The organism is Nakamurella sp. (genome assembly GCF_044224575.1).
GTDB lineage: Bacteria > Actinomycetota > Actinomycetes > Mycobacteriales > Nakamurellaceae > Nakamurella.
On the sequence record NZ_JBGAKE010000018.1, the window covers coordinates 57,672 to 100,515 of the forward strand.

A 42,844-nucleotide genomic window follows, 5' to 3' on the forward strand; every position below is an offset into this window, starting at 1 on the left:
CGGCACCGTCCACGGCGACCCGACCGGCCCCATGCCGGTCGCGAACGGCTCGAAGGCCCTGGCCGGGCTCGGCGAGGACACCGTGCGGGCCCTGCTGGCCGTCGTCGGCCCGGCCACCGAGGCGCCCCTGTCATCCGTTGAGATCCGCACCCTGGGTGGCGCCGTGGCCCGGCCCGCCGCCGCGCCGAACGCGGTCGGGGGGCGATCCTCGGCCCATCTGCTGAATGTCTATGCCGCCCCGAATCCCGCGCTCGGCGACGCCGACCGGTTGGCCGCGGTGCGGTCGGCGCTCGGTTCCGTTGTGCCGTGGCATGCCCCGACGCAGCTGATCAATTTCGTCGGTCGGGGGAACGATCCAGACGACGTCATCGGCGCGTGGACTCCCGCCGAGAACGACCGGCTCGATGCTGTCCGCAGCAGGAGCGACCCGGCCGGATTGCTCCCCTTCGCCGGTCACGGGAGCTGACGCGACCAGCCCGGCAGCGAATCCGTCGCCCGCGTATCGACCCGTTCGGCGGACCCGGACTCAGGGCACGAATGTCGTCAGATCCCGCCAGGTGATCGCGCGCCCGCGGCGGATCGGTGCCGGTCCACCCGCGGCCGGATGCCCCAGACAGACGATCATGTCCGGCTGCAGTCCATCCGGAAGTCGCAGCAGCGTGCCGACCGCAGCCTTGCTGAACGATGTCACCGGCCCGGCACCGATGCCGAGCGAGTGCGCCGCGAGCAGGATCGTCGCCGCCGCGGTCCCGACGTCGATCCACGGGCCGGGAACATCCGGCCGGAATCCGAAATCGGCCGCCAGCGACCAGTCGGTGCAGATCACGATGGCAGCGGTTGGCCGGGCAATCATGCCGGGCGACACCATCCGCAGGACGTGCAACGTCCCCGGGTCGTCGGTGGCGACGAACCGCTGCAGATGACGGTTCCCGGCGCTTGGGGCCCACCGCGCGGCGTCCAGAATCGCCTCCAACGCCTCGCGGCCGACCGGCTCGTCGTCCATCGAGCGGACGACCCGGCGGCTACGGATCGCTGCCAGGACGGCGTTCACGGCGCGTATCGGTTTCTCAGGACGACCGCCAGTTCACTGCACACCCGGTCGAGGCGGGCGACGTAATCCTCACGATCGACCTTTGGCACCGCCAGCTCGGGCAGGGTGGTCAATGGCCCGGCGAGGAACTCCGCGGTCGATGGCGAACTGTGGGCGGCCATTGCCGCGCCGAGTCGCCGGGCCGCCGTCAACAGCCGCATCGGCCCGTATTCCCCGGCCTCGTCGACCTGGGTCCGAGCACTGGTCACCAGGTATGCCAGTAGCTCCAGGGCCTCGTCCTCGGTCAACACGCCGGTGAGTGTAGGGACGCTCTCCGCTCGGCGTTCACCCGACGTCGACTCGACGACGACAGCGACCAGTGTGGTGAGCCGACGATCGGATTCAGACGACTGCCGGGATACCGACCCCCACGACGGGCCGGTCGAGCAGTCCGACCCGGTCCGGCCAGGCTCCGCATGGTGAGGGCCGGTGCCGCTGGTCAGGATTCGCTCCCGCGAGCGAACAGGGCAGCGAAGGGCAGTCGCGCCGGACGGGTCATGAAAGCCGCTACCACCTAGGAACTTTGCACAGTCGAACGGACGAGGTGCGTCGATACGGTTTGTGCTCACCGTTCACCCATTGCGCGGCCTGCGGATGCGCTGGGAGAGCCACGACGAAGGGCTGGAAATGATCACTGGACTACTCACCGGGGAAGCGGGCACGGACTCGGACCGCGCAGAACGAAGCACTGGTCTCACCACCCTTGCCATTGCTTGCCTACTGACCGTGATCGTCGCCCTGATCATGGTGGACCTCCATCTTCGTGAGGGCAAACGAAGCCGGTTCGACCCCTGTCCAACAAAAACGATCGCATAACGACTTCCAATTGAAGGGATCATCTTGATGCATCAGATCGCGCACCGCCGCAGGGGATGGCCTGGACTTGCCGGGCTGATCACTGCCACTGCTTTGGCCTTCGGTGGCTCGGTATTGACCGCGGGGGCCGCCGACGCGGTGACGGCCGACCCGATGGACCAGGTCACCTTCAGCTTCCGGGCGGCGCCCGGTCAAGGGTTCACGGTTCCCAGCGGGGTGACCAGATTGCGGATTGACGCGGTCGGAGGCCGCGGCGCGGACGCAGTGGGTGCCGGCGGTGCCGGTGGTGCGGTGTCGGCGACGTTCGCGGTGACCCCCGGCCAGGAATTATGGGTGCAGGTCGGTGGTGACGCCGGCTCCGGGGACTGTAACGGCACTCTCACCTGCGGTGGCGCCGGCGCCGGTGCCGGCGGGAGCGGCGGCGCCGCCGGTGGTGGTGGCGCGACCAGGGTCAGCCTCGGCGGCTCTTCTCTGGTCGTCGCCGGTGGTGGTGGCGGCGGCGGTGGAAGCGACTTCTGCGTCGCCGGTGGGGCCGGTGGTTCGGGCGGCGCCGCCGACCAGGTCGGTGCGGCAGGCTCGGACTGCGGTGGGTCGGCCAGCGGCGGCTCCGGCGGAGGGGCCGGCAGCGACGCGGCGCCGGGGGTCGGCGGGGCCGGCGGCTACGCCTGCCAAGGCCTCTATCGGGGTACCGACGGCAACGCCGGCTCCGAGACCAACGGCGGCAACGGTGTTTCCGGCTACACCTCGACGGGCGCAGGCGGCGGCGGCTACTTCGGCGGAGGCAGTGGCGGCGCAGGCGGGATGTGCACGCCGGGCTTCGAAGCCGTGTCCTATGGAGGTGGCGGCGGAGGCGGCGGAGGCAGCAACTTCGCCGCCGCCCAGGCTTCGGACGTGTCGATTGGCACGAGCGACCGCGGCCTTGGCCAGAACGGACTCGTTACCTTCACACCGTTGACCGCGACCGGCATCGCCCCCCAGTTCACCAGCCCGAGCGCAGCGAGCTTCACGGCGGGGCAGTCCGGCTCGTTTACCGTCAGCGCGACCGGCACGCCGCTGCCTGGACTGGCCGCCACCGGCCTCCCGGCCGGATTGACCTTCACCGACAACGGTGACGGCACAGCGACTCTGGCCGGCAGACCCACGTCGGCCGGCACCAGAACGGTGCAGGTCACCGCGGCCAACGGAACCGCCCCCGATGCCCAGCAAAACCTCGCCGTGACCGTCGCGCCGCCCGCCGCACCCATCAAGGCCACGGGCAAGCCAGGCACTCCCGTGCTGTCCGATGACAACGGATGGGACACAGGGCTGCGCGATAGTGATTACACGATCACCATGAACATGTGGTGGGGCAACAACGGTTCCACCTACCGCCTGTTCGAGAACGGTAACCTGATCGCCAGCCGCGACCTGGTCGACAACAGCCCGGCCGCCCAGCAGGTCGCCGTTCCCGTGACCGGCAAGGCCGATGGGACCTACGTGTACACCTGCCAGCTGACGAACAGCTTCGGCACGACCTCATGCGGCTCCCACACCGTCACGGTTGCCGACGCCAAGCCCGGCACTCCCGTCCTGTCCAAGATCCAGACCGGCGCCTGGGGCAGCGGCGACTACACGGTCGCGATGAACATGTGGTGGGGCACCAACGGTGACACGTACCGGCTCTACGAGAACGGGGTGCTGATCGACAACCAGACGCTCACCGTGCACACTCCCGCGGCTCAGCAGGCGACCACGGTCGTCAGCGGAAGGCCGAACGGCACGTACGAGTACCGTGCCGAACTGTCCAACGAGTTCGGCACAACCACCAGCAGCGGTATCTACACCGTCACGGTCGGTCAGTGACGCGAAATCGCGTCCAAGCCAGGTGGTGAGCTGAATCAATGAACGGGTAAGGGGTCGGGTCACGAGGACCCGACCACTTACCCGTTCGATCGGTCGGAATGACGCAGACTCGTCGCCGAGCGCTGCAGTGACTCCAGCCCGTTGTGAGAACTTGATTCCCGGTGTGTGAACGGGAACATTCCGGCCGGATCATACTGGGCATGGGTCGCCTCCAGTCGCTCGTTCTGCGCCGGGGTCCACAAGCCGAGAACGTTGTCCGGAACCGATTTCTTCAGGTCGAAGTAGCTAGCCCAACGTGCCCGACGGGTGCGCCGCGGATCTGCTCGGGTACGCCTGACCGGCCGAAAGCCGTAGCAGCGCAACCGATGCCGTGGTGATTCCGCGCCGGCGCCCAGTTAGCGAGCCTGGGCCATCACCGGACGCGTCTGCGTCTCGTCGAAGTACAGGTCCTCTGTACACCGTCGCGACTGGGAGCACCTCCGGAGTGGGCGGTGAAGCGCCGAGACCCGACCCGATGACGGTCATGGTCTGGTTGTGGTCGCTCCGAATCGCGTCTTTCGATGATTCGGGCAGACAACCACATCTCCGATGCCGGCGCACCTGTGAGTTTCACGCAGCAACTGTGAATTCTGCACAGATGCGCCTAGGTGACTCCCCTTTAGGGTCTTGTTTGTGAGCTGATCGAGCGTCTTCCAATCGCCGAGGGTGATTGCGATCGGTCGGGGATCTCTGCGACGCAGTACCACTGTCCGGAATCGACGCGCGATGGCCGTGCGGCGATACATCGATCTTCAGGAGGCGACTGAAATTGTCTGCCAAACGCGACAACCGTGGAGTGTCCCGGTGGACCGGGAGCGCCGCTCGACCTGCTGCCGGGCTGTTCCGGCGATCGGTGTCCGCCGGTGCGGTGGTGGCGGTGACCGGGGCGTTGGCGGTGGCCGCTGCTTCGCCGGCCGTGGCGACCGAGCCGACGGGAGTGTCGGAGTACCGGGTCGTCGTCGGCTACAGCGGCGGTGAGACGCGGGTGCCGGTGCCCGCGGGGGCAACCGAGGCTTACATCGAGGCCGGCGGCGGCGACGGAGCACCTAGCGACCCCTGCGGGCCGTGGCCAGGCTTGACCGACCCCGAGCAGTGGACAGATCCCTACTTCGGAGTGGGCAACGCTGCTGGTGGTGGTGGGACGTGGATCCACGGCACGATGAGCGTGAACGGGGGTGAATCCCTGCTGGTGGCGCCGGGCGGTGCCGGCAAAGTCGCGGATGTCACACCGGCGCAAGCGCAAGCGGGTCAGTGGACCCAGACCGCACCCGGTGGTTGGGGTCTGAACGGGACCAGCGGTGGGGCGGCCCAGACGGCATTCATGGACGACCGGGATTGGATCGGCACGGTCGGCAGTGGCGGTGGTGCGACCACCGTTCGCAAGACCGGGTTCAGCCCGACGACCGTGCTTGTCGCCGGCGGTGGAGGTGGCGCAGGCGCCTGCTATGCGATGCCCGGCGGGGTCGGTGGGTCGAACGGTAACGGTGGCAAGGGACCGTATGTCAAACAATATAACGGTATGGCCACACCGAACGCTCGTCCCGGCGACGGGGGCGCATTCGGCGCTGAGTCGACGGGCGTAGGCGGGTTCAACGCCAGTGGCGGTGGCGGTGGCGGTGGCGGTGGGTACCGTGGCGGGGACGAGGGTAGGACCGGCGACGAGTCCAGACTCATGATTGATGAGACGTGGGCTATTGCCGGCACAGATTTGGCGCATTGGGGTTCGGGTGGTGGTGGGGCGGGTTCGTCGTACACGATGCCGGGGTTTGCGGTGGGGTCGACGTCGGGTGCGTGGACGACGCTGACTCCGCATGATGGTGAGGTGCGGATCGTGTTCCGTGGGTCGAATCTGGTGGTGCCGCGGGAGAATGTGGCGTTGGCGGGGTCGGTGACGGCGGCGTCGTCGTTGGAGAACGGGCAGTGGTCGCGGGCGGCCTTGAACGATGGTCGGGTTCGTAGTGGTGGTGATGTGAAGGGTTACACCTCGGAGGTGCAGCCCAGTGAGTGGTGGTCGCAGTCGGTGACGGTGGATCTGGGCCGGGTGCAGGCGGTGGATCAGGTGACGTTGTTCCCGCGGACGGCGGTCCCCGGTGAGGATCGGGCGGTGACCGGGGCGGGATTCCCGCGGAACTTCACGGTGCAGGTGTCCGATGATGGGCAGTCCTGGAGGAATGCGGCCGGTCTGGTCGATCAGTCCGCCGATGGTGGCGGTTCGGTGACGTACCCGTTGGGGGCCGCGACCAGTGGCCGGTATGTGCGGTTGGATGTGTCCCGGTTGGGTCGGAACGCGCCGGGGGATGGTTTCCGGTTGCAGTTGGCCGAGGTGCAGGTGTCGGGTCGGGGCGACGGTGATGTGGCGTTGGGTGCGGCGGTGTCGTCGCCGAATGCGTTGAACGGGTTCGGGTTCTCGCCGGCCGGGTTGACCGATGGGCAGGCGAATGCGGTGACCGGTAACAATGGCTATTCCAGTGCGGGTGCGGTGTATCCGTCGGTGACGATCGATCTGGGGGCGGAGCGGTCGGTGGGTCGGTTGGTCTTGCATCCCCGGCTGGCTCGGGCGGATGAGCCGGCCGATGTGACCGGTGCCGGGTTCCCGAAAAGGTTTGATGTGGACGTGTCCAATGATGGTTCGACGTGGCGTACCGCTGGTCATTTCGAGCAGCAGTCGGCCGACGATGGTGTCGCCCGAAGTTATGATCTGACCGCGCCGACGCAGGATCAGTACACCGCCCGGTATGTCCGGTTGAGTGTGCTGGAGGCGGGTCGGGCGGCCGGGCACGGCGACAATGAGCAGCGGTTGCAGTTGGCCGAGATGCAGGCGTTCGCGCCGCCGGCGTGGAATCTGGCCCGGGCCAGGACCGTGGCCGCCAGCACGTCCCTGGATTTCGGTCCGGGTAGTGGGTTCGATCGGGTTCAGCTGACCGACGGGGTTTCCGGTAGCGATCCCCGCCATGGTTACACCAGCGATGGTCACTCGAGCTCGTCGAGCCAGGAGTGGGTGAGTGTGGATATGGCCCGCTCCCGCAGCATCCATACGGTATCCCTCTCGCCGCGGGTGGCGTGGGGTAGTGAGGCGCCGGAGGTGACCGGTGCCGGGTTCCCGTTGAATTTCCAGATCCAGGTGTCCGATGACGCCGTCACCTGGACGACCGCGGGTTCCTACCTCAACCAGCGGGCCGATGACGGGAAGGACAAGATTTATGGTCTGGCCGCCGGGACGAGCGGGCGGTATGTGAAGGTCGTGGCCAGTGAGCTGGGGCGGCGGGCCCCCGGGGACAACGGGCTCTACCGGCTGCAGCTGGCCGAGATGACCGTGCTGGGTACCTGACCCGTCACACCCGAAGGAATCCGGCAGGGCCGGGGTGCGTTCAAGTACTCCGGCCCTGCCGGATTCCACCGGCGCCGCTTCGTGGCTATGTACTGCGATCGGGCGATGTCGGGTCGTGGTTCACGCCGCGGACACCGAGGAAATAGGCGAGGGCACACACACCGAAGACGCTCAGGGCCGAGAGCAGAAGATATCCGCCGGTGTTGCTCGAGTCCCACAGTGAATGAAGCAACACGGCCGACCCGAATGCCCCGAGGAACACGAGAATCGCCGCCAACGACCATCGGCGCTGGAAGGCGTAGCCAAGCGCACAGCCGGCCAGGCCCGTCCAGGCAATGTGCGTGGCGGGGGCAAAAAGCCCTCGCTCCCAAAGTATGTCGTCCACGTCGGAGAGGGTGTTCCCCGCGTGGACGATCGCGGCTCCGGAATAGCCGAGCGTCTCGATGACGGCGAATCCACCCCCGGCGGCCATCCCTATGATCAACCCGTTGGCGGCATCGCGCCGGACCAGCAGCAGGGCGACGAGCGGGATGATCAGTTTGGATGCTTCCTCGATGACGGCGATCGCGATTCTCGGCAATTCGCCATAGGCAACCTGGAGCCCATACTCGCCAAGGCCCGCCAGAACCACCCCGACCACACCGCCGACGGTGGCGATCACAACCAGATACACCGGTCCCACATCAGAATCGGCGGACATTCCGTCGGCCAAGCTGACAACCGTGGCGGGGACGATCAGCGCCCCGACGAAGAGGTAGGCCGGCCACAGGTGTGGATTTCCGGTGATCTGGCACGTCAGCCGGGTGACGACGAACAGTGCTGCGCCGACGATCAGCACGACCAGCCACATGTACCGCCGTGAAATCGGAATGCGGACTGTCATTTGCGCACCCTACCGCCGACACCAGCTTCGTCGGTTGTAGATGGTGCTGCTTGTCGCGGGCATGGTGACCTGCCTCCCCTCGGTCATCCTGTCGCCGGCGCGACTCGCGCGGTCGCCAGGTGTGCGACGATAGGGACCGTCCGGCGATCGTCACCACCAGCACCGTCAGCTTCCACCTCGGCCGGAGATCCGCCAAGTCCGGTCTGCACTCGCGCCACAAGCTCACCGGGCCGCTTCGCGAGCAAGTGATGGCGGCCTGACGACACGGCAGGCGGGTGACTCCGCCCGTCCGCCGGCACCCATTAGCCCCTGCTCGTTCGGAAGAAACGTGATGACAGATCATTTCACCGCAGATGGCCGGCCCATTGCCTGGACCACCGAAGGTGTTGGACCCGCCGTCGTCCTCCTGCACGGTCTGGGGGGCGACCGGCAATTCTGGGCGAACGAGATCGCAGACCTCAGCCGAGACTCGCGCGTCATCGCCGTCGATCTACGGGGATCCGGCGGCACACCGACGACTCCCGGCGGCCACTCAATCTCGGACCTCGCCGACGACGTGTTCGCCGTTCTGGACGAGTCGGGCGTGGGTGCGGCCGCCGTCGTCGGCTTCTCGATGGGTGGCCTGGTCGCGCAGTCGATGGCGGTGCGACAGCCACACCGAGTCAACCGAATCGTCCTCGCATCCACCTACGCGGTCATGAACGTTCAGGCACGGATGTTCCTCGATGCGGTTCGGGACGTGGTCGTTGCCGATCATTCACTTCGTGCGGTGTACCCCCTCATCTGTCCGTGGCTCTTTTCGCTCGACTTCCTCAGCACACCGGCCAACGCGGTCTGGCTGGGAGCGGTTGACGATGCGGAGGAGCCACCGGCAGCATGGCTCGCCCAGTACCAGACGCAACGCGACTTCGACGGACGCGCGGATCTCAACAGAATCACCGTGCCGACTCTGATTTTGTTCGGCGACGAGGACCGTCTGGTTGATGCGTCCGACGTCGCAGTCCTGGCCGATGTGATCCCCGGGGCCACCATCAAGTCCTTCCGCGGATCCGGCCACCTCATCAATCTGGAGCAGCCTGGTCCTTTCTTGTCCGAGACGAGGGCTTTTCTCGAGGCGGGCAGCTGATCTCCAGGGGCCGTTCCCGGTCGGGTCGCACCATGCGGGCGGCGTGCCCGCCGTCCGGTGGCCACCGACGATCCTGTGAACTTCGCACAGTCGCATCGGGGGAAGCGCGAGTCACGATGAACAAGCGTTGACAACAGGATCACGGATTCCGGGTCGCACGATTGCACGACCTTCGCGGTGACCCACGACGAACGGAGAGAAGATCATGAGCACGACCACGCAGCCGACTGAGAGCGCCTCGACTCAGGACGTCGGGACATTCCTGCGTGACTGGTTCGGACGGCTGGCGGAAACCGGTTGGACGGCAGATGTCTTCCTGGCTCACCTGTCGAACGATCTGGTGTGGACGGCAACCGGGTCATCACCGGTGTCCGGGACCTTCCACGGACTGCAGGCATACACCGACGGCGTCTACCGCAAGCTCGACCAGAAGCTGGAACGGTGGCCCACCCCCAAGGTCGAGCGCATCCTGGCCGACGGTCAGTGGGGTGTCGTCGAGTTCACGTCAACCGGCGGCTTGGGCAAGAACGGTACTGACTACAACATGCGCTATTGCTGGCTGATGCACGTGACCGGAGACAAGATCGATCAGGTCATCGGATACTACGACCAGCTGAAGGTGGCCGAGCTCTTCCGGTGACCAGTCCGGGGTGGTCGGGGTGACGCGCACGCCGACCACCGGCAGACCGCCGGCCGGGCCCTACCGTTCTCCGTATCCGGACAGGGGTCGCTGCTGGACCTGGATCAGCCGGGGCCCGTCGCCGGACAACGCTTCTCGAACCAGATCGGTCAGATCCGCGAGGCTGTCCGCTTGGACTGCGGGTATGCCGTACCCGGTGGCGATTCCAAGGATGTCGATGTTCGGCAGGTCGAGCCCGGGGGCGTCGGTGGCGTCCAAGAGTCGGGCGAACGACTTCAGCGCGCCGTACTCGTGGTTGCGAGCGACGACGAACACGACCGGAACCCGGTAGCGCGCCGCGGTCCACAGGGCGCTGACCGTGTAGTGCAGGGCGCCATCGCCGATGATGGCCAGCACTCGTCGGGACGGGTCGCCCAACTGGAGGCCGATCGCCGCCGGTACACCCCAACCGATCGCGCCGGATGCCGGAAAGTACAGACTTCCCGGCCGGGACAGATCCAGCCGGTCCCAGGCAGTGTCGACCGAGGTCCATTCGTGGGCGATGACGGTGTTCGCTGACTTGGCGGCGTCCAAAGCATCGAGGATGCTCTCCGGGCTGAAGGCCGGGCCGGTCTCGTCGAGGCATTGGTCCCGGTCACGCGAAGGCAAAGACGCCCGTCGCATGGCCCGCGTCGCATCCGCCAGGGTGGACAGGGCAGCGGACGGATCGCCGACGAGGATGCGACCGATCGGCGCCCGAGCAGCTTCGTCGGCATCGGACGTGACGGCCCACAGTACGGTGCCCGGCGGCAGGTAATCGCCCTCCGAGGGTGCGTGATAGCGGAAGATCGCCGCACCGAACGCGACGACGACGTCGTGGCCCTGCAACTGCTGACTCACCCCGGTGATGCTGGCCGGCAGGATCCCGCGATAGTTCGGATGACGGGTGGGGAAGGGGCAGCGCGAGGGGCTCGGCGCGACGAAGACCGGCAACGCGAGCTGTTCGGCCAGCCGGACGGCGGCATCCCAACCGACGCGGTTGTCGATCCCCGGCCCGAGCACCATGGCCGGATTGGTGGCCGCGGCCAGGACATCCTCGAGCAGCGCCAGCGATTCGGCGGAAACGGTCGGCTGCCCGTGCACGACGCGAGCCTTGAGGTGCTCGAGTGCATCGGCTTCCGCGTCGTGGTCCCAGTCGTCCAGCGGCAGTGAGATGTAGACCGGCCCTGCGGGAGCGGACGTGGCGTACAGGATGCCCTTCGACAGGGCCAGCGGAACGTCTTCCGGTCGCAGTGGCTCGCAACTCCATTTGACCAGCGGCCGGGCCAGCATCGGGGCGTCCACGTTCGTCAGCATCGCGTTGACCGCGGCATACCGTCGGGTCTGCTGGCCGGAGGTGACGATCACCGGAACGTGCCCCGACTGGGTGTTGGTGAGATTGCCCATGGCATTGCCCGTCCCGGCCGCGGAGTGCACGTTCACCAATGCCGGTCGCCCGGTGGCCTGCGCAAAGCCGTCCGCCATGCCGATTGCCGCTCCCTCGTGGAGGGCAAGGATGTACCGGAAGTCGTCGGGAAAATCGCGGAGCAGGGGAAGCTCGTTGGACCCCGGGTTCCCGAAGATCGTGGTGATCCCATGGCGACGGAGGATCTCGTAGAAGGCATCGCGAACGTTCACGGTCGTCCTTTCCAGGCACGGTACGGGTGTCATGAGATGGTGGCAGCTCTCCGGCACTGGCGGGGGTCAAGCGGCGAGGGTGCCAAGAGTGGGGATCCATCGGACGGTGCCCAGCGCCGCCACGGTCAGCCCGACCACCACCGCCACGGGCCAGATCAGGCCGTGCACGTGTCCGAGCAGCCCGAGCCCGAAAGCGAGTACCAGGGAGGCGGTTCCCACGACCAACTGGTTGAACCCGATCACGATCGCCCGGTCGTGGCGGACGGCCCGTTCCAGCCACATCTGCCGCGCCGTCGACAGCATGCGGGCGGCGAAGGTGGCGAGCGCGAAGATCAGTCCGAAGGCCGGGTTGTCCGGCCCCAGCTGGGCGACGTCGGTGCGGATGGACAGCACCCCGGCACCCACCACGATCAGGGCAGCCGCGACGTGCAAGCCGCGAAGGGTCACCCACTTGCGGATCAGCGGCCACAGCACGGCGTAGGCCACCAGACCGGCGGCGGTATACATGACAACGGTGTGCAGGCTGTCGCTGGCGGACCCGTGCATGGCCGCCCCGTGGGCGGTGAAGAACGTCATTCCCAAGGTCACCGTCAAGAAGCAGATCTGAACCAGCATCAGCACGCGCAGACCCGGGTCCGCGCGGTAGTGGCGGCCGCCGGCGAGCAACGCGTGCTTGAGCGTGATCCGTGCTTCGGCCCGGTGCCGGGGTGGGCAGACGATGCGCAGGCAGAACGGGGCCGCCGCGGCGAAGGACAGGGCACCGAGCCAGATGAGCGCGACATGCGCCGACACGGAGTCCGGTCGCGGCATCAGGACCAGGTTGGCCGCGGTGATGGCGAGTACGAGCACCCCGGCGGCCGCGCCCTGCAGGGCCGAGACCCAGCCCAGGTCGCGAGTTCGCAGTGCGGTGGTCGAAACCTCCAGGGTGAGGACCGATGCCGCCCCGCTGAGCAGACCCAACGCGACCGCAGCGCCGAGGAAGACGAACTCGCCAGCCGCGCCGATGAGGGAACCCAATGCGGCAATCCCGGTGACCGCAGCAGTCGCGGCGGCCGCTGCGGCGAGCAGCACGGGTGTCCGTGAGTGGATGCGGGAGACCGCGGCGGGAGCGGACAGGTTTCCGATCACCACGGCCAACGAATACACGGGGAAGATCAGGAACGCGGCGATCGGCGAACCACCGTTGGCGATACAGACGAACGGGAGGACGGCCGTTGGCGCCGTGAGTTGGCTGCCGACGCTGACCGCCGCCGATTGTCCGAGGATCGCCCGGAAGTTGCGTGTGTGCGGCAGCGGCCCCCCATCGACCCCGGTGCCGGACCGGGCGGCGGCAGGCGGGGTCGCGTCCTGTCGCCCCTGAATGACTGCAGCGGAATGCATGAGCACGCGAACCCCTTCGTCGATCATGAAAAGCGCAACCCGACCGACAGTCCTGGCCGGGTCGCCCCATTCTCAGAGTCACGTCTTCTCGGCCGGCTGTGCTTTCTGCACAGTTCGTGGCACGACCACGGTGAATCGGCGTCATTCAGGTCGCCGGTCGGTGCCGGCTCCGAGTTCGACCAACCGGGGCGGGCTTCGTCCGTGCCGAGAACCTTTGCGGGGGCGGCCCGCCGCGGTCGACCATGACTCGACGAGCCCGGGAGTTATGCACAGTCGGTCGGCAACTCGATCATGCCATCGTCGATGTTGTCGACGGCGGTCGACGGACATCTGGCCCGCCCGGAGGAGAAGACGTGCGCGACCATTCGGTGCTGCTCGACCCGCTGACAAACAAGGGAACCGCGTTCACGATTGAGGAGCGAGCGGAACTGGGTCTGGTCGGAATACTTCCGGAGGCGGTGGAAACCATCGACCAGCAACTGCAACGCGAGTATCAGGCGTTCCGATCGCGACCGACGGCATTGGACAAGCACCTAATGCTGCGGGGACTGCAGGATCGCAACGAGGTGCTGTTCTACCGGCTGGCCGCCGATCATCTGGCCGAAATGCTGCCGATCATCTACACGCCGACCGTGGCCGAGGCCTGCCGGTCGTTCAGCCACACCTATCAGCGTCCGCGGGGCCTGTTCCTGTCGTATCCGGCGCGGCGGAGGATGCGTGAGGCCCTGCGCAACCGCCCACGCGACGAGGTGGACGTGATCGTCGTGACCGACGGGGAACGCATCCTCGGAATCGGCGACCAGGGTGTCGGCGGGATGGGCATTCCGATCGGCAAGCTGTCCCTCTACACCGCGATCGGCGGGATCGACCCGGCCCGGACGCTTCCGATCGTGCTGGACGTCGGCACCAACGATCCGGCTCGCCTCGCGGATCCCGGCTACCTGGGCTGGCGTCACCCCCGTGTCACCGGCGCCGAGTACCACCGCTTCGTCGCCGATTTCGTCGCAGCGGTGCAGGACGAGCTGCCGGGAGTGCTCCTTCAATGGGAGGACTTCGCCATCGACCACGCCGAGCCGATCCTGGCCGAATTCCGCGATCGACTACTGACCTTCAACGACGACATCCAGGGCACCGCGGCCGTCGTGCTGGCCACGGTCCTGCGCGCATGCGGCGTCAGCGGCACCCCGATCCATGAGCAACGAATCGTGCTGCTCGGCGCCGGATCGGCGGCAATCGGCGTCGCCCGCTACCTTCGCGCGGCGATGATCGAGCACTCGCTCAGCCCGGCGGCGGCCGCCCGGCGGATCGCCCTGGTGGACAAGTTCGGCCTCGTCCATCAGGACCGGGCGGACCTCAGCCCGGCGCAACGCGAGTTCGCCCGTCCGCCGGCCGACGCCACGGATTGGGCGTCGGACCAGGGCGGCGCGAACCTCGCCTCGGTGGTTGAGCGGTTCCGGCCCACCACGCTCATCGGCCTGTCGACCGCGGGCGGCGCGTTCACCGAGCCGATCGTCCGGCAGATGGCCCGGAACGCTCCGCGCCCAATCATCCTGCCGCTGTCGAATCCTTCGAGCTGTTCCGAGGCGGACCCCCGAGATGTCCTGACCTGGACCGACGGCCGGGCCTTGGTGGCGACCGGCTCACCCTTCCCCCCGGCGACCACCGTCGACGGCCCGGTCGCGATCTCGCAGTGCAACAACGCCTTCATCTTTCCGGCGGTCGGGTTGGCGGTGATCGCCGCAGGCGCCACCCGTGTGACCGAAACGATGTTCGCCGCAGCCGCGTCCGCGTTGGCCCGGCTGGCGGGAGCGGGCCGCCCGGTGAGCGCGGGCCTGCTGCCGCCGGTCGGCGACCTTGCCGACCTGGCGCCACGGATCGCGTTGGATGTCGCCGTCCGGGCGGTCGCCGACGGAGTGGCGCCGCACCGAAGCCCAGGTGAGCTGGCCGATCGGATCGAGCAGGTCCGCTGGCGGCCGGGCTACCGGCCCGGGCCTGAGGCCCGGGATCATGCCGGCGTCGAGCTCGACGGCGACCGTCCGGTTCGAGTTGTCGCCTGAGTGTCGTGGCCGTCGGCTGCCCGTCGGGCTCGCACGACGCCACCCTGCGCGCGAAAACAGATTCCCGGCAGTTGACGACGAGAGACGACGAGAACGACCGTCAGCTCGCGAATACCGCGGGAACTGGGTGTTCCGCACAGCCGAGTCGAAGGCCTCTCCTCCGAGAATCTAGGTGACAGAAACGACTGCGACAGCCCCGCCGCGGCCCTTCGACCGGGCCGGACGGAGCGGGGGGTCGCCAACCGAGAGCGGGAGCGACCATGGCACCGAGGCCGGGTGGGATTGACCGACCGCACGCACCGCGCAGTCGAATGCGAGGGCCGGCCGGGTATGCGGTTGCGGGCTGCGCGATTCTGGCGGTCGGCCTGACGGGGTGCTCGACGGTGGGTTCGGGGTCCGATCCCCAGCAGGTCGCGGCGCCTGCGCCCAGCGCGATGTCGATCACCGCAAGCGCGGACGCCGGCCCGTCGGCCGTCGGTGACGCGTCCTCCACCGTCGGCACCTTCGCCGCGCTCCAAGACGCGGTGACAGCAGCGGCAACGACCGGCGGGACGGTCACACTCGGCGCGAGTGTCACCGCCGCCTACGGTCAGCGACTCGACGTGCCCATTGGGCAACCGGTCACGTTGGACCTCAACGGCTTCAACCTCACGGTGACCGGCCCCATCCAGACGCAGGCGGCAATCCACGTCCGGATCGGCGCTTCGCTGACCATCACCGACCCGGACGGCCCCGGCACGGTCACCACGGCCACCGTGGGCAACGGTGTCGCCGCTGCCATCGGCGGTGACGTCGGCGAGAACGGCGGGGCCATCATCATCGACAGCGGCAGTGTGAACGCCACCGCCGTTCAGGGCGCCGGGATAGGCGGCGGTTACGGCGGGTTGGCCAAACCAGGGGGCATGGGCGCCACCGTCACCGTCAACGGTGGAGTCGTCAACGCCACCAGCACAGACGGGGGCGCGGGAATCGGGGGAGGGGCCGGCCCGGCCGGTGGAGAAGGCGGCGTCGTCACTGTCACCGGGGGCAAGGTGACTGCGACAGCGAACAACCTCGCACCCCGACCGGTGGTCGGCGCGGGTATCGGCGGCGGTGGCGGCGACGGTGCCGGAGGAGGCGGTGGCGGGACGGTGACCGTCACCGGCGGCACCGTCGTCGCGACGTCGAGCATCGGCTCAGGCATCGGCGGCGGGTCGGGGTCGCCGGGTGGCCCCGGCGGCACCATCAACCTGTTCGGCGGCACGGTCGTCGCGAGCAGCGTGAACCATGACGGAGCCGGCATCGGCGGGGGCGTGGCGGCCAGTGGGTCAGGGCAGCTCACGCTCGACGGAGCGTCCACCGGCATCCCGGTCGCCGACGGCGGTGCCGGCACCGCCGCGCCCGCGCCCGCAGCCGGACCTCGGTCACCCCTCACGCCGGCACTGGAGTACACCGCCACCGCCAGCACCGGGTATTTCGAGATCGAGTTCTCCTGGGATCGTTGATCGCCCTGCGGCACCGCCGTGGATGCAGATGCCGGCCGCCGTTGAGGCAGGCCGGCATCACGCCGAAAGCCCCGACCACGGTGACGTTGCCCGCGAAAGGCTCGCAGGAAGCGATCTCGACCGGTCTTCTGCAGACCGTCATGTCTCCCGGAGGAATGCTCCCGAAGGGGTCGGATCGGCCGGCCTTGATCCGGACGCCCTGGTCGACGTCGGGTACGGCAGTGGGAATGGTGCCAGGTAGCTGAAACTGGCGATCTCCGCCCTGGTTGCCCATCGGGCGTTGCGACCCGGGGAGAATGCCGGCCGAAATATCAGGCGCTGCAGAGTCTTCCCAGCACTTGCATGATCGGGGGGAAGGCTGCGTCAGCCCCCGGCCGGGTCACCTCGGGCCTGAGCCAATCTGCCCGGGATCCTGTTGCCGTCATCTGCGCCAATCGGTTCAGAGTGGCCACTTCACACTGTTGTGGCTCAGCCCCGGAGTGATCGCTGACCGGACGTCGATGCCCTGGTTCGCCATGGACACGAGCAGGGTCGCCGTGCCGGCGACAAGTAATCCCGACACGACGATGATTGTCAGCACCAACAGGAGCTTTCGGCGGGATCGTCCGCGGGTATCGTTCACGAACAAGGGCAGCGGCGGTCGGGGGTTGTCGGTCCGGATCCGCTGACCGGTGGCGTGGTGGTCCAGTAACATCGGGTGTTCCTTTCGTCGGGATGATCCAGTACTCGCGCGCCATGGTCAGGTCGATCCGGGTGTCGGCTGGTCGGAAGGAGTCTGGGGAAGGGCGATCCCTTCGGTCGTTCTGCACCGCTTCACGGTCTGCCCGACCGGCCGGAATTCTCCGTTCCCCGCCTGCGCGTTCCCGGCCGTGGTCCGCAGTTCAGACAGCAGCGCGCTCGACGACGCCGAGGGTGTCTCGCAAGTAGTGTCGCAGGGCCTGCGGATCGGCCGGGTTGGCGATGAGCCCGATGTAGCCGTCGGGCCGGATCAACGCGAGACCGTCAGGCCCCAAACCGTACTCGCGTCCGATGGCGTCGTCGGGATCGACCAGGCAGTCTCGTGGTTCACCGACCGCAGAATCTGTGGTGTTCACGATCTGGACGACGCGGCCCAGATCGCCGAGGATCTGCCGGAGTGCCCGGCCGGTCTCCGCATCTTCGGTGCGGAGCAACACCAGCATGCCCGGTTGTATGAGCAGCTCCTCGATGGACACCGGGGTGCTGTCGAGGCGGAGCAGCCCGACCGGATCCGGCGCGTGGTCGCCGGCGCGGGCGGGAGCGCGGCGGTGGGCACCGTGCTGCACCGACAGAGCGCTGTTGCGGTAACCGACGGTCAGCTCGGCAACATTGGTCGCCACCCGCTTCCCGATCGGTTGCAGGTGACCGGCGAGGAACAAGGCCACGTCGCGCAGGGCGCCCGGAATGTCGGATGACCCGCCAACCGCCGTGAATCTCGCGGTGTTGCGGACGACCGACGCGCCGATGGGGTGCCGTTCGTTCTGGTAGGAGTCGAGCAGCGCGGCGTCGGCCCGGCCCTGGGCCACGAGAGCCAGCTTCCAGGCCAGGTTCGCCGCATCCTGGATGCCGGTATTCATCCCCTGGGCGCCGATCGGGCTGTGCACGTGCGCGGCGTCGCCGGCGAGAAGGACGCGACCGTGGCGGTAGTGCGGTACCTGCGCGTGGTGCACCTCGAAGTAGGTCAGCCAGTACGGATCGTGCACCCGGACCAGCCCGCCCATCCGCTCATCGGCCAGCGCCCGGATCTGTTCCCAGGTTGGTTCTTTCACTCCGGGCGGCGGTGCGTCCACGAAGAACATGATTCGGGCCCGGGTGCCGGCCATCGGGAACAGGAAGCCCATGCCGTCGGGATGCAGGAAGGACCGGATGGCATCCGGCGGTAGCGAGGTGTCGACGTGGACGTCGGCCATCGCGAAATGGTGGCCCTGGAAGACACCCTCCAAGTGCGTTCCGAGCAGGTGCCGGGTGGCACTGTGGGCGCCGTCGGCGCCCACGACCCAGCCGAAACGGCCGACCCGATCCCCGGCCGCCGAGCGCATGGTCACGTCGACGCCCTGGTCGTCCTGAACCAGTGCGGTGAGCTCGACACCGCGCTCGACGACGACACCGAGTTCGGCGGCCCGTTCCTCCAGGACCGCCTCGGTGTCGGGTTGGGCGACGTCGAGCACGTAGGGATGCCGGCTGGGGATCCTGCCGAGGTCGATGTGCGCCCGGGTGCTGCCGGTCCGACCGCTGATGACCTCCAGCGCGCGCATCCGCCGGCCGTGCTGTTCCAGTCGGAGCAGCACGTCGAGTGACGCCAGCATCTCCAGGCTCCGGGCCTGGATTCCGACCGCTCGTGACTGGGTGGTGCGCTGGGTCAGTGCGTCGATCACGTGTGCCCGGGCTCCGAGGCGGGCCAACTGGCAGGCGGTTGCCAGCCCGACGGGTCCCGCTCCGACCACCAGCACTTCTGTTTCGAGCATCTGGGTTCTCCGTCCTCTTGGCGAGTGGCGTCAGGTTTACGGCCGCGGCCGGTCGTCGATGAATAGCGTCCGTGTGCGTGTGTTCATCGTGGTCGGTCGCGACCGAACGGCGACTGTGCCAAACTCGCAGTTCGTCGGGCCGAGCTACCCGGTGCTGTCGGCCCATCCGACGACGGGATGGCGGCGGTGATCCCGAGCGATCGGCCACGGCCGGTGTTAGCCTCGTGCCGTGAATGACGGGGCCGGGTCGGGTGGCGATCGCGGTGTGGTTCCCGAACTCGAGCAGGCACTGACGGCGCTCGCCTGGGACGATCCCGCCGTCGCGGCCGATCCCGCCGCGGCGTTGGCCCGCTTGGGTGTCGACATTCCGGATGGAATGCTGGTCGATATCAGGATCCAACGACCCGACACCCTGTACCTGGTGATACCTCCCGTTGCCGACAGCGCTCCACCCGACGAGGTCGTGAACCAGATGGATCTGTGGCGCAGCGGCGATCAGTTCGTGTGGATCATGTCTCAGGACGCAAAACTGGCGCTACTGCAGATGCGCCGACAGTACCGCGCCCATGGTGCCGAGGAAGCGCCGTGAAAGGCGACCGGTTCACCGAGCATTATCGATTGCTCAGCACGGACTCGGAGATGCGTGCCCAACTCCTGGCCGATCCGAAATCCGCGCTGAGCGCCTATTTTGGTGGCATTGTCGACGGCGACTATCGAATCGAGGTCATCGAGCAACGTTCGGACACGATCACCGCGGTGATACCGACCCCGCCCGGATCCGGAACCGACGTGCCGACCCGCTTGGTCGAGGTGTCCGGTCGCATCTACGACATCCTGCACACCAGTGGTATCGGCGGCTACCTGATTCCCACCGAGGCACTCACCTGGGTCCTGCGGGACATGCGCGCGCAGTGGGCCGCGGCCGACGAAGGTCAGGATGCCGCGGCCGATACCTGACCAGTCGGCGCGCGGTCGGTCCCGAAGCGGACGCGATGAATTGTGTCGGACTTGCTGTTCCGTCCATGCTTGGCCCGTTTCGGGTGCCGATGCGTGAGGGCAAGCGCTTCCGTTCTCCCTCTCTAGCGGCGCCGCAGGCGGCCCTGGTCTGGGCCGCGTCGTGTCGCGGCCTGCACGCCCACGAGGGCTTCCAGCGCCGTAGCGCCGTAGCGCCGCAGCCCGGTGCAGGACCACCAAGCCCGCGGTGCCCTACCTATGTCCGGAGCCGAGTCCTGGGCGGGCAAGTGTCACGCGTCAACGATCGTCAACTGCGCGACTGGATCCGGCCCCGTACCGATCTCGCAGACCGAAATGGCGACGGGAAGACCACGTTCCTGCCCGCCGCAGGATGCGAGATTTCCGTCGGCACCAACTTGAAAGAAGGCCGAAACAGAGAAGTTGGTGCCTGCCACACCCCATTGTGGAATTCCATAGACGGTGTCGTCCTGCGTGGTCAGTCCGAAGCGCAATTGATCGGAATCGCCGTGATTCAAAGGATTCTTCGCCTTATTGACGGGCTCTGTTTCCGGTGAGTCCACCCAGAGCAGGTCGTGGCTGCTGTTATTGGTCACATTCAGGGTCAGCCCGGCCGGACTGACGCTGGTCACGCCGGCCTGGCCTGCGCCGGTGGTGGCGCTCGCTACGGGGCTCGTCGACAGATCCGCCACCGCCTGTGGATCGGACCCCGTCGCCGCGCAACCCGTCTGCCCGATCATCACCAGCGCGCACAGCCCGACCGCGAACAACGCTGACCGGCGCCTCGAACGGCCCGTCGCGGAACGCCTGTGGACCGCTTTCATCCGTGACCGCATTTCGTTGACCTCACTTCTTTCCGAGGGAGACTCTGCAAGCCGCCCTCAATCCATTTCCGGACCCTCCCGTCGATGATTCCTCGTGACGACGCGGACGCCGCTGTGCATAGTTCACAGTTTCTGCCGGGAGCCGCGCGGGCGGCCCGGCAGTTCCGCGGGAAAAGGCAGGCGATCGTCCATGGCTCCGAAAGCACGCCCATGAACTAGTAGTTCTACCCAGTCGCCGGATTTCGCCGGTCGGTCACCATTGTGATGTCCGCCTCAGCCCGAGCCTTCAGAGGTCCGTGATGGTCGAGTCGACCCGGTCCACCACCCGCCGTCGCCAGCCGGCCAGGGCCGCGGTCGGCTCCTGGCGCCGATACGTCGCCCTGGGTGACAGCATGACCGAAGGGTTGATGGACCCACCCCAGCGGGACCGATGCGGGGATGGGCAGATCGCCTGGCCCAGAACGTCGCTGAATCCGAGGCTCTCGAGATCCACTATGCGAACCTCGCTGTTCGGGGGAGTGTCGCGGCTCAGGTCCGTGACGAGCAGCTGCCGGTCGCGCTGGCGCTCGAGCCGGACCTGGCATCGGTCGTCGTGGGTGTCAACGACCTCCTGCGGCCCAGGTTCGACCTGAATGAAACCCTTTGGAACGTCGAGAGCGCCTGGGCCCACTTGCGTGCTGTCGGTGCCACCGTGCTCAGCTTCACCTTTCCCGACATCACCTCGTCCATGGTGCTGCCACCGCACTTCGCCAGGCGGCTGGCCGCGTTGAACGACGCGATCCGGATCGCGGCGGCCCGGCACGGTGTGCTGGTGGTCGACCTCGCCACCGAGCCCGCCGCGCTTCGTCCGGGATCCTGGGCTCCTGACCGCCTGCACGCCAACGAGATCGGGCAGGACCGGATCGCAGCGGCCATGGCCCACCTTCTCGGCTTGCCGGGCGCCGTCGACACCTGGTCGGTCCGCCGCCACCAATTCCGGAGAAGGGTGTGGTCGGCCGAACTCGCGGCCACCTGGCCTGGGCCTGCGGGCAGGTGCTGCCTTGGGTGTTCCGGGTCGCGGCGCGCGGCGACTTCCGTGAGTACCGGTCGGCCAAGCACACCGAACTCGTCCGGATCTCACCAACCACGGCGAGCGCCTTGGCCGCCTGACGCCCGCACACGTCGGTCCGGGCAGTTCCGCACAAGATCACGAGGAGGTGCGGGCCTCAGGTCGGCTGGCCCGTGTCGCTTGTGCGTCGACGGCAATTCAGTCAGCCAGCCAGTCCAGTATCAGCTCCATCACGGTGTCGCTGTTGCGGTCGCACATCGGCAGGTGTGAGTTGCCGACGACGCCGAGATCCGGCAGGCACAGGTCTGTGGCGCCGCTCGACCGGTAGATCGGAATCATCGGCGACCACAACGGGTGTCCCTCAGTGTGGTCACCCCACAGCAACAACGTGCGGCCCGCCACGAGCGCGGTGTCCGCCGACAGGGGCAGCGGCTCGATCAACACGATTCTGTGGACGAGCGAACCGACCTGGGTCAGGACCGTCGGCATCAACGCCGCACCGTGGCTGTGCGCAATCACGTGGCAGGTCCCGATCGTCGTGATCGCATCCACGATCGCCGCCGCTTCAACCATATCGTTGGTGCGTCGACGGGCAACGTGGGCACCGACAAGGGCATCGAAGTGTTCGATCGGGAACTGCCCGCCGGCAAAGGCAGTCTTCGATACCCATCCGGCGGCAGGGCCGATCCGGTACCGCTCCCACATCTGGCGTGCGGTTTTCCATTCGACCGGCCCGGCACGCTGCGAGTCCGGCGCGCGGCCGGCACGGCCGGTGTCGACCGAGTCGATGATGTACACGGGCCAACCGGCGTCGGCCGCTCGAGGTCCCCAGCCGTCGCGCCCATCCGGTGTCGTCTCCCACGCCGCGCCGGATAGGCCACCACCGTGGACGAACACGATCGGTGGGCGCTGTCCGTCCTCGATGCGCGGGCGATGGAATTGCACGTAGGACTGATCGACGATCACGTAGGAATCGCCGTACTCCAGACGGCGCCCCGCGGTATGGAACGAACCCCAATGTGCCACGGCGTGAATTGTCCACGACGGGGAAACCCCTCGGGCCGGGCGGTCGACCAGCAGTCGTACATGCTCCAGCTCGAACTGCCGTTGACTCCCGGCTGAGGTCCCCGGGTCCACGGACACCGTGCGAAATGCGACCTGCCTGGGTTTGCCCCCGTTTCGTGGAGACAGCCTTGAAGGATGGAGGGCGATGGCAGGGACACGGCGGAAGTTCAATGAGGACTTCAGGCGTGGGGCGGTGCGGTTGGTCTTCGAGACCGGCAAGGCCGACCACCCAGGTGGCCCGGGATCTGGGCGTCAACGAGGGCACTGAATCCCCCGGCGGGTCCCGAGACTTCAGAGCTTGGGAAGGTTGGAGTCATGCCGGGAAATTCAACGAGGCGGTACCCGCAGGAGCTGAAGCAGCGGGCGGTGCGGATGATCGCGGGTGAGCACGAGTCGGAGTGGGCGGGGATGGGCCGGGTCGCGGAGCTGCTCGGGGTCGGCACTGCCGAGACTGTCCATAGGTGGGTGCGGCAGGCCGAGGTCGACACCGGCGCCCGGGTCGGCACTTCTTCCGAGGAGTCGGCCGAGGTGCGCCGGCTGCGTCGGGAGAACACAGAACTTAAGCGTGCCAACGCCATTCTGAAAGCGGCGTCGGCATTCGTCGCGCCTGCGTGATTTGTGCTCGACCGCGTGGCCCGTTGATCGCGGAGTTCATCCGCCGCCACGCAGACCGCCGGGGAGCCCGGCGGTCTGCGATGGGGAGTCGAGCCGATCTGCGAGGTGTTGACCGAGCACTTGGGTCTGCGGATCGCCCCGTCCACCTACTACGAGCACGCCGCCCGGCCCGCCCAAGCGCGGCCGGCCGCGGTGCGGGTTGCGGCCCCGCTCGAGCAGGTCCGCCGGGTCCACATGGAGGACAGCCACGGCACCTACGGCGCGCGGAAGGTGTGGCTGCAGCTGAACCGCGAAGGCGTCTCGATGGCCCGGTGCACGGTGGAGCGGCTGATGCGGTCGGCTGGCCTGGTCGGCGTCCGGCGGGGCAAGACCAAGCGGACGACGGTCGCCGACCCGGGTTCGCAGCGGGCCGCTGACCTGGTGCAACGACGGTTCGCCGCGCTGGTGCCGGACCGTTTGTGGGTGGCCGACATCACCTACGTGAGCACCTGGTCGGGCTGGGTGTACGTGGCGTTGGTGACCGATGCCTACGCCCGGCGCATCCTGGGCTGGCGGGTCGCGACCACAATGAGCACCCAGCTGGTGTTGGACGCTTTGGAGCAGGCCATCTGGACCCGCCAACGGGCTGATCGGACTGTGGATCATGTGGTGGCGCATAGCGATCGAGGGTCGCAATACACATCGATCCGGTACTCCGAACGCTTCGCCGAGGTGGGCATCGCGGCGTCGATGGGGCAGCGTCGGCGACTCCTACGACAACGCCCTGGCCGAGTCGGTCAACAGCTTGTACAAGGCCGAAGTGATCCGGCACCGCGGCCCCCTGGCGCAGCATCGACGCCGTCGAGTTCGCCACCGCCGAATGGATCGACTGGCACCACCACCGGCGCGTGCACGAGTACTGCGCGACATTCCACCAGCCGAACTCGAGGACGCGTTCCACGCTCACCACCGAGCCCAGCAACCCGCCGGGCTCACCGTTTGAGACAGTCTCCGGACACGCCGAGGGAGTTCACAAGCCTTCGCCCTCAGGGTGAGTGACCGGCATCGCACCGCAAGGGCGGCACCGGCCACAAGCCGTGATGGACGACCTGGGGCCGTCCGCCACTGCGGGGCAGCTGCTCTGTGAATTCTGCACAGTCGGGCCGAGGCGGCGCGGGTTGAGAATTGCCCGATCACGCGCGTGCCGCGACCACTGAGCTTGTGACATCCGAAAGGAAACGCCGATGACTATCTCGATCGCCGACCCGCAGGCCGGCGGGAAATCGACATCGTGCCCGGAATTACCTGTGCAGGATCTCTCCGGAATCGTCGGGTACCGCATCGTGTACACCTACGACAACGACCGAAAGTACGAAATGTATATCAAGAATGCGACGACGATCGACTACCATGTGCACAGTGGCGACGTAAGCGGCCGGGTGGTCAAGGGGCAGCGGGTCGATCTGGTTCAGCTGGATGACTATCACTACAAGCTTTCCTGGACCGAACCCACCGGAACCTGCGTGGCAGTCAACTATCTGCCGGCCAAACGCAGGGTGCACGGCAGCACATTCTTCCCGCAGTGGGTCTCTCAGGACGGCTCCAAGATCGCCGTCTATCAGAACGATCATCTGGACGAGATGCAGCGGTTCCGGGCCGCCGGGCCGACCTACCCGATCGAGGTGATCACCGAATTCGCCACCATCGCCTCCTTTACCTTCGTCGGGGTCGATGACGAGAACGTGATTCCGGTGCCGACCGAATCCGCGAGCGCCTGACAGCGACTCCGACGACCCCATCGGCGCCTACCTCCGGTTCGTGGCGCCGCACCACACATGCCGACCGCCCCGCCGAACCGGGGCCGTCCACGCCAAGGCTGTCCGGGGATCGTGTTCTACTGGCCGACATCGCCGGGCGATGGCCCCGGCGATCGGGCTACGAATGTGGCGCGCTGGGCGGAGCTGGTTCGTCAGATGCTTCAGTAGGTGGCGGCCCGGCCGCCACCGCATTGCGACGTGCCCACAGGGTCAGGACGGTGCCGGCGATCAGCGCACCGATCGCGGCGACAAGCATGCGGATCGCGTCGAATCCGGTGTAGGCCAGCGGCGACCCGGCACCCGAGTCGCCGGCTCCGCCCGCGTACCCCGGATAGCCGGAGGATGAGCGAGTGGTGGGCACCGTCGCTGTCGATGCCGCCGAGGACGGCGTCGACGACGAGTCGCCACCGGAGGGCGGTGGCGTACTGGATGTCGTGGCCGGGGTGGTGGTGGTTGGTGTCGTGGTCGGCGTGGTGGTTGGTGTCGTGGGCGGCGGTTCGGTGGAGCCGAAGACCAGCACCAGCCGGTGTAGCCCGGTGGGCCGACCCCATTGGGCCAGGTACGCGGTGCCGGACGCCAGGACGTCCTCCCAGCGGACGTCGCTGCGCGTCCAGATCCGCTGTTCCGGGTCGAAACGGTGGACCGCTCCGTCCGTTTCGAGGGCCCATGCGTGATCCGGCCGGTTGATGGCAAGGTCGGTGGGGGAGCCGAAGAGCCGGGGTAGGTTCGGCGGGATGACCAGGGGAGCGGCGGTTTGCCGTTGGGCGGCCGCGTCATCGACCGGGCCGACCAGGCCGACGACCCCGATCGCGCCGAGGATCCCGGCTGCGCTCGCGCCCAGCTTGAACGCCTGGCGTCGGGTGTAGCCGGCCGGAGCGGTTGGCGCGATGCTGGTCGGGGCGGGCATCAGGCACCGTCCTCGACGAGTTGGACCACGTTCGTCGCGAAACCGAGCAGGCTGTAGATCTCGGTGACGACCATCATGGTGACGTACTCCACCAGCTCGTACTCCTTGCCCCCGAGGATCAGCAGGATCTCCGACACGCTATACAGACCTTGAAAGATGTTGGCGGTCAGGGCGAGTCCCTTGGCCTTGCCGGCATTCAGGTACCCGCTGGGCCATATCGGGGCGTAGACGGCGGAGACCACGATCATGATGACCCCGAAAAGGGTGTCGCGCCCGGCCTGTTCCTGCCACGTCTCTTCTTGGATGATGCCGATCAGGTTCCAGAGCAGCGGGGCGGCCTGGATGCCCCAGTAGATCCAATCCTGGGCCGCGAACTCGGACCAGCCGAACTGGACGACCATGGTGACCGCCCAGTCGATGAAGTCGGCGACCAGGTCCAGGGGGTCGAGCCAGTCGTCGTCGTTGTCGGGGCTGTTGATGGCGACGGAGTAGGCGATGATGTCGGCGACGGTCGCGAGGGAGTCGAAAGCGCACCCGACGATGCCGAGCAGGATGCGTCCGGCGAGCACTGCCTGCGGATCGGTGGCGACGGCGCCGGTGGTGTCGTCGGTGGGGATGGTCGGTGACCCGGTCAGCACACCGAGCAGGATGGTACCGGGGATGGCGCCGAGCAGGCAGGCCAGATCAAGGAAGGTCAGCTCGTCGCCGTGGGTGATGGCCTTGTAAAGGTCGGAGACGAAAGGAATGCTGATCGGAGTGTTCAGATAGCTGACGATCTGCTGCAGGATCGTGTTCGCCATCGCGAGGTAGTCGGCGGCGATCTGCTGCGCAAAGGTGACGAAGTCGTCCCCGAGGACCTCGAAGAAGCCGATGATGTCCGAGATTCCGGTGCTGACAAAGGTCTTCGGATCCTTGAAAATGTTGCCGGCCTTGTGCGCCTGCTGGCTCACCTGATCCGGTAGATCGCTGAACGATGCCTCGAGGGCGGCCAGCATGGCGGTCATGAACCGGTCGTGAGCGGCGACGACGGCGCCGCTGTCCCAACCGCCGGTGAGCAGGCCGGTCGGGGTCGGGCCAACGACGATGCCGCTGCTGTTCTCGTTGACCTTCTGGCTCATCCAGTGGCACTGGGAGGAATTGTTGTTGCCACCGTAGTTGTCCATCGCATCCGGGTCGTTGCCGCCCGCCTGTGAGTTCTGCACTGTCTGTCCGCTGGCCGATGTCGCGGTGGTGCCCATCGACGAGGAAGCCTTGCCCGACAATTGGGCCAGGATGCCGCTGGTGTCGCTGCCACCGTTGACCTCGCTGTCGAGCCAGGTCAGCATCCGGTCCACGATGCCCGGGTTGGCCGGGTCGGTCGGGTTGGAGATCGAGTTCCTGATGTAGGCGTGGTTGGCCAGGATGTTCTTCCAGTTGAACAGTGCGGACAGCCACTGAATGACCTTGCGGATGTCCGCGACCACGCTCTTGAGGAATCCGACCACTGCGGTGACCGCATCCTCCAGGGTGTGGATGACCAGGTCGTACTCGTTCTCGGCAGTGTGAATCACGGTCTGGACGGCGTTCTCGGTGAACTGCCACGCCAGCTTGGCCACCTTCTCGGCGCCCTTGACCACGTTGGTGACGAAGTCCTTGATGTCGCTGAAGATTCCGCCCACGGGCGAGGCGCCGGTGGCTGCGGCCGGCGGAGGGGTCGGGTCGTACGTACCGGCGGTATACACCGGCAACCCGCTGCTCAGATCCACGGTGAAGGTCGTGTCGGAGCCGGGCACGTACGGCCGGGTCGCGGGAACGGTGGCGTCCGCCGCGTACAGCGCAATCGGCAGCACCATCCGAGGCGACACGTACCGGTTCAGCAGGGACGCTGCGGTCAGGGCGGTGGCGCCGACCGAGCCGCTGTTGCGGGTGCCGACCGTGTTCCGGATCGTGGAGGCGATCGCGGTCAGGGATGCGGAGTCCTGGTACTGGGACAGGATCATCGGCGTGCCGTCATACCCGGTTGCCTGGTCCAGGTAGGACGGGGCCGGCCCGGTCGCCGCCACCGCGTCCGTGGGAGTGGGACCTTGCACGGTCGACAGGGTGGTCAGCTGCTCATGGTCCGGATAGATGACGACGGCCTCGTCGGCGGCCATGAAGTTCGCCCATGCGTACAGCGGTGGACAGGCGACATTCGGGTTGCCCGAGGGGGTTCCGTCGTCGAACGCACTGACTGCCAGGGTGATCTCGCCGGATCCATCGGTGGTCAGCCACAGCGGGGTGTCCGGTCCGATCGGGACCGTCGCGGTGCCCTGATTGACCAGGTACAGGGTGTCGGCCGACCACAGCTTGACCGGCTGCTGGGGGCGGACCATGCCCAGGGTGTCGCTGTTCACGGAGAACTCGTGCACGACGTTGGACATGTTGACCGCGTAGACGGCCAGCTGACCGTAGAAGTACACCACCCCGTTGGTCACCCCACCCTGCACGAACAGGATCGTGTCGGCCTGGGGGATCTCGTAGCAGACCGCGTCGTTACCCAGGCTGTTGGAGTCGACCGCGAAGAACGCCGGCGGGTTGCTCTCACCGTCGCCCTGGGTCGCGAAATACAGGATCCCGTTCTCGTTGACAACATCGGTGATGATCGCCGAACCGGCCTCCAGCCGCCACTGCTCGGCACCGGTCGCAGCGTCCAGGGCATACAGGTTGCCGTCGGTGCTGCCCACGAAAAGGGTGTCGCCGGCCACGACCGGGCGACCGACGACGACGGGAGTGCTCAGTGCGTGTGACCAGGCCTGGCTGCCGTCGGCCACGTTCAGGGCCACGACCGTCCCCCCGGTCGGCACGAACAGGGTGGTGTCGGTGGCGACCGGGTCGGCGGTGACTGCGTTCGCCGTCGGAACCGACCACAGGTTGCTGGCCGGATCGCTGCTGCCGATCGGCACCGCGGTCACCGAGGACGCCGCGGCCGTCGTGACCGCACCGAGGTAGGCCACGGTCTGGTCCGGTGAGATCACCGGCATGGTCGCATAGTCCGTTTCGGCGAGTTCGATCGTGTACTGCCCGACGAGGCTGCCATCAGTGGTCGAGAACCATTGCAGCAACAACCCGCCGCCACTGAGCTCGAGCTGAACTCCGGCGACGACGTAGGCTCCGGCTGCCGAAGGGCGGCAGACGAATCGACTGGACGTCATCAGGGCCGGGTCCGTCCAGGCGTTGAGTCCGGTGGTCCTGGAGTACGCGTGGAGCTCGGCCGACGGGATTCCCACCACCGAGGTCTGGATTCCCACATAGACGTTGGCCTGGTCCATGCCCACCGCGCCGGGGATGACCGGCGCGGGGATGCCGGTGGGGCTCACCACCTCCGTCGACCAGACGTTGTCCCCGCTCTGGATGTCCAGCATCCGCAGGTACGGGCTGGTCGCTCCGGTGGTGCCGTCATTGTCGGTGCACAGCACGCCGGCGGAGCCGAGCATCGGCCCGATCGGGGTGACGCCCGGCGTCTGGTACACCCATACCTGCTGGGGTTGGGGCTGTTGGGGCTGGGGCGCCTGGAGCACCGCGGCGGCGCCGCCCAGGGTGCCGGTCGTCGAGTCGACGATGTTGACCGGCACCATCGTCGCTGGTTCGGCCGGGTTGCAGGTGGACAGGTCGACCAGAATCCCGAGACCGTCCTCGGTGCCGGACAGCGCCGTCCACCGGTACGAGGAGATCTCGCTGGCGCTGCGGGCGGCCGTCCAGATCCGCACCCCGCAGAGCGACCCGTTGAAGCCCTGCTCGGTGAGGGTCGCCGACCCGATCCAGCATTCTCCGGTCATCGCCAGGTTGTCCGGGATCTGTACCGCGTCGGCGGTCGGGGTGCCGTCCTTGCAAAACTGCACCCATCCCGAATCGAACGTGACGGCGACGTGGTGCCATTGGCCGTCCGAGATCGTTGTGGTGTCCGTCGACACGTACGACTGACTCGCGCCCCACCGGAAACCGAGCTGGTCCCCGCCGGCGTAGTAGAACCCCGGGGTGGCCACCCCGTTCCCGATCTGGCAGGTCACCAGCGTCTGCGCGGTACCGGAAACCCCTCCGGCGGTGGACATCTTGATCCAGCACTCGATGCCGGCGGCGGCGCTGGTGGCGTTGGGGGCCAAGTCGACCTTGACCCGGTCGTCGGTGGCCCCGGTCAGCGCCAGCACGCATTGCGGCGACGGCAGATCGGTGCTGATCACCGTCGCGTTCTGGATCTGGCCGGTGTACCCGCCGGCCAGGTTGATGGCCGTGCCGGACGCCTGGTCGAACTCCGACGCGATCAGCAGCCCGCTTTCCGTCCCGGTCAGGACTGCCCACCGGCCGTCGGCGATGTCGTCGGCGGACCGTGCGGTCTGCCACACTCGCACGTCCCACATGTCGCCGATGAAGCCCGCGGCACCTCCCCACAGCGAACCCAATTGCATTTGCCACAGCTGGTTGCTGATCGAGGCACCGACGGTCAGCGAGTCCGCCGTCGCCACAGCGTCCTTGTAGAAGGTCACCGCGCCTGAATCGAACACGATCGCGATGTGGTGCCACTGTCCGTCGGTCACCGGCGTGCTGTCCGCCGACAGCAACCCCGCACCGCCCGGCTGATCCCAGTAGACCTCGATCTGGTCGTTCTGCAGGATGATCATGGGATGCAGCGGGACGGCATCCGAGTCGCCGGCCTTGAGCACGGCCTGCTGCCCCGACACCGTCGTGCGGATCCAGAACTCGAACGTCGCGGAGTCGGTGGAGATCGGGTTGTTGGCGTTCGGGTTCAGCGGCAGCACCGCTGAGCTCGCACTCGCGTTCAACCTGAGCGCGGAACCCTGCGGCGCACTGCTCGACGCGCTGCCCACCAACCGGGGGCGAGGAGCCTGTTCGGCCCGCGCGAGGTGCGGCAGGACGCCGGCCCACGCCGGCCCGGCCCCGGTCGGACTGATGACGGACAACGATCCTCCACCTCATTCATGACGGGACTACTCAAGTGGCGAACTGGCGCGGGTGTCAATATCGCCGCCGGGACGCGTCGACCCATCCGTGACGGCACCGGTCATGAGGTCACCCAGGTGAGCGTCACAGTTCCGTTCGTACCTCGGTACTGGTCCGGCGCCGGTGCGACGACCATGTTCGCGGCGACCTCGACCCATACTGCCGTCGACCCGGCTCCGCCGCCTCCGCCGCCGCCGTGGGTTCCGTCCGGCGTGGTGACACCGCCATTGCCGCCGTACCCACCCTGGAATCCGCCGCCGCCACCACCACCGGTGCCGTTCGGCCGGTTGCCGGCACCACCCGCACCGCCGATGGTCTGCTGATTGCCGGCGTCCGCCGGCATGCCACCGCCGCCCCCGCCCGGCCCGCCGCCGTCGGCGCCCTGGTCACCATCCCAGACGATGTACTGCGGATTGCCGTTGTCCGTCTGCAGGCCGGTGCCGGCCTTGCCGCCGGCACCGCCCGTCGCCGGTCCTCCGTCGTCATCGGTGGCATCGCTGCCGCCGCCGCCACCCCCGCCGGCGACGACCACGGTCTGCAGGTCGTCGTTGCCGACCACAAGCTGGACCGTCGTGGCACCGCCGCCGCCGGCGGCGCCGAGGGGCCCGTCGGAGGGACCACCACTACCTCCGTCGGCGCCCAGACCGCCCCAGCCGCCGGACCCTGCGGACATGTCGCCGACCTGCCCGCCACCACCGACCGACACGATCAGCGATTGATCCGAGGTCACCGGCAGTGGCGTCACCGTCTTGACCTCTGCGCCGGCGCTGCCGTTGCCGGTGGCCCCGGCTCCGCCGCCGCCGCCGATCGCATCGATGATCACGCCGGTCACCCCGGCGGGCACCCGAACCTCCCAGGACGCTCCGGAATAGCCGATCGTGGTGGGTGCCGGAGCGGTGGTGGCGTCGACGGCACGTGACGAGGCCACCTGGGCGACGGCCTGCGGGTCCGGTCCGGTCGAGGCGCCGGCCGAGCAGCCGGCCAGGCCGACCGCGAGAGCCCCGCACAGTCCCAGCACCATCCGAAGACGCTGTCGACCAACGATATTCATTCCGGATGCGCGCATTTGGCACGGTCCCTTCGCTGCATTCGGTGACCCGCCCCGCGGGGCGGAGCCGGGATCATGGGGTGATGGTCAACTTCACGGCGGTGGTGACCACGGTCGGCACGTTGGGCTCCCCGGACTGCTCGGCCGACACCGCATAGAACGGATAGCCGGCGGGATCCGGTGCGACCGTCACCATGGTGGGCACCCACACCGCCGAGAGGTTGCCGGAGGCATCGGCGTTCGTCTGATATTCGTCGTCGGGCTGCGGCTTGCCCGGACCCTGGTCTTCGGTCAGGCTGACCGTGATCGGTTCGTTCGGGGTGAAGCCGCTGGCCTCGACCACGATCCCCGCACCCCAGTCGCCGGCCTTGAAGGTGGTCGTCGGCACGGTGAGCGGCACGATCTTGACCTGGTCGGCATCGCTGTGGCCGGCCGGCGACGAGCTGGCCACGGCCACCTGCTCCGGCGTGCTCGCGGTGCCGCAGCCCGACAGCATGAACACGGTCGTGCCCGCCACTGCGATCGCCGCCAGGCCGGTCGCGAACCTCTGATTGATCCTCATGTCAAACCCCTCTCAAAGCAGTAGCGATGTCGCCGGTGAATGGACCACTCCATCGTGGGAGGTCGGCCATCAGGTCCGGCTGTGCGTAACTCACAGTCCTTGTGATCCGGGGTGTGGTCTGCATCTCAACCGCTGACGGTCAGCGTGCCGGCCGTGGTGACCCCGCCGGCATGCGCGGTGATGGACACGGTCCCGGGGCTGACGGCGGTGATAGTCGGGGCGAGGGCCGCCCCGTTGTCGTCGGTCAGCACCGTCTGCTGGGGTACCCCGCCCGGAAACTGCGCGTCGGCGTTACCGAGCATGAACGTGACCGGAATGTCGGGGACGGGATCGCCGACCCGATCGGTCACCCACACCGAGATCGGCTCGAAGTCATGTCCCACCGGTACGGCCGGCTGGTTCCAGCTCGCGGTCTGAGTGATCAGCGCCACTTGTGCGGGCAGCCATTGCAGGACGACGCGGCCGTCCGATCGATTGGGTGCGGCGCCGATGGCCGCGTCCGTCAGCGTGCCGGCCGTCGACAACCCGGCGCCGCCGCCCCCGCCGCCCGAGCCGTTCGTGCTCGGCCCGGCACTGCCACCACCGCCGCCGACCATCCCGCCACCGCCGCCACCGCCATCGCCGCCGATGGCGTCTTGGGCACCCGGCCCGCCGGCGCCTGTCGGCATGCTCTCCGCCAACCCGCCAGCACCCGAGCCGGCGCAGTCGCCGGCCTTGCCGTCGTGCGGAGGGTTGTCCGCCGTCCCACCGTCGCCGCCGGGACAGGGGATGCCGTCGTCCCCACCTCCGCCGCCACCGGCGGCCACCAGCACCGTCCGGCCTTGCAGCGTGATCGTCGTGGCCCCGCCACCACCACCGGCGAAGCTGTGGCCGCCGCCGCTACCGCCGCTGCTCGCGTTTCCCCAGCCACCGGCACCTTTGCCCGACCCGCCACCGGTCTTGCCTTGCTGGCCGACCGAAATAGTGAAAACCAGACCAGGTTTCACTGGCATCTGCCCGGTGACCTGGCCACCTGAGCCACCATGGCCGCCCATGGCCGTGCCCGAATCCCCGTCGCCACCGGCGCCGCCGGTCGCGGTGATCTGCACCCCGTCGACCCCGTTCGGTACGGTCACCTGTGTTTCCTGGCCGGTGTATCCGAGCGTGACCGGCGCGAGGTCGGCCGCGCCGGTCGCGGCGGCCGCCGTCACGGCATCGTCGACGAGTTGCGGATCCGGGCCGGGGGAGCCGGCCGAGCAGCCGCTCAGGCCGATGGCGCCGGCCACGACCACGCCAAGGAGCGCGTACGCCGATCGGCGGGGCCGCCCGGGCTTCTGATCATTGGTGAACACGACTCACTCCAGACAAGGGCTCGTGCGCGGCCGGGATCGCCGGTCTACCCGGCACCCGATCCGGCCGTTCGATCGGAAGCCCCGGCTGTCACCGAAGCTAGGAGCTCCGCCACGGTCGTGGTCTGTGCGGAACGCACAGTTCGGTCGGTGGGCCGGTCCGCAGCCGCCCGGATCGGGCGATCTCGGTCGACACCAGGCCGGTACTGATGCCAGGACTGTGAATCCTTCACAGTCGTCCTCGGGCCTGGCGCTGCCATGCTCATCGCCGTGGGCGGGTGTCGACGTCGCCCATTGCGCAAATCAGAGCTTGTTCGGCGGAAGCGAACCTACTCGCGGACCTGGGTGGGTTGACGGAGGACGCGATGAATCCCAGCAGTCAAGTGCCCGCAATCGTCACGGTGCTCAGTGACTTCCAGGAGATCCTGGAATACACCGGCACCGTTGCCTTCGCCATCACCGGCGCCGTGGCGGCCGGTCGGAAGAAGATGGACGTCCTCGGCGTCGTCGTCCTTGGCTGCCTGGTCGCGGTGGGCGGTGGCACGGTGCGCGACCTGCTGCTCGGCCGGCCGGTTTTCTGGATCAAGGACCCGACATTTGTTGTTGTGGCAGCCATTTCAGCCCTCACCGCGGTCCCGCTGGCGCGGACCAAGGCCTTGGATGTGCTCGAACGCTATCGCGTTCTGGCCGTGCTGGGGTCCGCCGCGATGGCATTGTTCGTGGTGATCGGAACGAACATCGCCCTGGTCGCCGGGGCGAATGGTGTCGCCGCCGTGATCGTCGGGGTCATCAGCGGGGTTGGCGGCGGTGTCATCCGCGATCTCGTCGCCGACCAGGTCCCGGAAGTTCTGCGAAACGGCGAGATCTACGCCTCGGCCGCGCTCGTGGGTTCCACCGTGTATGTCGTCCTCGTCGAGTTTCGCGCGAGCATCCTGGTCGCCTTCTGGATCGCTATCGCCGTCATCTTCACCACGCGGATGATCGCCTTCAACGCACGGTTGCTCCTCCCCACCTTTCACTACGTCGCCCCCGGTGGCTGATCCGCCGGCGCGGCGCACACGGAACCTGTTGGCCTGATGTCTCTCTCCCGGAGCGAACATCGAGCCGGAGCCGATCGGCTCCCCAGCTGCCCACGGCCCGACCGTTGCGCGGTCGTGCCGCCCCATCCCGAATGATCGTGAATATTGAACCGAAAGGGAACTGTGATGGGCCTTCTCGCCTCCATTGTGCGGCCGCGGTCGAATCCGGCCGGCCCGCCCGACGACGCCGGCCGCTCGACGAGCGTGGTTCACCACCACGGACGGGGACCGTGGGGGAGCCGGTCGATCGGCGTGGTCGCCGCGACGGCACTGGTGGGCACGTTGACCGGCATCCTGGACCCGGCGGTCGCCGCCGCGGACCCGGCCGGCGTCAGCGAGTACCGGGTGGTGGTGTCCTACAGCGGGGGAGAGCGGCGAGTGGAGGTGCCGATCGGGGCCACCGAGGCATACATCGAGGCCGGTGGCGGGGACGGCGGCACGGCTTCCCCGTGCACGAACTGGCACTCGAGCGAGGGCAACGCCGCCATCCCGTTCCAATGGGGTGAGGATCCGGCCGGAGCATCCGGTGGTGGTGGCACCTGGATTCACGGCACGTTCCCGGTGCGGGGTGGGCAGTCGTTGCTGGTCGCGCCGGGTGGCGCGGGGCAGACGGTGGACGTGACCCCCCGGATGATCGCGCGCCATGAGTACACCGGCGTGGCCGCCCGCGGCGGGTGGGGACTCAACGGAGCGAATGGCGGGAATGCCGCGGTCCGCGTGACGAACCCGGACGGTTCCTGGGCGGACCCGGACGGAGACGGCCCGATCAGGGGAGCGGATGCGATCGGGACCGTGGCCGGTGGAGGCGGCGCGACCACGGTGCGCTTCGACGACTCGAGCAAGAGCACCATCCTGGTGGCCGGTGGCGGCGGTGGTGGCGGCGCGTGTGGCGTGACTTCCGGCGGCACCGGAGGTTCGGCGGCCGGCGGCATCCCGGGCCAGAACAAGCGCGACTGGCTCAGGTCGTTGGGCTTGACGCCGGGCAACCAATCGTTCCCGTTGGGTGGATCGGCCGGGACGTTCGCCAATCAGCCGGGTTCGGCCGGTCAGAACAGCACGGCCCTCGGCGGTGGTGGCGGCGGTGGCTACCGGGGCGGCGGTGCCGGCGGGTCCGGTCAAAACGATGACGTGTCCGGGGATCCCATGGGTTCGGGTGGTGGTGGGGCGGGCTCGTCGTACACGATGCCGGGGTTCGCGGTGGGTTCGACGTCGGGCGCATGGACGACGACGACCCAGCATGACGGTGAGGTGCGGATCGTGTTCCGCGGGTCGAATCTGCTGGTGCCCCCGGAGAACGTTGCGTTGGCCGGGTCGGTGGCGGCGTCCTCGTCATTGGAGAACGGGCAGTGGTCGCGGGCGGCGTTGACCGATGGGCGCATGCGCAGTGGTGGTGATGTCAAGGGTTACACCTCGGACGTCCAGCCCGGCGCGTGGTGGTCGCAGTCGGTGACGGTGGATCTGGGCCGGGTGCAGGCGGTGGACCAGCTGACGTTGTTCCCGCGGACGGCGGTCCCCGGTGAGGATCGGGCGGTGACCGGGGCCGGGTTCCCGCGGAACTTCACGGTGCAGGTGTCCGAAGACGGGCAGTCCTGGACGAACGCCGGGAGTTTCACCGATCAGTCGGCCGACGGTGGTGGGGCGGTGACGTACCCGTTGGCGGCCGGGTCCAGTGGCCGATATGTGCGGTTGGATGTGTCCCGGTTGGGTCGGAACGCGCCAGGGGATGGTTTCCGGTTGCAGTTGGCCGAGGTGCAGGTGTCGGGCCGGGGTAGTGGTGATGTGGCGTTGGGTGCGGCGGTATCGTCGCCGAGTGCGTTCACTGGGTTCGGGTTCTCCCCGGCCGGGTTGACCGATGGTCAGGCGAACGCGCTGCCGGGCAACAACGGGTACTCCAGCGTCGTCGCCGCGGCCATGTCGGTGGATGTCGATCTGGGAGCCGAACGGCCGGTGGGTCGGATGGTGCTGCACCCGCGGGTGGCCCGGGCGGACGAGCCGGCGGATGTGACCGGTGCCGGGTTCCCGAGAACATTCGATGTGATGGTGTCCAATGACGGGTCGACGTGGCGTACCGCCGGTCATTTCGAGCAGCAGTCGGCCGATGACGGCACTGCCCGCAGCTACGACCTGACCGCGCCGACGCCGGACAAGTACACCGCCCGGTATATCCGGCTGAACGTCGTGGAACCGGGCCGGGCCGCCGGGTACGGCGACAACGAGCAGCGGTTGCAGTTGGCCGAGGTGCAGGCGTTCGCGCCGCCGGCGTGGAATCTGGCCCGGGCCAAGACCGTCGACGCCGCCACCTCCCTGGAACTGGGCGGGTCCAATGGCTCGTTCGGCAAGTCGCAGCTCACCGATGGAGTTGTCGGGAGTTCAGCGCTGCACGGCTACACCAGCGACGGTCACGCGTCGTCGGTGGCGCAGGAGTGGGTGGGAGTGGATCTCGGGCGCTCCCGGCTGATCAATGCCGTCGTCCTGTCCCCGCGGACCGCATTCGGAACCGAAGATGCTGCAGTGACCGGTGCATCGTTCCCGAAAGCGTTCCAGATCCAGGTGTCCGACGACGGCACCACCTGGAGTACTGCGGGTAGTTACCTCAATCAGCAGGCCGACGACGGCAAGGACCGGGCCTACGGGCTGGCCGCCGGAACCACCGGGCGCTACATCAAGGTCGTCACCAGCGAACTCGGACGATCCGCCCGCGGTGACAACGGGTTCTACCGGCTGCAACTGGCCGAGATGACCGTCCTCGGCAACTGAAACCCACCGTACGGACATAGCGGACCACGCTTCATGCGGCAAGGTCTCCGGTGCCTGCAGGTGACCGTAGACAAAGGCCGCAAGAACATCGAAGGAGATGAGAAATGATGTGGGAAAAGCAGGACCGCCGTCGCCGGCGGCTTGCCGATCTTGGCATAGCGATCGGTGCGTGCATTCTCGCGGCCACCGGCTTGACCGGTTGCTCGGCGGCGACCCCGCACCCGGATGCGCAAGAGGTGGCCGATGTGGTCAATACGACGACCGTGACCTACCACGGCCAGGCTCCGCAGGATGTGGCGGTGCCGCCCGGCGCCACCGGGGTGCTGATCGACGCGATCGGCGGCGGCGGTGGTGCGGGTATCGATGACAAAGGCAGCCTGGGCGCCCAGGTCAAGACGCAGGCACCGCTGCCGGTCAAGTCCGGCGATGGCCTGGTGGTGTCGATCGGAGGCAGCGGCCAGAACGCCAGCACCACCACTCCCGGCGCCGGTGGGTGGGGTGGGCTTGACGGGACCGGAGGGATCGGCGGTCCTGATGTCGGGGTCGGCGCGGCCGCGGGAGCCGGTGGCGCGACCACGGTGCAGGTCTCCACGGGGACCGGCACCGGGCTTCGGACACTCGTGGTCGCCGGCGGTGGCGGCGGTGGCGCAAGTGCCGTTCCGGACGGCGTGAAGACCGACCAAACCGGCGACGACACCGGCGCACCCAACCTCGGCGGTGGAGATGCGGGCACCAATCCTGAGCCCAACAATTCGAATCCGGACTTCGCGATCTGGCAGGGTAGCCGTGGGCATGGCCCTGCCGGTGGCCTGGCCGGGGTCAGCTCGGATCCGCCCCATGGTGGCGTCGGCGGTCAGGGGGCAAGCGGAGGCGGCAGCGGTGGCGGTGGCGGTGGCGGCTTCCAGGGTGGATACGGTGGCAACGGCGCCTCCAGCTACGGCGGCGATGGCAGCGGTGGTGGGGCCGGATCGACCGCTGTGTCAGTGCAGGTTTCCTCGGGTGTCATCGTTGCACCTGCTCCCGACAGCTTCCGGAATCAGAACGGCCAGGTGACCTTGACCTGGTTGTCCTCCTGACCGATCGCCGTCGGCCGTGCGCAGAACCGCATAGTCGTCGGACTGCCATTCTTCGCGCAACTTTCGCGACTGGTCGTTCCGCGGGGCGGGACGGCTGCGGTGCTGCCCGGAATGCGGCCGGACAACCCGATCCCGTCGGGGCGACGTAGCAGCGGAGCGCGGGCGGTTCGGAGTGCCGGCCCGGGCTGCGCATCGTGACGCCAGGCGCTGGCAGACACCGGCGGACCGATGTCCGACCAGGAAAGCCAGTGGGCCGACCAGGTCCTTGGCGGTTCCGCTTCAGCCGGAACCGCGGCGTGAACCGAGCCTGTCACGATTTCTGTGTAAGAACCTGCTGCTTTCTTACCGATTTCAACGTATCACATCACGATCCGTCCCGGGAAGTAGGTAACGAGAATGTTGAGGGCTTTCTTCCAGCCGTGGGTGCCGGTGCCGGACTCGCCCCCACGATTACTTGAAATGTTCCGCAGTCCCAGGTACAACAGTTTCATCGCTGAGTCTTTATCGGGGAAATGCCCGCGAGTCTTGGTGATCTTCCGCAATTGATAGTTGATCGATTCGATCGCGTTCGTTGTGTACACGATGCGTCGGAGTTCGACGGGGTAGTCTAGGAATGGGATGAATTCGTCCCAGGCCAGCCGCCACACGTCGACGGCGCCGGGGTATTGGGTTCCCCAGGTCTTGTCGAAGTCGGCGAGCGCCAGCTCGGCGCCGTCAAGCGTCGGCGCGGTGTAGATGCTGCGCATCGCGCCGGCCATCTTCTTGCGGTCGCTGTAGGACACGAACCGGAACGCGTTGCGCAGCACATGCACGACGCAAGTCTGCACGACGGTCTCGGGGTAGATCGAGCGGATCGCGTCGGGCAACCCGGTCAGCCCGTCGCAGCACACGATGAGGATGTCGGCCACGCCACGATTGCGCAGGTCGGTGAGGACCATGGCCCAGAACTTGGCGCCCTCGGTGTCCTGGATCCAGCAGCCCAGGGCGTGTTTGCGGCCGTCGGTGTCCACGCCGATGGCCAGGTAGGCGACCTTGGTAGTGACCACCCCGGAATCGCGGACCCGGATGCGGATGCCGTCGACGTAGACGATCGGGTACACCTCGTCCAGTGGCCGGCTCTGCCAGGCCTTGATCTCGTCGACGACGACATCGGTGACGTTGCTGATCAGCTCCCGTGACGCGGACACCCCGTACACCTCCAACAGGTGCGCCTCGATATCGCGTGTCGTCATTCCCCGTGAGTACAACGACAAGATCATGTCGTCGATGTTGCCCAGCCGGCGGGCATGTTTCGGGACGATCCGCGGCTCGAATGCGCCGTTCCGGTCACGGGGCACGGTCACATTCACCGGGCCGTTGATCGTCGACACGGTTTTCGTTGTCTTTCCGTTCCGGGAATTGCCCGTCCCCCGGCCGGCCGGGTCGCCCACCTCGTAACCCAAATGCCCGGTCATTTCCACCTCGAGGGCTCGATCAACGACCGCCTTGGTGATCTGGTTGAGAAGTCCGTCGACGCCGTCGAGCGGCGTCGCGGACGAATTCGCGGCCTTGATCAGGGAATCGATCGTGGCCGGCGACAGGACATCGGCAAGTCGTTGCGCGGCCGTCGAGTCGTCCGCCGTCGGTGTGGTCTGTGTCACAGCGGGTGCCTCCCTGGGGTCCGTCAAGCTAGATGATCTTGAGGCCTCAGGTCCTTACACAGTTGTCGTGACACCCCCCCCGTCATCGTCCCCGGGACTGCGCTCGCCCAAGCGATCCGCCATCCCGCACGGCAGGTTCGGCTCGCCCGACTACTGCGGCAGCCCCGAACCCACGTCGCACCCCTCGGCCGAGTGGACGCGACCGACGTCGGACGCTTGCTCGCCGCCAGCCGGAGACCGACATCGCCGACGCCCATGTCGTCATCTGCGCCCGCCGATCCGGCACCGGCGTCGTCACCAGCGACCCGGACGATCTGCGGCGGTTGGGCCCCGACCTGTCGACGACGTTGTTCGGTCGACGCCGTCCGGGGCCGGCCATGGACCTCGGCCGCATTCCCAGGATCCGCCCCCACGCCTTCGCCGAGGATGGCCGGCGGCCAGATGGTTGACATGATCGGTCACGCCAACGAGGACGTACGCGAACCCGCGCGGAGGTGATCCACCTGGCCGCGCATGAGAAGGGGTGTGCAGCCGGAACCAGCCCCAGCGACCAAACACCTGGCCGAACTCGACGCGCTTCTGGGCGTCATCCACGGTCCCGTACTGGGCCCGATCGGCGCCGACGCGGCGACCGCAGCCAGGACGCTGATGATCAACGCTGTCCGACGGGACCACCGGTACATCGGCGGCGCCGCACCCTACGGTTACCGACTGATCCACGACCAGCCGCACCCCAACTCCGGCAAGGTCATCCGGGGCCAACGGCGAGCCCAACTCGAACCCGACCGCGACCAGGCGGCGATCCTGCAGGAGATCTTCCACCGCATCCTGGCCGGCGACGGACACACCACTCTGATCAACCACCTGACAGCGCGAGCCGAACCGCTGCCGACCCGACGCGGATCCGCCGGCTGAACCGTGCAGGCAATCTCCGCGATCCTGGACAACCCGCGGTACACCGGCTACGAGTTCTGGCACCCCTACAGCGCCCGCAGTAACCCCTGCCTGCCGCCCGAGGCCTACCAGATCTTCGTGCGCTCGGACCGCCCCGCGCACCCCGCCCTTGTCGCCATTGATGACTTTCTCGCGGTGGCCACGATGCGCACCCAACCGGTCAGGCCCCGCCCCAGCCGCACCAGCGACGCGGGGCCGGTCCTGCTCCACCGGATCAGCTGCGCCACCTGCGGCAGCACCATGAGCGTCTCGTCCAAGGGCGGGCGGGTCCGGTACCGATGCCGGCCGACGCCCGACGGCCCGGCCGCTGGTCACCGAGCCTCGGTGTACCTCGCCGAATCCCGAGTCCTGGCCGCCATCGCTCCATGGCTGCGCCAATGGTCCGAGACGTGCCCATTATGGGCACACGGTCGGTCCACCCTGCACGCGATGGTCCACGCCGTCAACCTACGGCTTGCCTACGACCCCGAGAGCATCCACGCCACAACAGGTATCGGACGAGAACTAACGGTCAACCTCACCCGTCATTGATCGCACGAGGGGAGGCGTAAATGAGTGTCCGAGGGGGGACTTGAACCCGTCCATCCGGCTTCTGAGCATGCTGCGATGGGGCACTGAACTGGTAAAACGTCTGAACCGGTGTGGACCCGTGGGCGAGCTGAACGGCCCGGCGTGCCCATCATGGGCACGACCAATCCAGTTCAGGCCTCATAGCGAGCGCTGATCGGCCTCGATCCCAGCAGGACGGTGGGCCTTCTGCTTTTCAGGGTTACGCGAGGGGCTTCTGGCGAGTTCGGCAGTGTCCTGACCTGCGCTTTTCATGTCCTGATGGTGCCACAAGACGCCCTGAGTGGCTCTGCGGTGTCACCCAGGGTGTCACCCAAGATCCACTTTGGCGCTCGGCCGGCGCACCGGTCATTGCGCGTCCGTGTCCTTGGGCGGGCCGGCCGACAGCTCATCGTCACGGCGAAGATGATGTTCGCTTACACCGTCGACCATCTCGGAAGCAGGACCTACCGCATCGGGTCGATCCCGAGAGCACAGGGCTGACGTCGAGCCGCCCAATACTCCAATTTGGAGCGCACCGGACCCGGAGAGTCAAATGGGATCCGCGCGAACCATATCCACTTTCCGAGCCCAGGCTCAAATGGCGGACTTGGACGGTTGAGGGAGCGATAATTGAACCGATTACAGCGTCCAGAACGAGCCGGCCCAAGGATGTAACCCAAGGATGTAAACGGGGGTCAACGAGGGCAGGCAATCGCAAAGAGGAGAAGATTCCGCTGCTCAGAGACGGCTCATAGATGCGCAGGCCGTGACTGCAGCCTCCTCACGGACGGCACAACTCATATGTTGTCCTGTCCCATCCAATCTG

Annotated in this window: 31 protein-coding genes and 2 pseudogenes (1 of these 33 running past the window's edge); 18 read left to right on the forward strand and 15 right to left on the reverse strand. The window is 67.7% G+C overall.

The genetic code is table 11. The annotated features are described in order from the left end of the window. A protein-coding gene (locus ACILSK_RS18595) for an FAD-binding oxidoreductase (protein ID WP_395728669.1) crosses the window boundary here: on the forward strand, nucleotides 1-466 show its final stretch. The gene continues 899 nt to the left of window position 1, outside the view; 466 of the gene's 1,365 nt are visible here — the last part of the coding sequence; its start codon lies beyond the left edge, outside the window; the stop codon is at nucleotides 464-466. A 60-nt stretch (nucleotides 467-526) separates the two neighbouring features. Here ACILSK_RS18595 and ACILSK_RS18600 read toward each other — a convergent pair whose 3' ends face one another. Beyond that, a complete protein-coding gene (locus ACILSK_RS18600; protein WP_395728670.1) occupies nucleotides 527-1,051 on the reverse strand; it encodes a nitroreductase family protein in 525 nt (174 codons plus the stop codon). Beyond that, nucleotides 1,048-1,341, reverse strand: coding sequence for a DUF6092 family protein (locus ACILSK_RS18605; protein ID WP_395728671.1), 294 nt, complete (start codon nucleotides 1,339-1,341; stop codon nucleotides 1,048-1,050). Before ACILSK_RS18605 ends, ACILSK_RS18600 begins: the two co-directional genes overlap by 4 nt. 1,366 nt (nucleotides 1,342-2,707) lie before the next feature. Between ACILSK_RS18605 and ACILSK_RS18610 the strand changes: the two genes are divergently transcribed. Both ACILSK_RS18610 and ACILSK_RS18615 read left to right on the forward strand, forming a co-directional pair. Next, complete coding sequence (locus tag ACILSK_RS18610; protein ID WP_395728672.1) at nucleotides 2,708-3,748, forward strand: hypothetical protein; 1,041 nt, start codon at nucleotides 2,708-2,710, stop codon at nucleotides 3,746-3,748. 1,861 nt (nucleotides 3,749-5,609) lie between these two features. Beyond that, nucleotides 5,610-7,115, forward strand: a complete 1,506-nt coding sequence (locus ACILSK_RS18615; RefSeq protein ID WP_395728673.1) for a discoidin domain-containing protein — start codon at nucleotides 5,610-5,612, stop codon at nucleotides 7,113-7,115. 85 nt (nucleotides 7,116-7,200) lie between these two features. On the opposite strand, the gene ACILSK_RS18620 is transcribed toward ACILSK_RS18615, so the two are convergent. Next, nucleotides 7,201-7,998: a PrsW family glutamic-type intramembrane protease gene (locus ACILSK_RS18620; protein ID WP_395728674.1), complete on the reverse strand. Its 798-nt coding sequence runs from the start codon at nucleotides 7,996-7,998 to the stop codon at nucleotides 7,201-7,203. A 331-nt stretch (nucleotides 7,999-8,329) separates the two neighbouring features. On the opposite strand from ACILSK_RS18620, the gene ACILSK_RS18625 reads away from it, so the two are divergent. Both ACILSK_RS18625 and ACILSK_RS18630 read left to right on the forward strand, forming a co-directional pair. After that, on the forward strand, nucleotides 8,330-9,124 hold the full coding sequence (locus ACILSK_RS18625; protein WP_395728675.1) for an alpha/beta fold hydrolase: 795 nt from the start codon (nucleotides 8,330-8,332) through the stop codon (nucleotides 9,122-9,124). Between the two features lie 205 nt (nucleotides 9,125-9,329). After that, entirely contained in the window at nucleotides 9,330-9,764 is a 435-nt protein-coding gene (locus tag ACILSK_RS18630) for a nuclear transport factor 2 family protein (protein WP_395728676.1), read from the forward strand. A gap of 60 nt (nucleotides 9,765-9,824) precedes the next feature. On the opposite strand, the gene mdlC is transcribed toward ACILSK_RS18630, so the two are convergent. Together mdlC and ACILSK_RS18640 are read right to left on the reverse strand one after the other, a co-directional pair. Beyond that, the gene (mdlC, locus tag ACILSK_RS18635; RefSeq protein WP_395728677.1) at nucleotides 9,825-11,453 is read right to left on the reverse strand and encodes a benzoylformate decarboxylase; all 1,629 of its coding nucleotides are present in this window, start codon (nucleotides 11,451-11,453) and stop codon (nucleotides 9,825-9,827) included. 33 nt (nucleotides 11,454-11,486) lie between these two features. After that, on the reverse strand, nucleotides 11,487-12,806 hold the full coding sequence (locus ACILSK_RS18640) for a hypothetical protein (RefSeq protein WP_395728678.1): 1,320 nt from the start codon (nucleotides 12,804-12,806) through the stop codon (nucleotides 11,487-11,489). Between the two features lie 347 nt (nucleotides 12,807-13,153). On the opposite strand from ACILSK_RS18640, the gene ACILSK_RS18645 reads away from it, so the two are divergent. Together ACILSK_RS18645 and ACILSK_RS18650 are read left to right on the forward strand one after the other, a co-directional pair. Further along, nucleotides 13,154-14,857, forward strand: a complete 1,704-nt coding sequence (locus ACILSK_RS18645) for an NAD-dependent malic enzyme (RefSeq protein ID WP_395728679.1) — start codon at nucleotides 13,154-13,156, stop codon at nucleotides 14,855-14,857. Nucleotides 14,858-15,291: 434 nt separating this feature from the next. Then, complete coding sequence (locus ACILSK_RS18650; protein ID WP_395728680.1) at nucleotides 15,292-16,341, forward strand: hypothetical protein; 1,050 nt, start codon at nucleotides 15,292-15,294, stop codon at nucleotides 16,339-16,341. 439 nt (nucleotides 16,342-16,780) lie between these two features. On the opposite strand, the gene ACILSK_RS18655 is transcribed toward ACILSK_RS18650, so the two are convergent. Further along, nucleotides 16,781-17,035 carry a hypothetical protein gene (locus ACILSK_RS18655; protein WP_395728681.1) on the reverse strand — a complete coding sequence of 85 codons (255 nt, stop codon included), beginning with the start codon at nucleotides 17,033-17,035 and terminating at the stop codon, nucleotides 16,781-16,783. Nucleotides 17,036-17,222: 187 nt separating this feature from the next. After that, nucleotides 17,223-18,824 carry an FAD-dependent monooxygenase gene (locus tag ACILSK_RS18660; protein WP_395728682.1) on the reverse strand — a complete coding sequence of 534 codons (1,602 nt, stop codon included), beginning with the start codon at nucleotides 18,822-18,824 and terminating at the stop codon, nucleotides 17,223-17,225. A 229-nt stretch (nucleotides 18,825-19,053) separates the two neighbouring features. Here ACILSK_RS18660 and ACILSK_RS18665 point away from each other — a divergent pair, with 229 nt between their 5' ends. Then, the gene (locus ACILSK_RS18665) at nucleotides 19,054-19,413 is read left to right on the forward strand and encodes a nitrile hydratase (RefSeq protein WP_395728683.1); all 360 of its coding nucleotides are present in this window, start codon (nucleotides 19,054-19,056) and stop codon (nucleotides 19,411-19,413) included. Between the two features lie 50 nt (nucleotides 19,414-19,463). Further along, nucleotides 19,464-19,781, forward strand: a complete 318-nt coding sequence (locus ACILSK_RS18670; RefSeq protein WP_395728684.1) for a hypothetical protein — start codon at nucleotides 19,464-19,466, stop codon at nucleotides 19,779-19,781. 287 nt (nucleotides 19,782-20,068) lie between these two features. Here ACILSK_RS18670 and ACILSK_RS18675 read toward each other — a convergent pair whose 3' ends face one another. Next, nucleotides 20,069-20,566: a hypothetical protein gene (locus ACILSK_RS18675; protein WP_395728685.1), complete on the reverse strand. Its 498-nt coding sequence runs from the start codon at nucleotides 20,564-20,566 to the stop codon at nucleotides 20,069-20,071. A gap of 484 nt (nucleotides 20,567-21,050) precedes the next feature. Between ACILSK_RS18675 and ACILSK_RS18680 the strand changes: the two are divergent. Together ACILSK_RS18680 and ACILSK_RS18685 are read left to right on the forward strand one after the other, a co-directional pair. Then, a pseudogene (locus ACILSK_RS18680) lies at nucleotides 21,051-21,473 on the forward strand (SGNH/GDSL hydrolase family protein); the annotation flags it as partial. Between the two features lie 134 nt (nucleotides 21,474-21,607). Beyond that, nucleotides 21,608-21,769, forward strand: coding sequence for a hypothetical protein (locus ACILSK_RS18685; protein WP_395728702.1), 162 nt, complete (start codon nucleotides 21,608-21,610; stop codon nucleotides 21,767-21,769). Between the two features lie 97 nt (nucleotides 21,770-21,866). On the opposite strand, the gene ACILSK_RS18690 is transcribed toward ACILSK_RS18685, so the two are convergent. Beyond that, a complete protein-coding gene (locus ACILSK_RS18690) occupies nucleotides 21,867-22,694 on the reverse strand; it encodes an alpha/beta fold hydrolase (RefSeq protein ID WP_395728686.1) in 828 nt (275 codons plus the stop codon). A 354-nt stretch (nucleotides 22,695-23,048) separates the two neighbouring features. On the opposite strand from ACILSK_RS18690, the pseudogene ACILSK_RS18695 reads away from it, so the two are divergent. Both ACILSK_RS18695 and ACILSK_RS18700 read left to right on the forward strand, forming a co-directional pair. Next, a pseudogene (locus ACILSK_RS18695) lies at nucleotides 23,049-24,330 on the forward strand (IS3 family transposase). Nucleotides 24,331-24,571: 241 nt separating this feature from the next. Then, entirely contained in the window at nucleotides 24,572-25,105 is a 534-nt protein-coding gene (locus tag ACILSK_RS18700; RefSeq protein WP_395728687.1) for a phenolic acid decarboxylase, read from the forward strand. Nucleotides 25,106-25,262: 157 nt separating this feature from the next. On the opposite strand, the gene ACILSK_RS18705 is transcribed toward ACILSK_RS18700, so the two are convergent. The 5 genes from ACILSK_RS18705 to ACILSK_RS18725 form a co-directional block, all read right to left on the reverse strand. Next, nucleotides 25,263-26,051, reverse strand: a complete 789-nt coding sequence (locus tag ACILSK_RS18705) for a hypothetical protein (RefSeq protein ID WP_395728688.1) — start codon at nucleotides 26,049-26,051, stop codon at nucleotides 25,263-25,265. Further along, nucleotides 26,051-30,985: a LamG-like jellyroll fold domain-containing protein gene (locus ACILSK_RS18710; protein WP_395728689.1), complete on the reverse strand. Its 4,935-nt coding sequence runs from the start codon at nucleotides 30,983-30,985 to the stop codon at nucleotides 26,051-26,053. The genes ACILSK_RS18705 and ACILSK_RS18710 overlap by 1 nt, the downstream gene beginning before the upstream one ends. A gap of 101 nt (nucleotides 30,986-31,086) precedes the next feature. Next, nucleotides 31,087-32,046 carry a hypothetical protein gene (locus tag ACILSK_RS18715; RefSeq protein ID WP_395728690.1) on the reverse strand — a complete coding sequence of 320 codons (960 nt, stop codon included), beginning with the start codon at nucleotides 32,044-32,046 and terminating at the stop codon, nucleotides 31,087-31,089. A 100-nt stretch (nucleotides 32,047-32,146) separates the two neighbouring features. Then, a complete protein-coding gene (locus ACILSK_RS18720) occupies nucleotides 32,147-32,635 on the reverse strand; it encodes a hypothetical protein (RefSeq protein WP_395728691.1) in 489 nt (162 codons plus the stop codon). Nucleotides 32,636-32,760: 125 nt separating this feature from the next. Further along, on the reverse strand, nucleotides 32,761-33,966 hold the full coding sequence (locus tag ACILSK_RS18725) for an Ig-like domain-containing protein (protein WP_395728692.1): 1,206 nt from the start codon (nucleotides 33,964-33,966) through the stop codon (nucleotides 32,761-32,763). A 275-nt stretch (nucleotides 33,967-34,241) separates the two neighbouring features. Here ACILSK_RS18725 and ACILSK_RS18730 point away from each other — a divergent pair, with 275 nt between their 5' ends. From ACILSK_RS18730 to ACILSK_RS18740, 3 genes are all read left to right on the forward strand, one after another. Then, complete coding sequence (locus ACILSK_RS18730; protein ID WP_395728693.1) at nucleotides 34,242-35,003, forward strand: trimeric intracellular cation channel family protein; 762 nt, start codon at nucleotides 34,242-34,244, stop codon at nucleotides 35,001-35,003. A gap of 291 nt (nucleotides 35,004-35,294) precedes the next feature. Then, nucleotides 35,295-37,799 carry a discoidin domain-containing protein gene (locus ACILSK_RS18735; RefSeq protein WP_395728694.1) on the forward strand — a complete coding sequence of 835 codons (2,505 nt, stop codon included), beginning with the start codon at nucleotides 35,295-35,297 and terminating at the stop codon, nucleotides 37,797-37,799. A gap of 104 nt (nucleotides 37,800-37,903) precedes the next feature. Beyond that, a complete protein-coding gene (locus ACILSK_RS18740) occupies nucleotides 37,904-38,875 on the forward strand; it encodes a hypothetical protein (protein ID WP_395728695.1) in 972 nt (323 codons plus the stop codon). Between the two features lie 359 nt (nucleotides 38,876-39,234). On the opposite strand, the gene ACILSK_RS18745 is transcribed toward ACILSK_RS18740, so the two are convergent. Further along, a complete protein-coding gene (locus ACILSK_RS18745; RefSeq protein ID WP_395728696.1) occupies nucleotides 39,235-40,515 on the reverse strand; it encodes an IS256 family transposase in 1,281 nt (426 codons plus the stop codon). Nucleotides 40,516-41,040: 525 nt separating this feature from the next. Between ACILSK_RS18745 and ACILSK_RS18750 the strand changes: the two genes are divergently transcribed. Next, nucleotides 41,041-41,430, forward strand: a complete 390-nt coding sequence (locus ACILSK_RS18750; protein WP_395728697.1) for a hypothetical protein — start codon at nucleotides 41,041-41,043, stop codon at nucleotides 41,428-41,430. 3 nt (nucleotides 41,431-41,433) lie between these two features. After that, nucleotides 41,434-42,000 carry a zinc ribbon domain-containing protein gene (locus ACILSK_RS18755; RefSeq protein ID WP_395728698.1) on the forward strand — a complete coding sequence of 189 codons (567 nt, stop codon included), beginning with the start codon at nucleotides 41,434-41,436 and terminating at the stop codon, nucleotides 41,998-42,000. Nucleotides 42,001-42,844 lie beyond the last annotated feature (844 nt).

Coding starts and splice junctions, on each gene's coding strand:
- ACILSK_RS18740 (WP_395728695.1), top strand. CDS start 37,904: ATGATGTGGGAAAAGCAGGACCGCCGTCGCCGGCGGCTTGCCGATCTT.
- ACILSK_RS18700 (WP_395728687.1), top strand. CDS start 24,572: ATGACTATCTCGATCGCCGACCCGCAGGCCGGCGGGAAATCGACATCG.
- ACILSK_RS18705 (WP_395728688.1), bottom strand. CDS start 26,051: ATGCCCGCCCCGACCAGCATCGCGCCAACCGCTCCGGCCGGCTACACC.
- ACILSK_RS18625 (WP_395728675.1), top strand. CDS start 8,330: ATGACAGATCATTTCACCGCAGATGGCCGGCCCATTGCCTGGACCACC.
- mdlC (WP_395728677.1), bottom strand. CDS start 11,453: ATGACACCCGTACCGTGCCTGGAAAGGACGACCGTGAACGTTCGCGAT.
- ACILSK_RS18630 (WP_395728676.1), top strand. CDS start 9,330: ATGAGCACGACCACGCAGCCGACTGAGAGCGCCTCGACTCAGGACGTC.
- ACILSK_RS18610 (WP_395728672.1), top strand. CDS start 2,708: ATGTGCACGCCGGGCTTCGAAGCCGTGTCCTATGGAGGTGGCGGCGGA.
- ACILSK_RS18715 (WP_395728690.1), bottom strand. CDS start 32,046: ATGGTGCTGGGACTGTGCGGGGCTCTCGCGGTCGGCCTGGCCGGCTGC.
- ACILSK_RS18655 (WP_395728681.1), bottom strand. CDS start 17,035: ATGTTACTGGACCACCACGCCACCGGTCAGCGGATCCGGACCGACAAC.
- ACILSK_RS18620 (WP_395728674.1), bottom strand. CDS start 7,998: ATGACAGTCCGCATTCCGATTTCACGGCGGTACATGTGGCTGGTCGTG.
- ACILSK_RS18720 (WP_395728691.1), bottom strand. CDS start 32,635: ATGAGGATCAATCAGAGGTTCGCGACCGGCCTGGCGGCGATCGCAGTG.
- ACILSK_RS18660 (WP_395728682.1), bottom strand. CDS start 18,824: ATGCTCGAAACAGAAGTGCTGGTGGTCGGAGCGGGACCCGTCGGGCTG.
- ACILSK_RS18670 (WP_395728684.1), top strand. CDS start 19,464: ATGCGTGCCCAACTCCTGGCCGATCCGAAATCCGCGCTGAGCGCCTAT.
- ACILSK_RS18650 (WP_395728680.1), top strand. CDS start 15,292: ATGTCGATCACCGCAAGCGCGGACGCCGGCCCGTCGGCCGTCGGTGAC.